This is a genomic window from Pelagovum sp. HNIBRBA483 (assembly GCF_040931995.1).
In the GTDB taxonomy this organism is placed as follows: Bacteria; Pseudomonadota; Alphaproteobacteria; order Rhodobacterales; family Rhodobacteraceae; genus JAEPMR01.
Window position 1 is genome coordinate 900791 of sequence record NZ_CP162412.1, and the last position, 55925, is coordinate 956715.

Here is a 55925-nt window from a genome sequence, read left to right on the forward strand (position 1 = left end):
GCCCGAGAACGCGGCTGAGGCGGCTGCTTTCCTCCATGCGATGTCAGGCAGACGGCATCGTGTGATCACCGCCGTTGCCGTGAAACGCGGCGAGGCGCTATTTGTTAAGGATGTGGTCACAACCGTGCAGATGAAACGTCTGAGCAATGCCGAGGTGAACAGCTACCTCGCGAGCGGCGACTGGCAAGGGAAAGCCGGCGGTTACGCTGTTCAGGGGCCGGCGGGTGCGTTTATCCCGTGGATCAGTGGTTCGTTCACGGGCGTTGTGGGGCTACCGCTCGCGGAGGCGGCGGGGCTGCTCACCGCAGCGGGTTACCCGGTATATGAAGGGGCATCCGAATGAAGGGCCGTACGATCTTGCTCGATCACCTTGGTGGACAGGAAGCTGCCGCGCTGATGGTTGATGGTCGACTTGAAGATTTCTTGATCGACGATCCCGAAAAGGCACGCGTCGGGGCAATTTATCGTGCGATTTGTGACCGCCCGCTCAAAGGGCAGGGCGGCATGATGGTCCGGTTACCTGATGGCGAGAGCGGTTTCCTGCGTCAGGGGAAGGGGCTGAAGCCCGGTCAGGCGCTATTGGTTCAGGTGACGGGACAAGCTGAGGATGGCAAGGCAGTGCCGGTGACGCAGCGCGTTCTGTTCAAGAGCCGCTATGCGATCGTCACGCCAGGAGCGCCTGGTTTGAACATCTCCCGACAGATAATCGATGAAGAGACACGCGGATTCTTGAGAGTTCTTGCAGAAGACATGATGCCGGGGGAGGGCGCAGGGCTGATCTTGCGTTCTTCTTGTGCGGCTGCGGACGAAGACGCAATCGCAGAGGATATTGCTGCAATGCGCGATCTTGCAGCAGCCGTATTGAATGATGCCGATGGAAGCGAGCCGGAAGCGCTTACCGAGGGCGACGGGCCGCATGTGTTTGCATGGCGGGAATGGACTGCGCCGGCAACTGTTGAAACGCACAGCGGATGCTTTGAGGAGCAAGGTGTCCTTGATGAATTGGAACGGTTGCAGGTAGCGGTCGTTCCTCTGGGTGATGCGGATATGTGGGTCGAAGCGACGCGTGCGCTGGTAACGGTGGACGTGAACACACGCGGTGACACATCACCGGCGGCCGCACTGAAAGCCAACCTAGCCGCTGCGCGGGCACTCCCGCGTGAGTTGCGTTTGCGGGGGCTTGGCGGTCAGGTCGTGGTCGATTTCGCGCCGATGTCGAAGGCACATCGGCGGCAGTTGGAGCAATCGCTCAGGGCGACCTTCAAGGCGGACCCCATCGAGACGTCGCTCGTAGGCTGGACAGCGATGGGATTGTTCGAGATGCAGCGAAAGCGCGAGCGTTTTCCCTCCTCGGCGTTGCTGCGGAAATTCTTGTGATGGGCTGTCCGATCTGCCGCAAAGATACTGATGAGCGCTATAAGCCCTTTTGCTCAAAGCGCTGCGCGGATGTTGATCTGGCGAAGTGGCTGGGTGGCTCATACGCTCTCCCCTCGGAGGAGCCGATAGACGAGGACAGTCTGGATCCGCGTTCTTATGAGCAGGACGAACCGCGCCACTGATATCGATCTTTGATTTGAAGTCAAAACCGTCAAGCCAGCCGCTTGGCGGTTTTTTTATTGTTCATGAATTTGTTTGTGTATCTTTAGTTGAATAAATATCATTTATTTAAACTCTTGGATGAAATAATATCTGATAATATGGCTTCATAAAGTTGTTGGGTGGAATCATAAATCAATTTTTCAGGGTCATTCGAGCCTTGGATATTCTTTCGATTAGTATGATTATTAGTTCGTATAACTTTTTACCCATAATGATAATCATGTAATCCTAAAGAATAATAATTATTCATCTTTAAGTTAACCATTCTAGAAAAAAGGAGATATTTTGTAACTCTTTAGGTTCGTCTGTCTATCCCTATCCCATTGAAACTACTCGTAAAGTCAGTTCACTCAGCTTTCCCGTATTGATTGAGTGACGGCGAGACAAATGCTCTCGCCGGGACGACTCAGACGCACACTCCCGGCCTCTCAAAATAAGGGTTGGGAAAATGGGTGAATACGCAATTAAATTCGATGCAGCTGAATATGCATCTGATGTAATTACACAAGACCTTTTGGGCGTGAACGTCGTTTTCACCAAAGACTTCGTTGATGAAGGGTCTGCTTTCACCCGCTTTGTCGATGAAATGGGATTTAATGAATTCCGTTTTCCGGGCGGCACTGTCACCGAAGAACTTTTTGCGCCTGATAATGAAATGTCTGAGCGTTTCTGGAATTCTTCCGATGTCGAGGGCTATGATGAAAACGGTGGCGACCGTATCGTTACAGCGCGCGCTTTCGTTGAGTATGCTGCCGCGCGTGACGGAAGCGTCGACTGGGTTCTGCCGACTGAGAACTACTTCTCTGACGAGGTTGATGCTGAAGGTCACCGTGAGCCCTTCGACTACGCCATCTATACCCTCCTGGATGACGTCACCCGCATTCTGAACGGTGAGTTCGGTGAAATTGACCTCGACACGATCACCATCGGTAACGAGTACTGGTACCGTCAGGAGCGCATGACGCCGGAAGAGTATGGCAAGATCACCAATGAACTCGCCAAAGGGTTGCAACTGGTATTTGATGCCCACCGCGCGTCCCTCGACGATCCGGATGGCTGGGTTGAGCCGAAGATCGCGATGCAGGCAGCGCTGCGCAATCGTCCTGAGGACAACCAGCGCATCCTCGACCAGATGGACATGGAAGCCCGCGCTGCAATCGACACCGTTGAAACCCACTACTACCCCGATGATTACGATCTGATCACGTCTTACGATGGTGTGTTTGATCGCCTCGACGAGATCCAAGCTGCCGAAGGTTTCGGCGAGCTGGAGTATAATGTGTCCGAGTGGAACCTGCGGATGGACGAAGATGCCGATCAGGGCATGGAGCAGGGTTCCAGCATGATCGAGCTCTTTGCCGAGATGGCTGCACATGGCGTTGACCAAGCAGCTGTTTGGGGCACTGCCTACAAAACGCTGCAAACCCGTCTTGCCGCGCTGGAGAAAGACCCTGAAGCAGCCGATGGCTGGAGCTTCAGCCTTACTGCTCCGGGTGAAGTGATGCGCCTCCTCATGGAAAGCGTTGAAGGCACCCGCTTGCTGGACGTAACAACCCCCGAGAGCTTCCGCTCTGAGATCGGCGACGAAGGGGCTGTTGGACAGGTTAGCATGCGTGCATTCGCGAGCGACGACCAGACGGTCGTCTTTCTCTCGTCGCGCAGCGCAGACGAGATTTCCCTGACCCTCGATATGGATGCGCTGGTTGGCGACTATGGCCATCTGGCTGGCGTTCAGCTCACCGCGATGGACGACCCGAACACCGCAGACGTCGATGAGAGCCTCGCAACGGATCAAGACGCCCGCGCTCACATGCAGACGATGACCAGCGATGATCTGCTGGACGCGGACGGCAACGTTCAACTGACACTGGACGGCTACGACATCGTGCGCCTGACCTTCACCAACGAAGGCCACGGTGTTTCCCTGCGTGGTCAGGAAGAGGCGGTCGCGCCGGATGCAGACGTGAACGACACGCTGATCGGTACCGACTATGACGACACCCTGTTTGGCGGTGCTGGCGACGACTTTTTGAGCGCAGGCGCTGGTGATGACCTGCTGATCTCCGGCTCTGGCAGCGACACGCTGATGGGGGGAGCTGGCGAAGATATCCTCGTCGCCACGGGCGAAAGCGCTTTCCTCAACGGCGGCGAAGGCGCGTCTCACTTCATCGTTGACGCTGGAACAGATGCGACGATCGAAGGCTTTGATCTGGAAAAAGGCGACACGCTCAGCTTCTTCCGCGCCTACGGTTCGGCTGAAGAGGCGATGGATGCCGCTGTTGTTGAGAACGGAAATCTGATCTTCGTCCATGCAGCTGGCAACACAACATTGCTTGGCGCAGCTGATCAGTTTGACGGTATCGCCGGTGCGCTGAGCGACTTCGCAACTTCCGGCAAGGCGGTAGAGTATTTGGACGAGGTGCTCGGCGATGATGAACCGCTGGCCGAGACCTCCGCGCTCGATGTTCAAGCCGCGTATGAAGAAAATGACAACACGCTTGAGCAGATGCTCATCGAGGGGTCGCCGGAGGAGATTGGCGCTTATCTTGACGGACTTTCCGCTGACGAAATGGCGACCCTGTTTGATGGTGTCAACGTTGACGCGCTGATGGCAACGATCCCCGGTGACAACCTCGCGGCGATGCTGAACGGTCTCGACAGCGAGACGCTGGAAGCTTTCCTTGGCAGCGTCGAGGCTGACTCGCTTCTGTCGCAATTCTCGCGGATTGGCGAGGCGGCCGCAGACATGTTGACGGATATGGATGACGACGTCGCTCAGGTTTATCTTGATCGTCTCGAAGACTCGGAGTTCGACGATATCCCGCTCGATTTCGATGGCGAAGAAATGATGGCCCTGCGCGATGCAATGGCTGCTGCTGGCTTTGACGATGATGCGTCTCGCTTGGAGGCCGAAGCCATCCAGCGTGGCCTCGTCCTTGAAGATCAAGCCGCTTTGGAAGAGCAGGAAGAGGACGACAGCGCGAACGGCTACAGCGGTATCGAGTGCTTCGTCGCGACAGCGGCCTATGCCGATGGCCATCATCCAGATGTCGTTCACCTGCGTGAACTGCGCGACCATGTTCTGGTGCATTATGCATTGGGCCGTGCATTCATCTGGAGCTACTGGCGGGTCGGCCCGTGGTTGGCAAACGCCCTGCGCCCGTATCCGCGTGCGCGTGGCGTTGCGCGCGGGATTCTGGGCCGGTTCGTCTCGGTGTTGCGTCGTTCCGATTTCGTCGTTCGCAACGATCATGGCTACCGGAATGCGGCCTATCTTTCCGGTCGGATGAAGGCGGCTCAGTGAAATTTCTTAAGAGGTGCATTTTGCCGGTAAAACCCTCTGGACACCGCGTCACCTCACGTCTAGAAGGTCGCCACCCCAGAGAGCTGGTTTGACCAGTTCCCCGTGCCCGGGTAGCTCAGGGGTAGAGCAGTGGATTGAAAATCCTCGTGTCGGTGGTTCGATTCCGCCCCCGGGCACCATTAAGCAGACATACTGGTCCGATTGGTTTGAAGCGCTTTTCGCAAACGCCGGATTGAGTGACGGTTAACCGTCTCCGCGGCTGCTCCACAGGTTCATCAATATATCCGACATGGGCGCCTTCATGTCGGCATAAATGGCGGCTTCGAGGGGTTCCATTCCGTAGCTACTCGCAAGCGAAATCGCGGCGCCGCTTTCAAGTTCGCGGTAGATCATACCGATGGGGAGCCATCCGATGCCAAGCCCCTTGAGTACCATCTCGCGCGAGCCGCTTGAGAAGGCCATGATCGCAAACGGGTTCACGCAATTGCTCACCGTACCGAATGCGCGCTGGTTTTTGTTCAGTACCTCGCCAAAGTAACTTTCTTCGGGGTAGGCAATCGCGGGGGTGTCTTCGGGCACTTCGCCAGAGGCGCTGACACGATGCCGCAAGTTGCCGCCGACCACAGGGATCAAAAAGTCTTTTCCCCAAATGCCACGCTGGATGTCGCTCCCGAATTTGAGTGATCCGATATTTTCCGCTTCGTAGCAGAGCAGGAAGCTCGCATCCCCACGCAGAAACAACGACACGCAGTCGTTGAGGTTGCCGGCCCTTACGCGCCATCTGAGCCCGGGGAGGTGGACTTTTGCTCTGAGTGCCATGTCCGGGTAGGTGGCGTAGAACGAGGCATGCTGCGCGGCCATTGTGAGGGTGGTGGAGGCTGGATCGAACTGTACGAGGCGGGTACGCAGTTCATGCAGGCGCGCGACCAGCGCGCGGATCTCAATTTCGTTGGACGACAGGGCGGCACTGATCTCGATACTGTTGGCGCGTCGCTCAAGTACTGTGATTCCCAACCACTCCTCGAAGCCGCGAATCCGCCTCGAAAAGGCGGGCTGGGTAATGTTCCGCCGCTGCGCCGCACGCGAGAGATTGCCTTCCTCCAGCAGTGCCAAAACATCGTCGAGCCATTGTAAATGCATGTTTTCCTCCGACTGCTCATACCAAGTGTATGGGTGGTGATAGAAATATGCACTGTAAATTTTTTCTGCTCTAGGTAACGCTTTGGATTGACCTGTAATCGAGGAGAGAGTTGTGAGTGTGACCGATCATGTGACCGAGAGAGAAGTCGCGGGGTCTGCTGACCTTATGGTGAGCCGCTGCAAGGAGCTGGCGATACGCTTGTCCGCGTTTCCGCGGGTGGCGCTTGGGCACCTTCCGACGCCCCTCGAACCGCTTGACCGGCTCAGCGAAGAGCTGGGTGGGCCACGTTTCTGGGTGAAGCGGGATGATTGCACTGGGCTGTCCTCGGGCGGGAACAAAACGCGCAAATTGGAGTTTTTGATGGCTGACGCGCTGAATCAGGGCGCGGATACCATCATTACCCAAGGGGCAACACAATCCAACCATGCGCGGCAAACGGCTGCGGCCGCAGCCAAGCTGGGGTTGGCATGTCATATTTTGCTGGAGGACCGTACAGGTTCGAATGACGGCAATTACATTATGAACGGCAACGTGCTGTTGGACCGGTTGCACGGGGCGAGCGTATCCAAAAGGCCGGGCGGCGCTGATATGAATGCCGAGATGGAGGCTCTTTCGGCGACACTGAAGGAGCAAGGGAAAAATCCGTATATCATTCCTGGCGGTGGCTCAAACCCCATCGGCGCCTTGGGTTATGTGAACTGCGCTCGCGAGTTGGTCGATCAAGCGGCTGAAATGGGCCTTACCATTGATGCACTTGTACACGCGACGGGCAGCTCCGGCACACAGGCCGGGCTGGTGGCTGGGCTCGCGGCTTTGGAAAGCGATATTCATCTTTTGGGGATCGGCGTGCGCGCGCCGCAAGAAAAACAAGAAGGCATGGTCCATGACCTTGCGTGCAAGACCATCGCGCATATGGGGTTGTCGATCGATATTCCCCGCAATGCCGTCCGCGCCAACTGCAACTATGTTGGACCGGGTTATGGCTTGCCCACCGAGGGAATGGTGGCAGCGGTTCGGCTTCTTGCTGAGAAAGAGGGTCTGCTGTTTGATCCGGTCTACTCCGGAAAGGGATTGGACGGGCTGATTGATCTGACAAAGAAGGGATACTTCGATGGCATGGCCAACGTTGTTTTCCTGCACACCGGAGGGAGTGCGGCTCTCTTTGGGTATTCCGATAGCTTCGGCCTTCCGGGCTATGCGGCTTGAATAAAATAAAAATCCAACAGGGAGACTTAGGATGACACTGAAGACGAAAGTATTGGCAACTGCCGTAGCGAGTGCGCTCTGTGCGCCAGCCTATGCAGAAGAGGTGAATATAGGCGTCCCGACATGGACCGGCGCGCAGGCGATCGCCCATGTGCTTGGCGAGATCGTGACCTCGCGCATTGGTGGATCAGTTGAATATGTGCCGGGCAACAACGCCACGATCTTCCAAGCGATGGATCAGGGCGAAGGCGATATTGACGTGCACCCGGATGTTTGGCTGCCGAACCAAGAAAGCTTTACCAAACAATATGTAGACGGCGCGGGCACGGTGACTCTGTCGTCGAACCCGTATTTGGGCAATCAGGGCTTTTGCGTGTCGAAGAATTTTGCCGCCGCATACAACATCACCGATATTGCTGATTTAGGCCGCCCTGACGTTGCGGCGGCAATGGACAGTGACGGCAACGGACTTGGTGAACTGTGGATCGGTGCTCCGGGCTGGGCGTCGGCGAACGTGAACGAAGTGAAAGTCCGTGATTACGGGCTGCTTGATTTCATCGAACCTCTCCGAACCGAGGAAGCGGTCAAGACCGCGCGTATCCGTGACAGCATCGCCAAAGACGAAGGCTACGCATTCTACTGCTACGAACCGCATGCCGTTTGGTACATGTTCGACGTAGTGATGCTCACCGAGCCGACCTACGATCCCGAGAAGTACATCATGGTGCAGCCGTCGGATGATCCGAACTGGTATGAGAACTCCATGGTTGCCACCAAAGATGACCTTAAGCAGGTTCAGATTGCATGGTCCAACTCCCTGACCGACCGCTCGCCGGCAATCGCCGAGTTCTTCGCTAACTTCTCGTTGACCGCGAATGATGTGAGCAGCCTCGCATTTGAGATCAGCGCGAATGGCCGCGACCCGAGCGATGTCGCGAAGGACTGGGTTGCAGCAAATTCCGATCGCGTTGATGCGATGTTGGGGCTGTAACCAATACTACGAAGCGTGTTCGCCGGCCTGTTTGACGCGGGCCGGCGTTCCTTCACCTGAGGGGCGAGGCAGCGATGAATAGTGACGAAGGCGTCATCAAGATCTCGAATGTGTGGAAGATCTTTGGGTCGCAGCCGGATGTGGCGCTGAAGGCGATTTTGGAACGCGGCCTGTCGAAGGCTGAAGCGCTGGCAGAATTTAACGCGGTGGTAGGTGTCGCTGATGTGAGCCTCTCTGTTAACAGAGGCGAGATCTTTTGCATTATGGGGCTTTCGGGAAGCGGTAAATCGACGCTGGTTCGTCATTTCAACCGTCTCCTTGAGCCGACCTCTGGAAAAATCGAAATTGAGGGCACCGACGTGATGGCTCTGGGGCCGCAAGAGCTTCAGAGATTTCGGAACCGCAAGATCGGGATGGTGTTTCAGAACTTCGCGCTGATGCCGCATCGCTCGGTTCTTGATAATGTCGCGATGCCGTTGGAAATACGGCATGTCGCGAAGAACGAACGTATGCGGCAGGCTGCGGCGATACTCGACATTGTGGAGCTTGGGGCTTGGGGGGCCAAATATGCGCATGAGCTTTCGGGCGGGATGCAGCAACGTGTTGGACTTGCCCGTGCTTTGGCCGCTAACCCTGATGTTTTGCTCATGGACGAGCCGTTTTCAGCGCTTGATCCGTTGATCCGCCGTCAATTGCAGGATGAGTTTATCCGCCTGTCGAAGATTTTGAAAAAGACGACGATATTTATCACCCATGATCTGGACGAGGCCGTGCGTATTGGCGACCGCATCGCGATTATGCGTGACGGAAAATTGGTTCAGATGGGAACGCCTGAGGATATCGTCATGCATCCAGCCGACGATTACGTTGCCGACTTTGTGGCGGGCATATCGCGCTTAAAGGTCGTGCATGCCGGCGCCGTGATGCAGCCGATCGCGGACTACCTCGCGCAATCAGCGCCGATCCCCGCAAATGCGCCGCGGGTGGCCGGCAAAGAGACGCTGAGCAAGCTCATCAATTTGGCAATTGACGATGATGCCCCGATCCTCGTTCAGGACGAGGGCAAGGATGTCGGTGTTATCACCCGCGCTGATCTGTTGCGCACGGTTATTGAGGGGACGGAAGTATCATGACCGAGCAAACCGTTAATCCGCTGGACGATCCCAATAGTGAAGCTGCAATTAACTACGCAAAGGAAAGGCAGGAGAATATCCGCGCCTTTGTGGCGACAAGTGTGGTCTATTATATCGCGCAATTTGAAAAGATCGGCGCGTCGTCCCGCTTCACGCCGACATTCAATTTGATGGCGGGCCTTTTTGGTCCGATTTGGTTTGGTGCGCGGGGGTTATGGTCCTGGGCGCTGCCATTCTTGATCCTTGAAACGCTGGCATTTGTTCAGATTGCGCGCGGACTGTTCGGTGATCTTGCGGCCGATGCGATGGAGCGTATTGCCTCCATCGAAGGCACGCTTGAACTGCGCCGCCAGCAGCTCGCTGCGGCGATTGAGTCCGGGTCGGATCGGGTCGATGCCTTCCAACGTGCTGTTGACGGGTTGGAGGCCAATATCGGCGGGATCAGAGACGAGGCAGCCGCGCTTGCAGCTCAGGGTCCTTCGATTGCGTTTACCGGCTTGCTCATTCTTCTTTTGGCAAAAGCCGCGCAAGCGGTCGTCGCCAACTGGGCGCTGGAGGCGCGGTTTTCAGATTGGCTCTCTGATCGTTCTATCCGCTCTGGAATGGCCGTTTCACAGATTGCGTTCAGCGCGGCGTTCATGGCGCTGGTGGTCTTGGCGGCTATGGTTCACTACAGCCTGCCGGGACGTTTTGAATTACTGACAAACTTTCCGACGACCACCGGCATCCGGCTCACAAGCATCGAATGGGTTGAACGCTTCTTTGACTGGGCCGTGCTCAATGGGGATGCGCTGTTTGATGCGATTACATTCGTCATTCGGGCTGTGTTGGATGCTCTGGAGATTGTCTTTGTCAGCACGCCATGGATCGTCATCGCATCGCTTATAATCTTGCTCACATGGCTGACGGCTGGAGTGCGGATGGCGGTCTACTCGGGGGCGTTCCTCTCTTACATGGGGTTTTTGGGTTTTTGGGAAAAGGCGATGACGACGCTGGCGCTGTTGGGAACGGCAGCTTGTTTGTCGATCCTTATTGGCATCCCGCTTGGTATGTTTGCCGCCCGCCGTCCGCGGTTCTACTCATTCATTCAACCGATCATGGACTTCATGCAAACGATGCCAGCCTTCGTGTTCATGATCCCCGTCATCGCGTTTTTTGGCACGGGGAAACCAGCGGCCGTCGTCACAACGATGATCTTTGGCGGAACGCCGGTGGTGCGCCTGACCGTTCTAGGGCTGCGCGGTGTGCCCGAAAGCGTGCGGGAGGCGGCGATCTCGTTTGGGGCAAACAAATGGTACCTGCTGACCAAGGTAGACCTTCCGTTAGCAAGCCCGTCGATCCGCGCGGGTATCAACCAAACAATCATGCTCTCCCTCGCGATGGTTGTGGTCGCGTCGCTGATCGGTGCCAAGGGGTTGGGCGAGGACGTGCTTGAGGCGCTTCAATACGCCAATGTTGGCCAAGGCATCCTTGCAGGATTTGCAATTCTCTTCTGCGCGATGATCCTTGACCGGATCGTTCAGGGACAGCGCAAGTGACACCGCTTGTCCTTGTTCATGGGTTCATGGGCGGCGGAGCGCAGTGGGAAGGGCAAGTCAGCGCTTTTGCGGGGAAGCGCGACGTCATAGCGCTCGATCTGCCCGGCTTTGGTGCGAACAGCCACATGGAGCCAATCGACAGGATTGAAGGGTTTGCGCATTGGGTGGTTGATGCGCTGAACGGGCAGGGGCTCTCGCGCTTTCATCTGCTTGGTCACTCGATGGGCGGCATGATCGTGCAGGAAATCGCGCGGCTGGTGCCGGATCGGATCGAGAAACTGATCTTATACGCGACAGGCTCTGTTGGCGTTTTGCCGGGAAGGTTTGAAACCATTGCTGAAAGCAAGGCGCGTGCGCACAAGGATGGCGCGGCTGCGACCGCGCGCCGGATATCGGCGACCTGGTTCCTCGACTGGGAAGAAGCACCTGCATATGAAGGATGTGCTGCGATTGCTACTCGGGCCAGTGCAGGGGCTATTCAAGCAGGGCTGGATGCGATGGAAAAGTGGTCAGGGGCCGACAAACTGGACCGGATCAGCGCTCCTACGCTCGTGATTTGGGGTGATGGCGACCGGACTTACCCTTGGTCGCAGATCGAGCGATTATGGGCGCAGGTACCGTCCTGTAATCTGGCTGTCGTGCCGGAATGCGCACATGCGGTTCATCTGGAAAAGCCAGAATTATTCAACCAAATCGTCGATGATTTTCTGAGCTGAGTGGGTTTTAAGCAGAGCTTGGTTCTGCGGACGTTCTTATTGGCGAGGGTATCGGGGGCAACGGCCCCCGCACCATCTGTTTTCTATGCCAGAAGCGCGCGCGCATCCTCAGCCGTCAGCGGCGCTGGGCGCTCGCATGTTGTGCTCAGTTCAATCCACTTGCGGCTTTCTCCGGCCTCAAGAATGGATGTCATGACCTCCACCACATGGGTTGCAAGTTCCAAGCTGCACCGATGTGGGCGATCTTCGCTGAGAGCCGTTGCCATATCTGCAAGACCTGCACAGCGATAGTTGGCGCGGTCATTGTCGTTTGGCTCACTGAAGGCGTGGCCTCCGTGATCGCATTCCTGTGCGCTGCCGTCAGGCCCCACCAAGGCGACATCGCCGCCAAAGAAGTTCGGATCAGGAACATAGAGCGACCCCTCGCTGCCATAAAGCTCCATATTCGGGTGACGATGCGCCCACACATCCCAACTGGCGCTCAAAGTAATGACCGCTCCGTTTTGGAACTCGAGTATCGCATGGATGTTGGTTGGTGTTTCCACGGGGACCGTTTCGCCATTCCGCGGGCCATTGCCGATCGTGCGGGTCGCGAAGCTTGCCGTCGCGGCGGCTGTAACGGCTTTTACCGGCCCGATGAGTTGAACCAGATTTGTGATGTAATAGGGGCCCAAATCCAGAATTGGGCCGCCACCCTTTTGGAAGAAGAAATCCGGATTGGGGTGCCAAGCCTCCATCCCGTGCGACATTACATGGCACGTTCCACCAACGACGTCGCCAATTTTGCCTGCATCAAGCATCGCCCGCGCTGTCTGGTGCGCGCCGCCTAGGAAGGTATCTGGCGCAGAACCAACGCGAAGACCCTTCTGCGCCGCAAGGCTGCGCAACGCCTCGCCCTGCTCAAGCGACAGCACATAGGGTTTCTCGGAATAGGCGTGCTTTCCGGCTTCGAGAATTTGCCGCGTGACATCGAAATGTGCCGCCGGAACAGTGAGGTTCACGATGATGTCGATATCATCTGCTGCGAGCAACTCGTCCACCGAGCAAGCGCGCACACCAAACTTGGCGGCGCGCGTTTGCGCATTTGCCAAATTCAGGTCTGCGACAGCTCTGACCTCAAGCCCTTTGAACAGGGGCGCCAGACGCAGGTAGGCAGCAGAGATATTCCCGCATCCGATGATGCCGATGCCAGTCATTGAAGTCATCTTCTTTCCTTACAACTCGCGGATTGTCTCGATCGAACGTTTTGCGAAACGCATCAGATCGTTGGGGTTGTCATGCTCGGCAACCAAGAGATTGACGCCCTGTGCTTTCAGCGCCGCCATGATCGCAGGCCAGTCCATCGTGCCATGCCCGACATCGGCCCAGCCGTCCTCATCAGTGCAGGTGCCTTCTGCGGCAATGTCTTTGACATGCGCGGCCGTTATGCGCCCCTTGTAGCGCTCGATCCAAGCGAGCGGTTCCGCGCCGCCGCGCACGATCCATGCGATATCGGCTTCCCAATCTATGGAGGGGGCATGCTCGAGCAGCAGCTCCATCGCAATTTCACCGCCGGGTAAGGGCATGAATTCCCAATGATGATTGTGCCATCCAAACTTGAAGCCAGCGTCGTTGACTCGTTTGCCAGCCTCTTCCAGCCGCTTTGCAAGCGAGATCCACGCAGCGGCGTCACCGCCATTGCGGAGGTCGTCTTCCGGTGCGGGGCAGAAGACGGTTGTCATACCAAGGGTTTTCGCCGCCGCAATCGAGGTATCAAATCCGTCCTCAAAGCTGCTGATCGGGAAGAAGTGCCCCGATGGCATCGACAGGCCGTTCTCGTCGAGAAGGGCTTTCGTTGCGCTTGGGTCTTCGTAGACGCCGCCGAAGCCTTCAACCTGTGTATATCCGAGGCTGGCAATCGTCTTGTAGACGTCGCTCCAAGGCGTGAAATTGCGCGCAGAGTAGAGCTGGAAAGAGATATCCATTTGAGTTCCTGTCTTGGGGTCCGCTGAGCTTTAGAGGCGCAGTTCGGAAGTTTTGCCAAAAAGGGAAGCCTTGGAGGGGTCAAGCCCCAAGGTGAGGTGATCGCCGACCTTGACCCGTGCTTGCCCGTCCATGCGGGCGCGGAAATGATGGTCTGCAACGACCACATCGATGAGCGTGTCAGACCCGGTAGGTTCCACCAGATCTACAGTTGCTTCGACCTGGTAGGGGGCCTTGGCGGCCAGTTCACCTGTAATGACGTGTTCGGGGCGTATGCCGATTGTGGCTGGCCCTTCCGGTTGTACGCCGCCATTGAAGCTGTAGCCGTCGAGGGGGATGCGGAGATCGCCTGTTTCGAAATGGCCGGCACGAATGGTTCCTTCGAGGAAATTCATCGAGGGCGAGCCGATGAAGTCGGCGACGTAGCGATTGAGCGGTCGGTTATAGATTTCATCTGGCGACGCCAGTTGCATGATCTGACCGCCTTTCATGATTGCGATCCTGTCGGCCAAAGTCATCGCCTCGATCTGGTCATGGGTGACATAGATCATCGTGTTTCCAAGGCTGTGGTGCAGGCGCTTGATCTCGACCCTGAGATCGGCGCGCAGCTTGGCATCGAGGTTCGAGAGTGGTTCGTCGAACAAAAAGACGTCAACATCCCGCACAAGCGCCCGGCCGATGGCAACGCGCTGGCGCTGGCCGCCGGAAAGCGCTGCCGGCTTACGCTTTAGGAGCGGTTCGATCTGGAGGATTTCGGCAGCCCGTTTGACCCGCGCGGCGATTTCCTGCTTTGGCATCTTGGCGTTTTTCAGGCCAAAGGTCAGGTTCCCCTCAACCGTCATCTGCGGGTACAGCGCATAGGATTGGAAAACCATGCCAATACCGCGTTCGGAGGGTTCGGCCCAAGTCACGTTCTTGCCGTTGATGTGAATTTGGCCGTCGGTGACATCGAGCAGGCCAGCGATACAGTTCAGCAAGGTTGATTTTCCGCACCCTGACGAGCCGAGCAGCACGAGAAACTCGCCCTGGGCGATTTCAAGGTTCAAGTCTTCCAGAACCTTCACAGCTCCGAAATGCAGATCGAGATTTTTGATTTCGACGGAATTGGTCATGTCTTAGCCTTTCACGGCACCGGCGGCGATGCCGCGCACAAAGAGTTTGCCGGATACGAAATAGATGGTGAGCGGAACGAGAGCGGTGATGATCGTCGCCGCCATGTTGACGTTATATTCCTTCACCCCTTGCGTGGTGTTGACGATGTTATTGAGGGCAACGGTCATCGGATAGGCTTCGGGACCAGTGTAAACGACGCCGAAGAGGAAATCGTTCCAGATACCCGTGACCTGAAGGATCACCGCGACGGTGAAAATCGGCAATGACATTGGCAAGAGCACGCGGAAGTAGATTCCCCAAAAGCCCGCGCCATCGACACGCGCCGCTTTAAACAGTTCCTCGGGCAACGAGGTGAAATAGTTCCGGAACAGAAGTGTCAGGATCGGCATGCCAAAGATCGTATGCACGATGACAAGGCCGCTGAGATCACCGTAAAGCCCAAGCTCCCTCAGCATGATGACGATTGGGTAGAGCATCACCTGATAGGGAATGAAGGCTCCAAAGATGAGGATGGTGAAAAAGACATTCGCCCCCTTGAAGCGCCAGTTAGCGAGGGCATAGCCGTTCACGCTGGCGATGATGATCGAAAGGATGACAGAAGGCACGGTGATCTGAACCGAGTTCCAGAAGTAGGAACTAAGGCCATTACAGTTCAATCCAGTGCAGGCTTCGCCCCAAGCCTTAACCCATGGCTCGAACGTTACCTCGACGGGGGGCGAGAAGATGTTGCCCAACCGGATTTCCGGCAGTCCCTTCAGCGACGTGACGATCATCACATAGAGCGGGATCGCATAATAGATCGTCACCAGCAGCAGCGTGCCGTAGAGAAATATATTGCGACGGGAGAAGGCGCGGCGCGGTTTTGCACCACGGGGGCCTTCGAGAACGGCTTTGTGCAGATTAGCCATGTTTCTTCTTGCCTCCGAATTCGAGCATCGCCCAAGGGATAACGACAAGCGCCACCGTCACCAGCATCATGGTCGATGCGGCAAAGCCTTGGCCGAGGTTATTGTTCCGGAACATCATGTCGTAGACGTATTTCGCGGGAACTTCTGTCGCGATACCGGGGCCGCCACCCGTTTGGGCGACGATCAGGTCGAACACCTTGACGATTCCGGTCACGACCAGAACGAGCGTGGTGATGAACACCGGGCGCATCATCGGGATCACGATAAAAATATAGGTCTTCCAAGCGGGGATACCGTCAACGCGCGAGGCTTTCCAAACCTCTTGGTCGATCCCGCGCAGGCCTGCGAGCATCAGAACCATCACCAAGCCGCTGCCTTGCCACAGCCCTGCGATCAGAACCCCGAAAATCGCGATATCGGCGTTGTAGAGAGGGTTGAAAGTGAAGCTTTCCCATCCGGCGTTCTGGACGATTTTCTCAATGCCAAACTCGGGGTTGAGAATCCACTGCCAGACCAGTCCGGTGACTACGAAACTCATGGCATAAGGGTAGAGGATCACCGTGCGAACAGTGTTTTCGAAACGAATTTTCTGATCAAGGAGGGCTGCAAGAATAAAGCCGATGATGAATACCAAAATCAGCATCGAAAACCCGTAAATCGCCAGATTTTCAATCGAAATGAGCCATTTCTTGGTGCCCCATAGGCGCTCGTATTGATCGAGCCCGACCCATTTCATGCGGGGTAGAAGGCCCGACTTGGTGAAGCTGTAGACAATTGTCCAGGCGGTGCCTCCGACGAATACGAAAAGCGCCGTGACGATCATCGGAATTGCCGAGATCTTGGCGTTCATATTTCGGAATAGCTGGTTTGGCCGTTGTGCCGCCATCGTGCTCCCCTCTCCCGCAGTTTGGTTGCACGGGCCTGCGCGTGTGCAGGCCCGTGCGCGTTGCGTGATTATTCAGCGTCGGCGATGATTTCCGCAAACTCTGCCTGAGCATCCGCTGCCGAGATCGAACCGTCAGCGAAGAACTCAGTGAACAGCGTATTGATCTGGTTCACCGTATCCGGCGTGATCAGCATCGTCGGATCAGGCAGGAGCGCGCCATCGGCGAGCAGGGCCAGACCCTTCTGCATGCAGTCGTTCGCGGCGGAGAGGTCGATATCACCGCGGACGGGAAGCGATCCTTTGGCAAGGTTGAACGACACCTGTACATCCGGCTTCAGAAGCAGAGCCGCAAGCTCGGCCTGTGCCGCTGCTTGCTCTTCATCATCAAGCACGGGGAAGTAGAAGGCATCACCGCCGGTGGAGAGGCGTGGGTTTGTACCCAGACCTGGCAGACAGCTGTAGTCTTCGCCTGCGACGGAGCCAGCAACGGCAAATTCGCCCTGTGCCCAGTCACCCATGATCTGACCGCCAGCCTGACCGGTGATTACGAGGTTGGTCGCATCGTTCCAGTTTTGCACGGTCGAATTGGCGGACATGGAGCGTGCTGCATCAGCCGCCGCGAAAACGGAAGCCACCTCGGCGCCGCCAGCGACGTCTGCATCCTTGTCACCATAGACGGACAAGAAGATGTCGCTCGGCAGAAGGCTCGCCATCATCACGTTGAACGCGCCGGACTGTTGCCAACCTTCCTGACCCATCGCCATTGGGATCTTCCCTGCGGCTTCGAGCGCATCTGCAGAGTCTGCGAATTCTGCCCAGTTTGCTGGTACGTCGAGGCCCGCATCCGCAAACGCTTTGTGCGAAACCCAGAGCCACTGCCATGAGTGGATGTTGACCGGCGCGCAGTAAACGCGGCCATCGACCGTGCAAGATTCAAGCAGGGACGACGGGTTGACGAGGTCCAGCCAGCCTTCAGCTTCGGCAATATCGGTGATGTCGCGCAGTAAACCGGCTTCGATCAGCTCTTCAGCTTGGCGGCCATGGTTGAACTGGAAAGCCCCCATTGGATCGCCGCCGGTAATCCGGCTGATCATCACGGCGCGGGCATTTTCACCACCGGCGATAGCGGCATCCACCCATGTGTGGCCCGTTGCATCGAATGCCTTGGCGAATTCCGCCACAGCGGCAGCTTCGCCACCTGATGTCCACCAGTGCATAACTTCGAGTTCAGTTGCGTTCGCAATGGTGGCGCTAGCGCTAACAAGCGCGGTCGCGGTCAAAAGTTTCTTGGTTAGTTTCACGATTATACCTCCCTAGCTATATCGTTATAGAAATCACTACATCGTTTTAGATTTGCCTTGCAAGTAGTTTTTGAACCTGTTTCGATGAGATTGCGCAATATTCGTAAAAGCGAATGAGTCGTGCTCCCGTGCGGGCTTGAAACGAAGGTGAAAATAGCCGAAGCCAAGCTATGTGGGGCATATAAACAAGGACGAAGACGTGCCTGAAGAGTTGAAAACGCCTGCCGGAATGTCGGCGCGAGATCTGCTGGAGCCGGGTGAAAAACCGACGCTCAAGACCCTTTCGCGGCTAAGCGGCATGGCGGTGCCAACCGTCTCGCGGGCGCTGAAAGACGCGCCGGATATCAGTGACGCGACCAAAGAGAAAGTCCGGCGAATCGCGGCAGAGGTTGGTTATGTGCCGAACCGCGCCGGCGTCCGCCTGAGAACGGGCAAAACAAATGTCATTGCGCTGGTGCTTGGCTTGGACCGTCACATGATGACACACACCTCGGACCTGATCCGTTCAGTTTCTGAGGGCTTGGTGGGCACACCGTACCACCTGATTGTCATGCCGCGTCTATCAGACAAGCAACCGCTCGAGCGCATTCGCTACATCGTCGAAACCGGCTCAGCTGACGGTGTCATAATGAACCAGACAAGCGAAAACGATCCGCGCGCGGCGTTCATGATGGAGCGTCAATTTCCGTTCGCGACGCATGGCCGGACCTCATTGGAAACGCCCCATGCATTTTATGACTTTGATAACTGGGCATTTGCACGTCAGGCATTGCAGAAACTCGCGTCGCGCGGGCGCAGGAAGGTTCTGACGATCCTGCCGCCATCGGATCACTTCTACAGTCAGGACACGCTGAGCGGCCTGAAAGAAGGGGCGGTGCAAACGGGCATAGAGCTCCGCTTCAACGAAAAGGTCGATAGTGACTCGGATATCGAGTTGATCGAGCAGCACATCCTTGAGCGGCTCAAAGATGAGCCGGAGATTGACGCAATCATCGGCTCCTCAACCGCAGCCGTGATGGCCGCTGTCAACGCAGCGGAAGCGATGGGCCGGACCATCGGCAGCGATACGGATGTGGTTGGCCGTGACTCGATCCGCTTCCTCAAGCAGTTCCGAAAAGAGGTCATTGCGGTGCATGAGGATGTCACGAAGGCGGGCCATTTCCTTGCTGGCGCGATATTGAGCGCCATTGCGGACCCTGAAGCGCCGCCGCTTCAAGGAATGGATATTCCGCAAGGCGAATTTCTTTAATTTTCGACAAAGTGGAGGGTCGAATGCCATCACAAATCAAGGGTCCAGCGCTGTTCTTGGCGCAATTTGCGGGGGATGAGGCCCCGTTCAACACGCTGGGCGGGATCGCGAAATGGGCGGCCGATCTGGGCTACAAGGGGGTGCAAATTCCCTCGTTCGACGCGCGGCTTTTCGATCTCGATAAAGCAGCCGAAAGCCAGGATTATTGTGACGAGGTGAAAGGAATTTGCGCCGAGGCGGGTGTCGAGATCACCGAGCTTTCGACCCATCTGCAGGGGCAACTCGTCGCGGTAAACCCAGCATATGATACGGCTTTTGACGCATTTGCACCGGCGAGCGTTCATAGAAACCCGAAAGCACGGCAGGCATGGGCCGTGGAGCAGGTCAAGAAAGCGGCCAATGCATCGCGGCGCCTTGGCCTTGATCATACGGTGAGCTTTTCCGGCTCACTTGCCTTTCCTTATCTTTATCCGTGGCCGCAACGCCCTGATGGCCTGATTGGGGAAGCCTTCGCCGAGCTTGCCCGCCGCTGGCTGCCGATCTTTGATCGCTACGCGGACTTGGGCGTCGATATCGGTTTTGAGTTGCATCCCGGCGAGGATCTCTTTGACGGGGCAACGTGGGAGATGTTTCTTGATCGTGTGAAGGGCCATAAAGCGGCGATGATCAACTATGATCCGTCGCATTTCCTGCTTCAGCAGATGGACTATCTGGCTTTTATCGACCTCTACCATGACAGGATCAACGCCTTTCATGTGAAGGACGCAGAGTTCAATCCTGATGGTCGTCAGGGGGTCTATTCCGGCTATCAGCCTTGGGCGCAGCGGGCAGGGCGGTTCCGTTCCTTGGGAGATGGGCAGGTCGATTTTGCCGCGATCTTTTCTAAGCTGACACAATATGGTTATGACAGTTGGGCGGTTCTCGAATGGGAGTGCTGCGTGAAATCGGCAGAGCAGGGGGCCGCAGAAGGCGCGCCCTTCATTGAAAGCCATCTGATCGAGCCGCCTGCGCGCGCATTTGACGATTTTGCAGGCGGCGAAAGGGATGAGGCGCAAATCAAAAGGATGCTTGGACTATGACGAGGCTCAAACTAGGCATGGTTGGCGGCGGGCAGGGGGCCTTTATCGGAGGTGTTCACCGGATTGCCGCGCGCCTTGATGGCAAGTGGGACTTGGTGGCAGGCGCTTTGTCGTCGGATCCCGACCGCGCCGCGGCCAGCGCCGTGGAGTTGGGCATCGCGCCCGAGCGGTCCTATGCGTTATACGAGGAGATGGCGCAGGCTGAGGCCGCCCGGCCCGACGGTATTGATGCGGTTGCCATCGTGACGCCGAACCATGTGCATGCGGGACCGGCGGTCGCGTTCCTGAACGCAGGTATCAATGTTATTTGCGACAAACCGCTTGCCGCCACCGCAGAGCAGGCCGCAGCGATCCGTGCGGCGGCGGAGGCCTCCAAGGCGCGTTTCTTCCTGACCCACAATTACACCGGCTATCCGCTTATGCGGCAGGCGCGGGCGATGATCGCGCGGGGCGCGTTGGGGCGGCTGCGGGTCATTCAGGCAGAGTATGCGCAAGATTGGCTGGCTGAAGAGACATCGAACAAACAGGCGGACTGGCGGACCGACCCCGCGCAATCCGGTGCCGGTGCAATTGGTGATATCGGCACACATGCATTTAATCTTCTGTCATTTGTCTCGGGTCTGGAGGCGGAAGCGCTGATGGCGGAGCTGCATTCTTTCGTTGATGGCCGCCGCGTGGATGACAATGCCCATATCATGCTGCGCATGGCAGGTGGCGCACGCGGCATGCTCTGGGCCAGTCAGGTCGCCGTCGGCAATGAAAACGCCCTGCGCCTGCGGATCTTTGGTGATAAGGGCGGCATCGAATGGGCGCAGGAAAATCCCAACGTGATGACCGTGACCCGTTTTGGTGAGCCTAAGCAGATCATCACCCGCGGCGGGGCCGGTCTGGGGGAGGGAGCGGCTGACGGAACCCGCATCCCGCCCGGGCATCCGGAGGGCTATCTGGAAGGGTTTGCCAATCTCTACAGTGATGCGGCCGATGTGATCGCGGGGGGCAGTGACGGCGCGTATCTGCCCGGACTCCGCGAAGGGCTGGACGGCATGTGGTTTATCGCGGCCTGTCAGCAAAGCTCGGCGCAAGGCGGTGTGTGGGTGGCGCGGTAGGGGGCGCTAACCCGTCGCGCGGACGTGATTGTTTGCGACCTGAACGCGGGTTTGTTGGCCCATCAGGTCAAGAAGCACCCAGACACGCAGATCCGGCGTGATCGTCTCGACGGTTGCGACGAAATTGGCAAATGGGCCGGAAAGGATTTCGACAGCGCTACCGGCTGTCAGCACCGGCGCCGGCTGCAAAACACCGTCTGCATCGCAGCGGGCTGCGAGGTCATCAATCAGTGCCGATGGCACTGCGCGTGGCCGCTGATCAAAGCTCACCAATCGGCTCACCCCCGAAGTTGCGTTTATTTTCCGCCACGGCGCGGATGCCGGGTCGAAGCCGACGAAGAGATATCCGGGAAAGAGGGGGCGAAGCGCCTCGACGAAACGCCCGGATTGGCGGCGGGTGACCCGATGCTGCGGCAGGAACGTCGCAAACCCTTGCCGATCGAGATTTCGGACCGCAATACGCTGTGCGTTGGGTTTGAGCTGTGCGAGGAACCACTGCAAGTCAGGTTTGTTTTGCATGCTGTCTCCGCTCGTTTGGCGCGCGCGTCTCTTCCGCGATAGGACACGCTCATGATTGAGCAAAGTCTATCATGGCTTTGGGGGCGGAGGGAAGCGTTGTGGTTTGAAAGCCTTGCTCGTTGTGTCGCGGTCGGGAAAGTCTCTCCGTGATTGCTGCGTCGGCACCTGTGGCGCAGGCTAGGACGGCAGCGGGGAAAAATCACAAGAATACATCGCAGTATCCTCTTGTAGGCCTTGCGGCAGGGCGTGTTTTCGCGTAGCGCTCAAAATCGAGCGGACATGGAAATGACGCCACAAAATCGAACAGACGAATGTGCCCGGGCTCGTGCGAGCGCCGGTGCGGTAGCCGTTCTCAAGCCCGCCTGCGGGGCGCCATAGTGGCCAGCCGTCGCGACCTGCATCAAGAAGAAGTGCGTTTCCGCATTTTGCGTCTGCTGAATGACGATCCTGAGCTGTCCACCCGACAGATCGCCGATGCGGTTGGGATCTCTAACGGCTCTGCGTATTATTGCATCAACGCGCTGATGAAGAAGGGTCTGATCAAACTCGGTAATTTTCGCGCCTCCGAGCAAAAGGGGCGTTACGCCTATGTGCTCACGCCGCGTGGGATCCGTGAAAAAACGGTGCTTACGGCGAAGTTCCTTGAGCGGAAACTGGCCGAATACGAAGCCCTGAAAGCCGAGATCGCCGCGCTTGAGGATGAGGTTGGGGCGGCTGTCCCGGCTCGTCGCGTGGGGCGTGGATGAGGGGTGTGGCGAGAGCTGGGGTTATCGTGAGTAACAGTAAAGTAGTGATGATTTAGTGTTCGTAGCTCCTAGCGTCAGGTCCCATTGATTTCCGTCTTGCCGCGTGGTTAACGGCTCAAAAACGAGCGGCAAATATGTCTGATATTTTTCTGGTTGAGCGACGTGCAGATGGCGCGCCTTGAGCCCTTCTTTCCCCAATTCCACCGCAATCCACGCGTTGATGATCGTCGCGTGTTGAGTGGGATTATCTTCGTCAATCGCATTGGCTTGCGTTGGTGCGATGCGCCCGTTGCCTAGGGCCCGCACAAAACACTCTACAACCGTTGGAGCGATAAGGGCATCGTCGCATAGATGATGATGAGACTGGCGGCCAATCATGGCGAAGATCAGGCCGTGACGATTGATGTGAGCTATCTTAAGGCCCACAGTGCAGCAATAAGCATGGGCGTCAAATAAAAGGGGGTGTGGTCGTCTGATCGGGCGCACGAAGGGTGACATGAACACCAAGTTGCACGCAATCCGTGATAGCCAGGGACGCCCTCTCAACCTGGTCGTTACCCCGGTCATGTTAGCGACTATATGGGGGCAAGGGCGTCGCTCAGCAGCCTGCCCGATGTTGACTGGCTGCTCGGGTATCGCGGCTATGACGCGGATTGGGTCAGAGAAGCGTTTAAAGACAGAGGGATAAGATCCTGCATCCCAGGTCGGAAACGGCGCAAGAAAGCCGTGAAATACGACAGGAGCCGCTACAAACGCCGCAACCGGATTGAGATCATGTTTGGCAGGCTGACGGATTGGCGGCGTGTCGCAACCCGCTATGATCGCTGTCCCAGAGTCTCCCGGTCCGCCGTAGCCCTCGCAGCGCTCGTCATTTACTGGTTATGAGCCCTGACCCTAGCAAGGATGAACTCAGTCTTCAGATGTTGCTCGTATGCTCAAATTTTTCTAATTGAAGTCTAACGGACCGATAATAAGTGACAGACTCCAACTGTGTACAGAATTTTTTAATAGTCAAATGACGGATTGCCAATGAAGCCGATTATCGAAGTTAAGGGTATTGCGTTCCCGAATAAGGGTGCGGAAATGCTTTTGGTGGCGTGTATAGACCAGCTGGAAAGACGTGGCTGTTATGCGGCGCTCGAGCCCTACAGTCCATTCGAGTACAAGTTGCGTTATCCGTTGTTTACAAAGGCCCGTATCCAGCGTTTCGGGGTGAACATACTTAGTCTGCTTAATCTGCTACCACGCTATGCCCGTGAACGCTTGGGCTATATCCGACCGTCCGAATTGGCGTTGGCGCTGGATGCCTCAGGATTTGCCTACGGAGCTCCTTGGCCTGTATCCATAGCGTACGAACGATTGCTCGGCGAAAAACTTTCTTGCCCAGTTGTAATGCTGCCACAATCATGGGGTAAATTCGACACCTTAGCGCAAATGAAGGTGGCAAAGGTTTTGAATGCGCGCGCTGCTCTTGTCTTTGCACGAGAACCTGAGGGCGCTGACAACTTCGAAAAGGCTACGGGTAAGCGCCCGCTAGTTGTGCCGGACATTACATTCGGCGTTACGGTTTCCCCCGCTGAGATCTCACGTGACGTATTGTTCATACCCAACTTCCAAGTCGAGAGACGCGAGGGTGCAGACTATATAGAGACCCTGATCGATGCTGCACGGAGTTTATTGATTGCCGGTCGTCAGGTTGCTTTGCTGAACCACGAAGGCCCGAAGGATCTTGAAATCTGCTATCGGGTCCGCGATCGGCTGGTTGCCGAGGGTTTCGATGTGAAAGTGTTGGACCCCGAAACCGGACTTGAAGCCAAGGCAATTATCGGCGCCGCGCGCTTTGTTGTGACCTCACGCTATCACGGGCTTATCGCAGCCCTGTCGCAGGGTGTTGCCTGCTATCCTGTGGGCTGGTCCTACAAGTATGTCTCGGCCATGCACCTCTTCGGTATAGAAATCGAAGAAAGCGTGGGCCATCCCGAACACGTGTCGGATCGCGCCATGTCAGCAGAGTACTGTGACCAGTTTCAGTCTGCCGCTTACATCGCGCGCCTCGACGAGATCCGTGACCAGGTAGTTGCTATGTGGGATCAAGTATTTGCCTTGATCCGTTCGTAGTGGCGTGACGCATGGTCTCTTTGTCAAAAGTAGTCAGCGCCGTGCTAAACCCCGTATTCATGGGCAAGGCGCTGGCCGCAGGGACGCAAATCATCGTTGTGCTTTTTTCGGCCCGAGTTCTTGCTCCAGATGAAGCAAACCTGCTGTTTTCACTTCTGGCGCTCTCGGCGATCTTGACGGCTGTGGCCTCGTTTGGTGCAAATGGCGCACTAGTACCGTTCCTCTTTCGTCGTCCCGATCGCGCCTTCGCGATTATCGGACTTCTGCTTGGTGGGAAGATGTTGGTCTCGTTTCTGGGAGCAATGATGATTGGCTGGCTGGGCTACGCTCAGGATTTGCCACCCCTGCTGATTGCTTGGACCGCCTTTTCAGGTTCTCTGCTTTTTTTGGATTTTATCGCTGAAAGTCGTGGCAGTGCCGATGTGGACCGCCTATCACGTATTAAATTTATGATTTTCGGCGCCGGTATCCTGCTGAAAATCGTCTTTTTTTATTTTTCATTCACTGGCTTACTTTTGACTCTTTATGCAGAGTGGATTGTGATATGGCTCTTCTACTTCCTGCCCGTTTTGCGAAAGACGCCGGGGCAACGCATACCTGAATTGGGCGATATTGTTCTGGTAGGTAGTTTCCTAGCCTCGTCCTCGTGGGTCTGGTTGTCCACCGTGGTCAGCTTTGGCTGGACACGGGTCTATTTCGTGCTTCTTACCGCCGGAATAGGTGCTGGTCCTGCCAACGCTTATTTTGTTGTGGTTCGTCTTGTCGAAGGCTTCACGCTGGTGCCGAACACGTTGGCGATGCGTTTTTTTCCGGACATGGTGGCACTCGGGAACGCTGGCGACGAGGCTGGGTTGATGGCACTACGCTTCCAGTTTTTGCGCTTGGTGATGCAGGCTGCGCTAGCCGCCGCATTGGCTGTACCGTTGATCTATGTGCTGGTTTATGGCTGGAGTGGCGAGAATCCTGACCACCCAGTGCTGTCGGCGGTTCAGTCGTTACTGGTGGCCGTTGCTGCCTTTTTGCTAATTTTGCGGGTGGCATTGAGCCGCGAGATTATCCTGACGGGGTTCCTTCCGCTTTCAATCATCAGCTACTTGGCCGGCGCTATCACTAGCTTTTCTGTTTATCATATGTTTGGTGCCGACAGTTATGATGATGCTCTGCTTGGATATGCCGCATTTGCCATCGCTAGCTTTGGCAGCCCGTTTCTGGCCGCCCCAGAACGGCTACGCTCCTTTCGCCACGCACTTTCCACGATTTTGTGGCGTGGACCGAGCGCGCATCGCAAGAAAGGACCTTCTGAATGAAACGACAACTTCTCAACGTTGCGCGAATGATACGCTTGCTTATTGTCTGGCTAGCCTCGCGCAACCGTCTTCTTGGGCGCGTCTTTTTCTTGTTCGAGCCTAGCTTCGACCGAGAGTTCGAATTCACCCTACGCGGTCGGCATGAGGCGCTTAGTTCACGATACAGGCTGGACCATTCTAATGCAAACGTCCGACGTTGCGTGCATAGGCTGGAAAAGGGCCTGTTTCATCGCGATCGTCGTGCCGCTTTTGGCAAGGACGTCTTGACTGAATTAGCTCACGAGATCAGCAAACTGGATCTCTTGGAAGAAGGTGCTGATGCGAATGAGGTTGACTGGGCCATTGCCACGCTGACTTCTTATCGCCCGCATGCCTATGATCCCGCTCTCGTGGACGACTGTCTCTATCGGCTAGAACGCTTTCGTGGATTTGGCCCTGAACCGGAGTCATTACGGCGCCCCGACACCAAGGTCTCTCCGGATTTCGAGGTGCTGCGTAGGCTGTATTACAAACGAGAAAGCGTACGATTTTTCACCGACCGACCTGTCGACCCTGAACTGGTTGTGCAAGCAGTGGCAATCGCCAAAGAGGCACCTTCGGCCTGCAACCGTCAGCCGTTTCATCTCCATCTATTGACCGACACTCGTGACATTGAATTTGTTGGTGGACTTGCGCCTGGTACAGCTGGATTTCTCAATAATATCCCTGTTCTCGGAGTCCTCATAGGGCATGCTAGCGCGTTCCGGTTCACTCGCGACAGGCACTTAATCTATACTGATGGGGGGCTGTTCCTTGGGCATCTGTTGCCAGCGCTAACTGCGCTGAGTCTGGACACCTGCGTGTTGAACTGGACACCGGATTGGACGAATGACCGCAAGGCGGTGGATTATCTCGGCCTGGATATGAGCAAGACAATTGTTTGCCTTCTGGCAATCGGTTATCGAGACGACACAGCCTCTCCGATCTCGACCAAGAAGACCAACGACAACCTCCTGCGGACAGGTGCTTGATGTCTAACTTGGCCGCTGCCGATATCTGTGATGTCAGCGTTGTTATCCCTGCCTACAAGGCTGCGGGTACGATCTCGCGCGCGCTGACCTCGGTCCTTGCGCAGACCGTGCTTCCCATGGAAATCATCGTGGTTAACGACGCCTCGCCAGACACCGAGGAGATGGTGGTCGCAATGGAGGCCATCTCGATTCCTGAAGGGGTCACTCTGAGGGTTCTGCACAACGAAACCAACCTGAACGGCGCTGCCACCCGCAACCGAGGCATCAAGGCTGCCACTGCCACCTTCATAGCCTTTCTAGATGCCGACGATGAGTGGGAGGCTGAGAAGCTCTCACTCTGCCTCGCGGCTCAGGCTGACAGTCTTGAAAAAACAGGAAAGCCCGCATTGGTCTACAGCCAAGTCAATGTGATTGCGGACAATCAGATTCTGAGAGTCCGCCCCGACCGGGCTATTGGTCCGACCGAGCATATGAGCGAATACCTCTTCCTGTCCGGAGGATTCATCCAGACCAGCACTATCGTCTGCCCGCGCGATTTGGCGGTGAATGTACTATTCGACCCATCATTCCGCCGTCACCAAGACTATGACTTTTGTCTTCGAATGGCTGGCGAGGACATTTCGATTATATTTATCAATCGGCCGCTTGTGCGATACCACGCCACCGAAGGACTTTTTGCTGTGCGCCTGGAAGATCCTGACTACACTGCCCACTGGGGAAAAAGAATGCGCCCTAGGATGACGCGCCACGGTTATCATGGGTTTTGTTTTTTTTTAGTTAGTGGAAGGCTAGTGGGAAGGCAACGCTATATCGCTGCTGTTGGTAACGCGCTTATACATGCCTTCCTGCTTGGTCCTGTAGGCCTTGGAAAGGCACGCAGAAAAGTCGTAGACATGGTACGTGTGGCAATCCGATAATGATGCAAAGTGCGCAAAAATTCGCGTCACAAGGATATTATATGCGGTTGCCGGACCTACTTTTTGTCCTGTTCGTAACATGCCTTACATTGACTGGACTAATATCCTACACTCAGCTTACTAGCGTCTATTACCGTAACAACTTACTGCCAGCCAATGCCCTTTTTGATCTTTTTATTGTGCTGTATGTTTTTGCGGTGCCAGCGACGAGGATATTGCCGGTAGCCGCGCCCTTTTTTTTATTATCTACTTTCTACATATTGACATCAGCAATTTTTCTCCCTGCGCCTAATGGGGGTGCCCCGAGTCCTCTCGATTTTATCATTTCGTTTAAGGCATTTTTCTATCTAGCAATCCTATGTTTTGCTCGTCCGAGGAAATTGAGTATCAGTCTTGGCGCTTTGGAAAAGGTATTTAAATACCTGTTGATGGCATTTTTCCTAAAATACCTATTCTCTAAAACTATTTTGGAAATACCTCGACCTGGTCTATTCACAGAGAACAACTTTGAGATAGTATTCCTGCTAGTAATTTTCATCTTCTTGTCTCGCTGCGGGCGCCTACGTTCAAAGTTTTGGGCGATATTGCTGTTGGGGGTAGTGTTATTGTCTGGTTCACGTTCTGGACTTTTAGGGCTATTTGCTGCTCTTTTAACCTCAAATGGCCAGAGATCGATGCGGCTGATTATAGAATTGTTTTTTCTATTCGTCCTTGTAGCGGCTGTGCTAACGCTAATTGATAATCGGATTGTCGGTCTTATGGATCTCGCTAGTGTGGACCGTTTTCTTTTCTTTACACTTTTCCTCGAAGAATTGAAGCGGTTCGAAGTATGGCAATACCTTGTTGGATGGACTCCGATGACCCCACTCAGTGATAGTACTTGCATGCGGATGGGCTTCTACGGATCTTTATTCAGTTCAGCCAACTCTGACGTGTGTTATTCTGTTGTCTTGCATGTTTTTTACTTTCGAGTAATTCTAGACCATGGTGTGCTAGGATTAATTTTCTTGATTGCAGGGTTCTACTTTTTGCTACGCTCCAACGGTTTAAATGGTTCACTTTCCTTTGCAATTATCATACAGGGTCTAATCAATGGATTGTCCATTTCAGGATTTGCAAATACTTATTTTTTCCTTGCAGTGGTTTTGGTGACTTCGCACTACTCGAAGATCCGCACAGCATGATTATTAAGCGCCACACAGCTACTATTTTAGGTCGAATGTCTAGAATGTTTTTCGATTTTGAGGAGCAGGTGTTTCGCACTAGTCAGATACCCCCTCTTGAACGCATGGTTGTGTCTGAATCCAGCAGATATGATTGTCAGGTCATTGGATTTGCCAACCCGTATTCATTTCAGATACTTTACCGGCGCTCGGAACTTGTAGATAGCGTAGACCACTGGTATTCAGATGGGGGGTTTCTTTGCAGCATCATTGGCTTGGGGCGTGGCGAACAAGTACCCCGTTACAGCTTCGATTTTTCCTCCATAGCGGATGGCGTATTCGAATACGCAAAGAGCAACTGTTTGTCTGTTGGATTATTAGGCGGAACTGAGGATGAAATTACCGCTGCTTGTGAATATCTCCAAAGTCGCTATTTAGAACTTCCTATCGTCTGGAGCCGCAATGGTTTTTTCCGAGATGCAGATAAGCAAGATGGCGGTCGCTCCGAAGCCCTAGACGATTTGGTGGCCTCTGGAGCGGAAATTATTATTATTGGCATGGGCACGCCACTGCAGGAAGAAGTCGCGGTTGAACTGAAACAAAAGATGCTTTCACAGAGAACTGAAACACGCACCTTGCCGGTTATCTTTACGTGTGGCGGTTTCTTATCACAAACAGCACTGGGCGGCGATTACTATCCAGAGATAATCAAGAAAACCGGTCTACGCTGGGTTTACCGCGCGTTTCATGCGCAGCATGTACGTAAGCGTCTGCTTCGAGACTATCCTCGATTTGTGGCGTTAGTCTTTGTCTGTCGTCTTTGTCGGCTCATCTTAGATTAATTCAAGGCAGCACGCCCAGTAAATTTACTCCAGGCGTTATCTGCTGAAAAGAGTTGTCGCCATTTCAGCCGAGCACTTTTGACAGAATGGGCTCGTTGAACTCGCGGCTGAATCTTCTAGAGCCAAATGGCTCGCATGGGGTCTATTTTTGTCTTCGGGAAAGGAGCAGAATGAATGGTTTGTTGGCATCCCAGGAAGATTGTCGTTGTTGGAATTGGCTACGTGGGGCTCTCAAATGCAGTTTTACTCGCACAGCACAACGACGTCACTGCTGTTGATATATCATCTAAACGGGTTGACATGGTTAATGCGCGTGAAAGTCCTATTGTCGACCCTGAATTAGAGGAGTTTCTGTCTACGCGTCCACTGAAACTTGATGCAACAACGGACCTAATGGCTGCACTGGAGGGGGCTGAGATCGTTATCATTGCCACACCCACCGACTACGATCCTGTAACCGATTATTTTGATATTTCGTCTGTTGAAAAAATTGCGTCCATTGCGTCACAACAAGCTTCGAGTGCTACTATTGTCATTAAGTCGACAGTTCCCGTTGGATGCGTGGAAACGCTTCGAAAGCAGACTGGTAACCCTAATATTGTCTTTAGTCCGGAGTTTCTGCGTGAAGGCCGTGCTTTGTATGATAATTTGAATCCCAGTAGGATCATAGTAGGAGATAAGTCGACGCGAGCTCATGAATTTGCGCACCTACTTGCTCGAGGTGCCGAAAAAGCAAACGTTCCGATACTGTTCACCGGACCATCAGAGGCTGAGGCCATCAAGCTTTTTGCCAATACCTATCTTGCGATGCGCGTTGCCTACTTTAATGAGCTTGACAGTTATGCGATGGTAAATGGGATGGATACCCGTCAAATCGTCGAGGGTGTCGGCCTCGATCCTAGAATTGGCGACCATTACAACAATCCATCATTTGGCTACGGTGGATATTGTCTGCCAAAAGATACGAAACAACTCCTGGCAAATTACGCAGACGTCCCGCAGGACTTGATTTCTGCTATCGTCCAGGCAAACCGTAGCCGAAAGGATTTTCTGGCCGAACAGATTATTGCTCGGAAGCCCAAGGTTGTGGGCATCTACCGGCTTGTGATGAAGGCAGGTAGCGACAACTTCCGTCAGTCTTCTGTTCAAGGCATCATGAAGCGCATTAAGGCCAAGGGGATTGAGGTGGTCGTCTTTGAACCTGCCTTAGAAGATAAGCAGTTTTTTGGATCGCGGGTGGAGCGGGATCTGGAGAAGTTCAAGCAAGACGCCGATGTCATTGTGACCAATCGTCGAAGCAGCGAGCTTGCAGACGTAGAAGAAAAAATCTTCACGCGGGATCTATTCGGATCGGATTGAGTGGGGACGGTTCCTGATCGGTTCTGCAAAGATCCGATCAACTACAAAAACAGGCGCTCCGTTTAGGAGCGCCTTTCTTATTTTTGATCAAGCCAGTGCGAGGTTGATCGCGCTTTCGCGGCCGTCACGGCCGGCTTCGACGTCGAAAGTTACTTTCTGGTCGTCTGCAAGACCGGTGAGGCCCGAGCGCTCGACTTGGGAGATGTGTACGAACACGTCCTTGCCGCCGCTCTCGGGTGCGATAAAGCCGAAGCCTTTAGTGGAGTTGAACCATTTCACTGTGCCATTGGCCATGTGATTTTTCCTTATAAATATACTGCCCACGACATGCGGCAGCCCGGCTTCTCACGACGGTGTCGAACGCTGTGAGCCGATAAAGGAAAACAGATGGTCGAATAGGAGGTCAGTAGCCCTTTGCGTCTAACAGAGCGGCCCCTTCACCACAAGTACGCACTTAAGTGCGTGTTGGATTGCGCCGTTTGGCCGTATTGTGATGTATATTGGTGACTAATCGCGAAGCGCTGCAAAAATGAAATCGCGTCAACTGTCCGATGTTGGCCGGATCTCATTCCCAAACATTATGCTCCGCGCTCTGTACATAACGGGCAACAACGTCTGAGGTTTTCCAGCCACCAGCGCGCATGATCGCGCTGATATCGAGGCCGCGCATCATAAGTTCCTGCGCGGCGCCGATCCGCAGGGAGTGCCCCGAAATCTCATGAACCTCGGTGGCTTCTTTGCCTGCATCCCTTGCCGCACCTTTAATGATCAAGCGGATCTGCGACGTGCAGAGCGGACGGTCGATACACTTTCCATGGACGATAGGGCAAAAGAGCCATGGGACTTCATCGTCGCGCTGTTCAAGCCAGCTGCGGAGCAGCTCATACGTTCTCCGGCTGCCGTAAGCTGTGCGCCCCAGCCCGATCTGGTCATTCTTACTTCTGCGGATCAGGCCCCGGACCGTGTGATCTGGCTGGAATGTAATATCTGCGCGTCGCAGGGCTGAAAGCTCCGATCGCCGCGTCAAGAAATCAAACCCCAGCGAGAGAAGTGCACGATTGCGGATGCCGTGCAGCGTATCGGGCTGGTTCTCGAGCATCGCAACAAGTGTGTCATGGGTGATGCCATGCACCTGCCTCGGGCGGTTTGGTTTCGACCGTTTGAAGCGCCGGATGGCGATTTGTGCATCCGCCGAGGCGCACGGGTCGGGATGCCCTAAGAGCGCGTGAACTTTCCGAATGCTGTAGAGCCGGCGCTCCATTGTTGCGACGGCCTTGTCCGCCTCGGCCGCGAGATATCTTGTTATTGCGCGCGCACTTGCCGGCAGGGCGGTTTCGCCATTTGCATCACACCATTCGATGAACTTGCCGATGTCGGCGCGATATGCGCGTAATGTGGCGGGGGCATATGCGCCTTCCAAGTGGTCCAAGAGAGATTTTATGTTCATTTTACAATACCAATTTCAGCATATGGCCGAATATAGGACAATCTTGGAGGCCTGTCAATGATTACGACAGAACAAATCCGCATGGCGCGCGGTGCGTTGGATTGGACGATTGCGGATCTTGAACAGGCCTCAGGGGTAAGTGAGCGTACCATTCGCCGGATCGAAGCGCAGGCGGGCCTGCCCAATGCTACGCGCGCCAATATGATGATTATCCAGCGCGCGTTTGAGGATGCCGGCATTGAGTTTATCGGCGCGCCTGATGATCGTCCCGGCGTGAGGCTTCGGCGGCCCTAAGGCGTCGCTTAGACAAAAGGTCCGAGCCTGCCACTCGCCTAAGCGCTCTCTTCCGCCATCCGCTGCATCGAACGGCGGCGGTTTCGGATTTGGCTGCTGGTAAAGGCTACAACAAACACAGCCGTCAGGATGAGCACAATCGTCGGGGCAGGGGCGCTGTCGAGGAAGAAGCTCGCATAGGTGCCGAGCAGCATCGACGCCATGCAGATTAGCACTGAAACCCAGAGCATCGTGCGGAATTTGCGCACCAAAAGGAAGGCAATCGCCCCCGGTGCGATCAGCAGTGCAATGGCGAGGATCAAACCTGCGGCATTGAGCGTGGCGACGATGGTCAGTGAGATGAGGGCCAAGAGCCCGTAATGCAGCGCCGTCACCCACAGCCCGGAGGCTCGGGCCTGTGCAGGGTCGAAACTGTGCAGGAGCCAATCCTTCCACTTCAGCACTAGCAGCAGAGCCACCCCTCCGGAAATAAGCCCCGCCTGCCAAAGATCGCCTGTGCCAACGCCGAGCATATTGCCAAAGAGGATGTGGTCGAGGTGCGCATTTGTTTCGATTGAGACATAGAGCACGATCCCGAGGCCAAACATCCCCGAAAAAACCACCCCCATCACGGTGTCCTGTTTCACGCGGCTGTTGCCGGCGAGGTATCCTGTCGCCACGGCGGTAAACATACCCGCTGCAAAGGCCCCAAGAATTAGCGGCAGGCCGAGGATATAGGCCAGCACGATGCCGGGCAGCACCGCGTGGCTGATCGCGTCGCCCATCAGCGCCCAGCCCTTGAGCACCAAAAAGCATGACAGAAGCGCGGTCGGTACCGACACAATCATCGCGATGTAAAAGGCGTTTTGCATGAAGGGAAAGCGAAACGGCAGCAGTGCGGTGGCAAGGTCGAACTCCATCACGATACCTCCCCGTTTCGGGCTTCAAGCGCCTTGGCCCCTTTGCGGCGCGTGGCCAAGATCCCGTGTTTCGGGGCAAAAACGAACGCCGCGAGGAAGATCAGCGTTTGTAGGACGACGATGATCCCGCCTGTCGCTCCGTCCAAGAAATAGCTCGCGTAGGCCCCCAGAAAGCTCGTCCCCGTCCCGATGCTGATCGAGGTGAGGATCAGGCGTGGAAACCTGTCGCAGAGCAGGTAGGCTGTCGCCCCCGGCGTGACCACCATGGCAATCACCAGAAACGCACCAACCGTCTGCATCGCCGCCACCACGGCGGCAGACAGAAGCACAAAGAACACCGCCTTCAGCAGGCGCGGGCGCAACCCGATGCTGCGGGCGTGGTTTTCGTCAAAGAAGGTGACCATCAGGTCTTTCCACTTCGCCGTTAAAACCGCGAGCGAGACAAAGCCGATGATCGCCAATTGCAGCGTGTCACTCGGTGTGATGGCGAGGATATTGCCCATGGTGATCGTCATCACATCGACGGAAACGGGGCTGACCGACACCATAAAAAGCCCCAACCCGAAGAAGGAACTGAAGATCAGCCCGATGATCACATCGACCTTCAGCCCCGACCGCTCTGAGAGAAAGAGCATCGCCGCCGCCGCCAACCCGCCGGAGGCGAAGGCCCCCAGCGCGAAAGGAATGCCCAGCATGTAGGCGCCCGCGACGCCCGGGACGACGGCATGGGAGAGCGCGTCACCAATAAGCGACCAGCCTTTGAGCATCAGGTAGGACGAGAGAAACGCGCAGACGCCACCAACGAGCGCAGAGACCCACATCGCATTGGTCATATAGCCGTAGTTGAAGGGCTCCAAGAGGACACTCATTCGCCGCCCTCCGCCCGCTGGGTCTTGTCGCCGTACTGCACAAACGGGCGTTCGTCATCGGTCAGGATCGTCACGCTGCGGGCGTCAGAATCGTCGTGCAATGCGTCACCGCCCAGTGTGAAGTGGCGCAAAACCCCGCCAAAGGCTCTTTCGAGATTGGCGCGGGTAAAGGTCGTCTCGGTCGGGCCATGCGCCAGCACCGTGCCCTTGATCAGGATGGTACGGTCACAGAACTCGGGCACCGAACCGAGGTTGTGGGTCGATACGAGCATCACGCGCCCCTCGTCCCGCAGCTCGCGGAGGAGGGCGACGATCTGTTCCTCGGTTTTCACATCAACGCCTGTGAATGGCTCGTCAAGGAGGATCACCTGACCCTCTTGGGCAAGGCTCCGCGCAAGGAACACGCGCTTGCGCTGCCCACCAGACAGTTCACCAATCTGGCGATGGCGGTATTCGGTCATATTTACCCGTTCCAACGCCTCATCGACCGCTTTGTGATCGGCGGCGCGTGGGCGGCGCAGAAAGCCCATATGCCCGTAGCGCCCCATCATCACCACGTCTTCGACAAGCACCGGAAAGGCCCAATCGACCTCCTCTGATTGCGGCACATAGGCGACCAGGTTTTTGCGCAGCGCGGCGCGAACAGGCATGCCGAGGATCTCGATCTCGCCCTTGGATGCGCCAACAAACCCCATGATCGCCTTGAAAAGGGTGGACTTCCCCGCGCCATTGATGCCGACGAGCGCCGTCACCGTGCCAAGCGGTACATCAAAACTGGCGTTCCAGAGCGCGGTATGCCCGTTGCGATAGGTGACCGTTGCGTCACGCACGGAAATCCCGCTCGTGGTGGTCGGCTGCGCTGGTGTCGCGTCTTTCATCGGTTTGATCTTTCTCTGCGGCTTCATCGGTGATCTAGCGCAGCATGGTTGCCCGTCACTCTACCGCCTGTGTGAGCCCTTCGGCCACTGTTGTCGATGTTACGCGCAAAAGGTCAAGATAGGTTGGCACCGGCCCTTCGGCGGTGCTGAGGCTGTCAACATAGAGTACACCACCATAGGCCGCGCCGGTTTCCCGCGCGACTTGCTCGGCAGGGGCGGTGTTGACGGTGCTTTCGCAGAATACGACCGGAATATCATGTTCGGTCACCCCATCAATCACCGCGCGGACTTGCTGCGGTGTGCCCACCTGATCGGCGTTCATTGGCCAGAGGTACAGTTCCTTCAGTCCAAAATCCCGCGCCAGATAGGAGAACGCCCCTTCACAAGTCACGAGCCAGCGGCGTTCCTCCGGGATCGTCGCAATCGCCGCGCGGAGCGGCTCGATTGTTGCGCGGAGTTCATCTTTGTAGGTAGCTGCATTCTGAGCGTAAATGTCGGCGTTTTCAGGGTCGTGGTTGGAGAATGCGTCTGTGATATTGTCGATATAAATCAGCGCATTATCCAGCCCCATCCACGCATGCGGGTTGGGTTTGCCTTCGTAGGCGCCTGCGGCAATCGAGATCGGGTCGATCCCGTCAGTCAGTGTCACCGAGGGGATATCGCCCAGATTGCTGATAAATTGCTCGAACCACAGCTCAAGGTTCATGCCATTCCACAGGATCAGGTCGGCATCAAACCCGCGCACGATGTCCTGCGGGGTCGGCGCATAGCCGTGAATTTCTGCACCCGGCTTGGTGATGGAAACAACCTCCGCCGCATCACCTGCCACGTTCGCTGCCATATCCGCCAGCACCGTGAAGGTTGTCACCACTTTCATTTTCTCATCTGCGCGCGCGGCGCTGCCGGCGAGGGCTGTTGTGCCTGCGAGGAGGGCGCCAAGAACGGTGGTCTTGTTGATTTGCACGTCGATGCTCCGAGAAAAAGATAGGGTACTTGCCCTTTGAGTCTTCGATACTGCAATTCATTCTCAGTGTAAACGCTTTTGCAAATCATTCTCAATTTTTTGATTTGGGTTTAAAAAAGGCGATGAGCAATTTGGTCTACACGTCCCACAGAGAGGCCAGCAACTCGTCATCCATCTCGACAATATGCCCGCGCTCTGGGAAGGCGCCCGACATAACGTCCGCGATATACTCGCGATAGGCGCTGACGCGCTCGGCCTGCAAGCGGTCCCGCTCGGCGGCGAAGTTGCGATAGGTCTTTGCATGGCGGGGGATGTGCCCACGATTTTCGCCCAAGATATCGGCAGAGAACAGGTATTGCGCGTCGCACCCGCCGCCAGAGCCAAGCGAGATCGTGAGCAGGGAGGTCCGTTTGGTGATCTCACGCGCGAGATTGGCGGCGATGACTTCCATCTCCACCGCAAAAGCCCCAGCTTGCTCAAAATCCTGCACCTGCTGCCAAATCATTTTTGCCTGCGCGCGGGTCTTGCCGACAGCGCGAAACCCACCCGTCCATGTGGCTTTCGGCGGAACCAGACCCACATGGCAGATCACCGGCACCCCTTCTCGGGCCAACCCTTCGACAATCGCGGGGCTCATACCGCAATAGACCGACTGCGCGCCGGCAGTCATCGCCGCCATTGCATCGCGCAGCGCCTCCGTCACATTGGCGTGCTTGCCCCACGCAAGCCCGTATTGGAAATGCGTATTCGGCACGGCCTTCGCAAAATCTGCGCGCTCGGGGATGAAGGCCGTGCCGATCATATCCATACCGGCCTCTGCCGCGGCGATGGCTTCTTCCTTGCGGGCCACTTGCACATAGCTGATTTGCCGGACACCCTTCAGAGCGCGCAGGTCCATGACGGAAAGTGGGCCGCTCATTTGCCCATGATCCGCTTGCGCCGTTCCTGCATCCGTTCGTTCGCCGCCACGGTGCCATCGTGGAAAGAGCCGAACCACTTATCCCACGGGATCTCAAGGCTGCCGTAGTTACACTCGAAATAGCGATGGTGCATCTGGTGGTGGAAGGTTCCCAGCGCGAGGCGGTTTTTGTCGTTGATCAAAAGCCCCTGAAACCCCGTATGCGTGGTGATCGCGGACAGGAAATAGTACTGAAGGTGAAACAGGATATGCAGCGGATGTGCGCCGATAAGCAGGTGTACAAACACCCCGCCAAGGAAGATCATCTGTTCAACCGGATGCATCGACATGCCCGACCACGGGCCGACATTGATGTTCCTGTGATGCAGCGCATGCACATGTTTGTAAAGAAACGGAAAATGCAGCGCGCGATGGATCAGGTAGAAGTAAAAGCTCTCCCAAATCGGGATCAGGAAGAAGATCGTGATGAACCAGACAGGCTGCGCCTCGAAGGTGATAAGCCGCATATGCCCGTTGGCGAGCGCCCATAACAGCACCACTTCAAACGCCGTCCAGATCAGAACGCCGGTGCCCAAGGTCCAGAACATGTTGTCGCGGATCTGCCCGCCAAGCGTGAACTGTTTGCCCTTCACCATGAGCGGGCGGGGGTCGTATTTCAGCTTCTGCCCCTGCGCGGCATAGGTGTAGAACCACAGATGCAGCGATCCGGCGACAAGGAGCGCCAGCAGAATATTGCGCAGGTACATTTGCGAAATCCAGCCAAGGCCGAAAGTTTGCGCAGCCTCCAGCGGCGGCTGAAACCAGACATAACAGGCAATCGCTATCCCGAGGATCAGCAGTTTCTCGGTGATTAGGAACCATGAGTTCCAAGCCCATTTTGCCATCGCAACCGGATCAAGCGGCCAACTGAAAAACGGGGAGCTTTTGAGGGGAACCTCCGGCAAGTGGTTCCAGCCTTTGAGTTGTTCATCAGACATGGCGTGATCCTCCTGTGCACACCTGAGAGATTGACAGAAGCCATTACAGCGAACAAACAGAATAAAGTGATCAACAACATCTGAATTTTAGATTTATGACGGTGTCCCTCAAAGCAATGCAGTATTTCAACCTCGCCGTTGCGCGGGGCAGCATCGCGCAGGCGGCGGATGAGTTGAACATCGCGGCGTCGGCTGTCTCGGCGGCCATTGATCAGGTTGAAGCTTCGTTCGGCCTCACGCTCGTCACCCGCCAACGGGCGCGGGGGATAGCGCCTACCGCCAGTGGCCGATTGATGGTGCGCAAGTTCGAGCGCCTGCTGGAAGACTATCGCGCCATTCTTGAGGAAGGTGCTGAGCTAAAGCAGTCGTTGAGCGGTGCGTTGCGGGTTGGCTACTATGCGCCAGTCGCGCCGGCCTTCCTGCCCAGCATCTTCTCCGCCTTTTTGCCGCCTGAAAGTGATGCCGTGCTGCACCTTGAAGAGTGCGATAACGATGCAGCGCAAGAGGGCCTGCTCAATGGGGCATATGATGTCATCCTCTTCGTCAGCGAAGGGGCCAAAGCGGCCATTGAGTTCGACGTTCTGATCGAGGCACCTGCCTATTGCTTGCTCGCCGCCGATCACCCGTTGGCCGCGCAAGATACCGTGAGCCTCGCCGATCTCGCGCAGGAACCCCTCGTCGTGCTCGACCGCCCCGTTGCCGCGCCCTATTACTTGCGGTTGTTCGAGGGTGCGCACACAAAAACAAATGTCGTCGCCTACGCCAATTCTACCGAGATGGTGCGCAGCCTTGTGGGCGCAGGGCGGGGTTGCGCCGTCCTCAATATGTTGCCGCTCGCGGACACCTCCTACAGCGGCGAGCGCCTCGTCGGTCGCCCAATATCCGACGACTTGCCGCCACTAACGCTCTCGGTCGCCTATAATCGCACCCAGCCTCGGCGCATTGTGCAACACTTTGTTGACGCCTGCCGCGCGTATTTCGCCGCTGAAGGTCCGCACCAATGCATTGTGAGATAACGCGGCCGCTCGTCGGCCGATCGTCGGATTAAACCGACTCCGGCAGCCAAATCTGCGGTGCGAAAATCTTGCCACCAGTCATGGCATCCCCATTCCCGAGCTGCTGCCTGATCATTTGATCGACCAGCGCTGCGCATAGTTGTTCAAGTGGCGTGGCTATTACCATCGTGACAATACCCTCGCTTAGTGCCGCGCGGCTTTCTGGCGTTAGTTCATTTACGATCAGCGTGCACCGTTCCTCTGGGCGCAGCTCACGCACCGCCGCAATCGCACCCTCCATGCCGCCACCCGCCACATAAAGCCCCGCCAGATCTGGCGCTCGGTTCAGGAGAGCGAGCGTCGCCTCATAGGTCAGTTGACGGGTTTCGAGGTTTACCGCCGTATCCAGCGGCACGATTTCGGGTGCGTGGTCCCGCAAATAGGCGCGGAAGCCTTCCTCCCGCAGCGCATGACCGTGCCAGCGCGTCCCGCCGACAAAGAGCGCGACCTTCCCAGGCCGTTGTCGCCGCGTGGCCATCATAAAGCCTGCCAGCCGCCCGACCTTCACATTGTCCATCCCGAAATACCCCGCGCCCGAACGGCCGCCAAAGTCATTGAGCAGTGAATAGACAGGCGTGCCAGCGCGGGTCAGATCGTCCGCAAGGCGGGACAGGCTTGCATGGTTAACAGCCGTCGCGGCGACGACATCAGCGCCTTCTGCCGCCGCGCTGATCTCTTCCGCAAAATCTGCTGGCGATTGTGAGGCCGCGAAACGGATCTGCGTTTGGATCACCACATCCGCGCGCGCCTCACAGGCCGCTTCGATCTCGCGCGCGAACTTTTGGTAGAAGGCCTGACCTTTCTTGTGCAGCACAAAGCCAAGGTTGAGCACAGGCCGCTCGTCGCGCTTGCGCCTCTTCAAGGAGCTGGGCAGGGGATAGCCGAGCGCCTCTGCCGCCCTGACGACCCGCTCCCGCGCGCGGGGCGAGACATTGGGGCGTTCGTTTAGTACGCGGTCAACTGTGGCGGGGCCGAGGCCAGCCTCCCTTGCAATATCAGTGATGGTCGGGTTCCGGCGCATAGGGGCAGGGTTGAAGAAAACCCATCATCCTGTCCAGCGAAATTGATGCTTTTTGATGTGATTGAGGTTCAGTTTTCTTGGGGCAGGGTGTCGCCGCCGCTACGCTCACACAAAACGAAGCGATTTTCGGGAGGAACCAATGACCAAGCGCGATTATTCCCTTTTGGGGCCGGATGCCCACCGCGCGGTCGAGACAGGATTGGCCGCAGCCGAGTGGTACCACACCGATATCCCGCGCAAGGAGATGAAGGCGCTGATGCAGCGCAAGGATGGCCCCGCGATCCGCGACACCGCGCTCCTCTTTGCCTCGATGCTCCTGTTTGCGGGCCTCGGCATTGCGCTCTGGCCGAGCTGGTGGTCCGCCCCTTTCTGGCTCGCCTATGGCGTCCTCTATGGATCGGCGATGGATTCCCGCTGGCACGAATGCGGCCACGGCACGGCCTTCAAAACGCGGCATTACAACGATTGGCTCTACCAGATCGCCAGCTTTTGCATGGTGCGCAATCCCGTCAGCTGGCGATGGTCACACGCCCGCCATCACACCGACACGATCATCGTCGGGCGCGACCCTGAGATCGTGCTGATGCGCCCGCCTGCGCTGGCCCGCGTCATTCTCAATTTCTTTGGTATTCTCGATGCGCCGCATGGCTGGGCGCGGATGCTTTACAATGCCGCGGGCTATATCCACCCTGAGGAGGCGGATTACATCCCCGAACAGGAGCGCCCCAAGGTCATTCGCATCGCCCGAATCTGGGTTGCGATCTATGCCGCCACGATCGCGCTGGCCGTCGCCACAAGCTCAATCCTGCCGTTGATGGTCATCGGCTTGCCGCGCTTCTACGGTGCTTGGCATCATGTGATGACGGGGCTGCTTCAGCATGGCGGGTTGGCGGATAACGTCATCGACCACCGGCTGAATTCCCGCACCGTCTATATGAACCCAATCTCGCGCTTCATCTATTGGAACATGAACTACCACGTCGAACATCACATGTTCCCGATGGTGCCCTATCACCAGTTGCCCGCCCTTCACGCGGCGATCAAGCACGACTTGCCCGCGCCAAACCGCTCAATTGCCGAGGGGTTCCGCGAGATGTGGCCGGCGCTGAAGCGGCAGCTGAAATACGAGGATTTCTTCCTCAAGCGCGAGTTGCCCGCGACGGCCAAACCCTACCGCGAGGACTTTCACGCTTCCGCTCTCGGCGCTGCCGAGTGACATCCCACACGACCGACTGGAGACACCCCACATGCCCTGGATTGACGCCTGCGCAACCTCCGACATCGACGAAGAAGACCTGATCCGTTTCGACCATCGTGACCGGACTTTTGCCATTTATCATTCACCCGACGGAGAGTTTTTCTGCACCGATGGCCGCTGCACCCACGAAGAGGTCCACCTCGAGGGCGGCTTGGTTATGGAATACGAAATCGAGTGCCCTAAACATAACGCGACATTCGACTATCGCACGGGCGAGGCGTTGCGTGCACCGGCTTGCGTAAACCTCAATACCTATCCGGTGAAGGTCGAAAGCGGGCGCGTCTTGATCGAGCTGTCCGATGCGTAGCGCGCGCCCCACCGTCGCCGATATCCGCGCGCTTAAAGGCAAGCGCACCCTGACGATGCTCTTCGTTGAAACGCCCGAAGAGGCCGCCGCTGCAGCGGAGGCGGGGATCGACATGCTGTCGATCATTGATCCCTTATGGACGCCCGAGATGCGCGAGGCGTCTGGCACCTGCTTTGTGCAGGTGGGGCTCCTCTACGGGCAGCTAGTCACGCTTGAGGATTATCAACGCGCCGCGCATCGCGCCATGCAGATCGGCGGCGATTGTGTCTATTGCGCCTCGTCTCTCGGCACGATCAAAGCGCTGGCCGATGACGGCATTCCCGTTGTCAGCCATGTCGGTTTGATCCCGTCCAAAGCAACTTGGACGGGCGGGTTCAAAGCTGTCGGCAAAACCACGGCCAGCGCGCTCGAAGTTTGGCGCCATGTGCAAGCTTTGGAGGCAGTCGGGGCATTCGGCGCCGAGCTGGAGGTCGTCCCTGACCGTGTGGCAGCCGAGATCAGCAAGCGCACATCGCTTGTGATGCTCGGCATGGGCGCAGGCTCAGGGGCGGACGCACAGTATCTCTTTGCAGAAGACGTCCTTGGCTTCACGCGCGGCCATAAACCGCGCCACGCCAAAACCTACCGAGACTTCGCCGCTGAATTTGCACGATTACAACAAGAGCGGATCGCCGCCTTCTCCGAGTTCCGCACGGACGTTGACAGTGGTGCTTATCCCGCGCCCGAGAATGTGGTGCCGATTGAAGATGCGGAGTTTGAGGGGTTCTTGGCGCAGATTTGAGGGCTTTTGGAGATGCTGCTGATAAACTCTCCGAGGTTTTGCCTCGCAAAACATTTTTTTGATAGGCATACTTTTATAGGCCTATTCCTCATGCTCTCATGACGGGTCCACGTTGGCGCGATCACATTGAAAACACCTTGAAGCGAATGCCAGAAATCGCGGAGCGGCTTAGAAGTCTCTGAAAGTCTGTTTCTGTATGGCCCAATCCTCTTAATACTTTCTTTACGATGAGCGCAGATAGAGTGACAGGCGAATACACCTTTGGCGTGCACGTCTCGCTTGTGTTCTGCGTGCCCTATGCCTAGTCCTTGAGAATGCGAGACAGTCCTAGATAGGGAAGTAACCGTGCCGAAACCTATTCACCCGATCCTTCTGGCCGGTGGGTCTGGGTCTCGGCTGTGGCCATTGTCGCGCAAATCTTACCCGAAGCAGTTTGCGCCGCTCTCGGGCAAGGAGACATTGTTTCAAGCCTCCGCCAAGCGCGTCGTGGGCGATGAGTTTGCGCCACCTCTGGTGCTGACCCATTCAGATTTCCGGTTCATTGTATCGGAGCAGCTTCAGGAAGCCGGCATTGACCCCGGCTCAATCCTGCTCGAACCATTAGGGCGCAACACCGCCCCCGCCATTCTCGCGGCCGCACTTTGGTTTCAAAAGGACGATCCGCACGCGCTGATGCTGGTCGCGCCATCCGATCACGTTATTCCCGACGTAAAGGCCTTCCAAGATGCAGTCGCCCTTGGGCGCATTGCGGCAGAGGAGGGCAGGATTGTGACGTTCGGCATTACGCCCACCCATCCGGAAACTGGTTACGGTTATCTTGAACTCTCCGACGAGGTGTCTTCAGAGGATCGCAAAACCATTGACCTCCTCCGCTTCGTCGAAAAACCCGACCTTGCGCGCGCCGAAGAGATGAGCACTTCCGGACGTCACTTATGGAACGCTGGGATTTTCATGTTCTCCGCGAAAACCCTAATTGAAGCGTTCAAAGAGTACGCTCCCGACCTCGTCGCACCGGTCACGGCAGCTATCGACCATGGCAAGCCGGATCTCGGGTTCTTCCGCCTTGATCCTCAGGCATGGAGCGATGTGCCCGATATCTCTATCGACTTTGCCATCATGGAGCGGGCGCAGAACCTCGCGGTTGTTCCCTTTGGCGGGGGGTGGTCTGACCTTGGTGGCTGGGATGCCGTGTGGCGCGAGAGCACACCGGATCAGGACGGGGTTGTAACGTCTGGCGCAGTTACAGCGTTGGAGTGCAAAAACACATTGCTCAGATCCGAGGATGAAGGGCTGGAATTGGTAGGCCTCGGCATCGAAAATATCATAGTGGTGGCCATGCCTGATGCGGTTTTAGTCGCCGACAGATCCCGCGCGCAGGACGTCAGACAGGCTGTTGAAGCTCTTGAGCAAAAACAAACGCGCCAGGCCGACACATTCCCTCGAAACCACCGCCCCTGGGGATGGTATGAATGCCTTGCGCGCTCTGACCGATTTCAGGTTAAACGGATCGTCGTCAAGCCGGGTGCCGCGCTCAGTTTGCAATCGCACCTCCACCGGTCCGAACATTGGGTCGTGGTGGAAGGAACCGCAAAGATGACTATCGGAGACGAGACGCGCCTCATCTCTGAAAACCAGTCTGTCTATGTTCCGTTAGGCGAAAAACACCGTCTCGAAAATCCGGGCAAGCTGCCGATGGTGCTCATTGAAGTGCAAACAGGCGGTTACCTTGGAGAAGATGACATCGTTCGCTACGAGGATGTCTACGCGCGGGACTAGGATGGCGACGGCTTTGTCCGAATGGGTGGCGACCATTGCGCTCAGCGCATAGCAGGCGTAGGGACGGAAGCGTCACGCCAATCGGGGCCAAGCCCATGCATATCTATCTCCCCATCGCCGAAGTCTCGGTCCACGGGCCACTTCTTTTGTCGATCGGTCTGATGGTTGGCTTCCTCTCTGGGGTGTTTGGCGTTGGTGGCGGGTTCTTGATCACCCCGCTTTTGTTTCTCATTGGCATTCCGCCAGCCGTGGCGGTCGCAACCTCTGCCAACCAGATCGTCGCGTCGTCCTTTTCCGCGATCCTCACCCACATGCGGCGTCGCACGGTGGATTTTCGCATGGGCACGGCGCTGATGATCGGCGGGCTTGCCGGCTCAACCGTCGGCATCACGATCTTTGAGGCCTTACGCGCGCTTGGGCAGGTCGATCTCTTGGTGAGCCTCTTTTACGTTGTTTTTCTTGGCCTGATCGGCGCCTTGATGTTTGTCGAAAGCCTGCAAGCCCTGCGCGCCTCCAAGGTGCAAGGGCCAAAACCCAAGCGTAAGCGCTCGGGGCGTGACTGGGTTCACGCGATGCCCTGGCGCATTCGGTTTCGCACGTCAGGGCTCTACATTTCGGTGTTTCCGCCCCTCATTGTGGGTTTCTTTGTCGGCGTGCTCTCCGCCATTATGGGCGTCGGCGGCGGCTTCGTGATTGTGCCTGCGATGATCTATATTCTTGGCATGCCAACGAAAGTCGTGGTCGGCACATCGCTTTTTCAGATCATTGTGGTGTCAGGCTACACAACCATGATGCATGCTATCAACAGCCATACCGTCGATACCGTTCTTGCCGTTCTCCTGATCATCGGCGGCGTTGTTGGCGCGCAAATCGGCAGCCGCATCGGGCTCCTCCTCAAAGCAGAACAATTGCGCATTCTTCTCGCGATGTTGGTGCTGGCCGTCGGGATCAAGCTGGGCCTCGATCTCGCGATAGAGCCTTCCGAGCTGTTCTCGGTGGAGATTGCGGCAGGTTAGGTCATGTGGCCAGCCTATCGCTCACTTCCCTCTTTCCATCGCCTCCTCATGCCATACCTTGTGCACAAAAGGAGGCGGCATGCTGCTCGAGATCCAAGACCTCACGAAATCCTACACCGGTCCTGACGGCACAGTGCCCGTCTTGCAGGGCATCAGCCTGTCGCTCGCGGCCGGAGAAGCACTGGCCCTGACCGGCGAGTCCGGTTCTGGCAAAAGTACGCTCCTGCATCTGATCGGCGGGTTGGACAGGGCCGATGGCGGGCGGATTTCAGTCAACGGGCAGGAGGTGACGGCCCTCGATGACGCAGGGCGGGCCGCTCTACGCCGCGAGAAGATTGGCATCATCTTCCAGCAATTCAATCTGATCCCCTCGCTGACGGTGCGGGATAATATCCGGTTTCAGGCGCGCCTCGCGGGGCGGGATGATCCAGCTTGGGCGGCCACCTTGATCGACGCTCTCGGGCTCGGCGATCAACTTGCCAAATATCCCGAGGAGCTGTCCGGCGGGCAGCAGCAACGGGTCGCCATCGCCCGTACGCTTGCCGCACGTCCGGCACTCATTCTGGCTGATGAGCCCACCGGAAACCTCGATGAAGAAACCGCCGATAGGGTTCTTGATCAGTTGTCCCGTCTCGTCTCGGAAGCCGGAACCGCGCTCGTTCTCGTCACGCACTCTTCGGTGCTCGCGGCGCGTATGTCGCGCCAGCATCACCTAAGCCACGGATGCCTTTCATGATAGCTGCGGCTCTTTCTGCGCTCTGGTCCTACTGGCGGCGCAATCTGTTGCAGCTTCTGACAATGATTGCGGGCCTCGCTTTAGCAACTGCCTTATGGTCGGGCGTGCAGGCGCTCAATACCGAAGCCCGCGCCAGTTACGCAGCAGCAGCGGCAGTGGTGGGCGAGGGGCGCTACGATCAGTTACTCCCCCGCGCTGGGGATACCATCCCACAAGACAGGTTCGTCGCATTGCGCCGCGCCGGTTGGTTGGTCGCGCCTGTGTTGGAAGGGCGCCTCACACTGCCCGAGAGCGAGGTCATGCTCCTCGGTATTGATCCCTTGACCATGCCAGCCGGAACCGGAGCGGCCGCACAGGCGGCAACGGTGCCCTTCGCGCGTTTTCTAAGTGGAGATGTTGTCCTCGCCCATCCCGTCGATGCGGCATCGCTCGCCAGCGTGGTGTCGGCAGACGTCATCCCCAACGCGGATATCACGCAAGGCACCGCGCTTGCGGATATTGGCTTGGCTCAAACACTTCTTGATAAGCCCAACCAACTCAGCCGGCTTGTTGTCGCAGCCAATCTGCCATTGCGGCTGCCCGCACTTTCGGATGTCGCGCCTGATCTGATCTTGCAACCGGCTCAGGCTGGCTCCGATACGGCGCAATTGACCGACAGCTTTCACCTCAACCTCACGGCCTTTGGCATCCTCAGCTTCGCGGTCGGTATCTTCATCGTCTACGGCGCGGTTGGGCTGGCATTTGAGCAGCGCCGCGCGATGGTGCGCGCCTTGCGGACAATGGGCCTTTCCATGCGTTTTCTGATGACGATGCTCATTGCCGAAATCGCGCTGATTTCCCTCTTTGCCGGATTAATTGGCGTGGTTTTGGGGTATTTCCTTGCCGCCAGCCTCCTACCCGATGTCGCAGCGACGTTGCGCGGACTGTACGGCGCACAGGTCGCGGGGACGCTGCAATTGCACCCTTCATGGTGGCTCTCCAGTCTTGGGATTGCCCTTCTTGGCGGCGCTGCGGCGGCTGCGAGCGCCATCTGGCGGATGAGCCGCCTGCCGCTCCGCGCTGGGCGCGATCCGCAGATCTGGGCGATGCAAACCGCGCGTGGATGGCGTGCGCAATCCGTCGTCGCGCTTTTGCTCCTCTTCGCTGCCGCTGGCTTGGTGCTGAAAGGCGGCTCGTTATTTGTGGGCTTTGCCTCTGTCGCGGCGCTCCTTTTGGGGGCCGCGCTCGGCCTGCCGCCACTGCTGGCCGTGATGCTGCTGCTGGCTGAAAGGCAAGCGAAAGGTGCCATCGCTCAGTGGTTCTGGGCCGATACCCGCCAGCAATTACCGCGCCTCGGCCTCTCTATGATGGCGCTCCTATTGGCAATCACCGCCAACATCGGTGTCTCCACGATGGTGTCCAGTTTCCGCCTGACATTCTTAGACTTTCTCGACCAACGCCTGTTTGCGGAGGTCTATGTCAGCACCGAGACAGAGGCCCAAGCTGCGGCAATCGAAGCGCTGGCAAATGACGGGGTCACGGTGCTGCCTTTGCTTTCGGTTGAAACGCGGATCGGCTCTCAACGCGCCGATCTCTACGGCGCGCGGGTCGGGCCGGTTTATGCTGAAAATTGGCAGTTTCTGGCGCAAGAGGGCGCCGTTTGGCCAAGGGTCGCCGCGGGCGAGGCGGCCATCATCAACGAGCAACTGGCGCGGCGGGCTAATCTCTGGCCGGGTGATACCATTCCCATTTCGCCCGATCAGGCGCTGCCTATTGCAGGTGTTGTAGGGGATTACGGAAATCCGATCGGCCAAGTCATCATCGGCGAGGATCTTTTCAAAACTCTCCACCCTGCGGCCATGCTCAGCCAATTTGGCGTGCTCGGCGGCGGCGCTGATATGTTGACCCAGCGCCTCCAATCGGAACTCGGCTTTGCACCCGCCCAAATGATTGATCAATCGGCGCTCAAGGTAGCCTCGCGCGCGGTGTTTGAACGGACATTCACCGTTACAGCCGCGCTCAACGTTCTGACGCTCGCGGTGGCGGGCGCGGCCATTTTGTTAAACCTCCTGACAATGGCCAGCATGCGTGTGCCGCAGCTTGCGTCCGTCTGGGCGCTGGGCATCACGCGCCAGCAGCTTGGCCGCCTTGAGCTTGCCCGCGCCGCTGCGCTCGCGGCGCTGACCTTGCTTCTCGCTCTGCCGTTGGGCCTGATACTTGCTTACCTCTTGCTCTCAGTCATCAATGTCGAGGCTTTCGGCTGGCAGTTGCCAATGTATCTCTTCCCCGTCGATTACGCTGTGCTGGGGCTGGTTTCGTTGATTGCCGCCTTTCTCGCGGCTCTCTGGCCCGCAATCCGGCTGGCCCGCACCACGCCCGCCCGTTTCCTTCAGGTTTTCTCAAATGAAACATAAGGTATTCCTGTCGCTGCTTCTGATGTTCCTGCCCCTACACATGTTCGCGCAGGGCTTCGCGGGGATGGCTACGGATGTCGAAGGTTTCACCGATCCCACGCCCGCGCCAAGCTTCAGCTTTCCCGCGGATCACGGGCCACATCCCGACTACCGTATCGAGTGGTGGTACCTCACCGCCAATCTCCAAGACGCCTCTGGCACCGACTATGGCCTGCAATGGACGCTGTTTCGCACCGCCCTCTCGCCTGATCCGGCGGAGGGGTGGCAAAGCCCGCAAATTTGGTTCGCCCATGCCGCGATCACGACAGCCGAGTCGCATTTCACGGCCGAACGCTTCGCGCGCGGCGGCATTGGGCAGGCGGGTGTGAACGCAGATCCTTTTACCGCTTGGATCGATGAGTGGCAGTTGACCGGCGATGATTTCACCGCACTGACCCTGTCTGCCGCAGGAGCGGATTTCGCCTATGACATGGACCTTACTGCAACCGGCCCGCTGATATTCCACGGGCAGGGCGGTTACTCGGTCAAATCGTCCGAAGGGCAGGCAAGCTATTACTACTCGCAACCGTTCTATTCGGTCACAGGCACGTTGACCCTTCCCAATGGGGATGTGACGGTCTCCGGTACCGCATGGCTGGATCGTGAATGGTCCTCGCAACCTTTGAGCGATGCCCAGCAGGGATGGGACTGGTTTTCGCTCAGTTTCGACACGGGCGAACGGCTCATGGCCGCCCAGCTGCGCAGCGAAGATGGCAGCCGCTACCGCTCCGGCACCTGGATACACCCCGATGGAAGGACCGAGCCGCTCTCCGACGGTGCGTTGAGCCTCACGCCTCTGGCGTCCGAAATGGTCGCGGATCGTGACTTGCCAGTAACATGGCGGATCGAAGTAGCTTCAAAAGGCGTTGATATCACATCTCGCCCCCTCAACCCGCAGGCATGGATGGACGCCAGTATCCCTTATTGGGAGGGGCCGGTGTTCGTCACTGGAAGCCACGCAGGGCAGGGCTATCTTGAGATGACGGGCTACGAGAAATAGGAGCGGCGCCGCAGCGCCATTCCCTTATGCGTCGAGCGCTTTTGCCTGCTCGCGCAGAACGAACTTCTGGATTTTTCCGGTCGATGTGCGCGGAATTTCGGTAAACACGAACCGCCCCGGCACCTTATAGGCCGCCAGTTGCTCACGGCAGAATCCCCGCAGTGTATCAGCGTCTGCGTCATGACCTGCCGTAAGCTCGATAAAGGCACAGGGCGTCTCGCCCCACTTCTCGTGCGGCATGGCCACCACAGCTGCGACCGCAACTGCCGGATGCCGGTAGAGCGCCTCTTCCACCTCGATAGAGGAGATATTCTCGCCACCCGAAATAATGACGTCCTTGGAGCGATCCTTCAGCTGTACATAGCCGTCAGGGTGCATCACGCCCAGATCGCCCGAGTGGAACCAACCGCCTTCAAAAGCCTCCTTCGTGGCCTCCTCATTGCGGAAATACCCCTTCATCACGACGTTCCCGCGAAACATCACCTCGCCCATCGTCTCGCCATCGCGTGGCACGGGCTGCATGGTTTCGGGGTCCAGCACATCCAGCTGCTCGAGCGGCAAGTAGCGCACGCCTTGGCGCGCCTTCAGCTTCGCCTGTTCGGCGGGCGGCAGGGCAGACCAGCTCTCATGCCAGTCGTTCACTACTGCGGGGCCGTAGGTTTCCGTCAGGCCATAAAGGTGCGTCACGTCAAAGCCGGCTGCTTTCATCGCCGCCAATACGGATTCCGGCGGTGGGGCGGCTGCGGTGAAGAACTGCACCGTATGATCAAGCGTCCACTTCTCGTCTGCACTTGCCCCGATCATCAGCGACATCACAATCGGCGCACCGCAAAGATGCGTGACCTTTTCATCGGCAAGTGCAGCCCAGATCGGCTCCGCCCGCACTTGCCGCAGGCACACATGGGTGCCAGCAATTGCCGAAAGCGTCCAAGGGAAGCACCAGCCATTGCAATGGAACATCGGCAGGGTCCACAGATAGACCGCATGTTTCTGCATCGAGGTCGTCAGCGCATTGCCCTGCGCCAACAGGTAAGCGCCACGATGATGTGAGACCACGCCCTTCGGGTTGCCTGTGGTGCCGGAGGTGTAATTGATCGAGATCGCGTCCCATTCATCCTCGGGCATCAGCCACGCGAAATCTGCCTCACCGCTTGCGACAAAGGCTTCATAGTCCAACGCCGCATCATCACCGCCCGCGCCGGTATATTCCGGATCGTCGTACTGGATCACCAGCGGAGACACTTCGCACAGCGCGAGCGCTTCCTGCAAAAGCGGCATGAACTCGCGATCCGCAATGACGATCTTCGACATTGCGTGGTCCAGCTGAAAGGCAATGATTGCCGCATCAAGGCGGGTGTTGATCGAATGTAGAACGCCGCCCGTCATCGGCACACCATAATGGCATTCCAGCATTGCGGGCGTGTTTGAAAGGAGCGCTGAGACAGTGTCGCCGCGCCCGATCCCTTTGGCGGTCAGCGCGGATGCCAGCTGCCGCGAGCGGCTATAGAACTCCGCGTAACTGCGGCGCAACGCGCCATGCACAATCGCCGTATGATCGGGAAAGACCGTCGCCGCGCGTTCTAGAAAGGTCAAAGGCGTCAACGGCTGGTAGTTCGCAGGCGTCCGGTCGAGGCCCACGTTATATGGGTTCGTGCTCATTTTCAGCTGTCCTGCCACTTCGGTGCGCGCTTTTCGATGAACGCGCCAATGCCTTCCTCGGCGTCGCGAGCCATCATGTTTTCGACCATCACCTGTGAGGCATAATCGTAAGCCTCTGCCAGCGGCATTTCGCGCTGCGCATAGAATGCCTGCTTGCCGGTGCGTAGTGTCATGCTGGATTTTGCGGCAATCTTGCGCGCGGCTTCCATTGCGGTTTCGGTCAGGGCTTCATCCGCTACCGCGCGATTGACCAGCCCGATTTCGGCAGCGCGTGCCGCAGGGGTCATGTCGCCGGTCAGCAGCATTTCCATCGCATGTTTGTTGCTGACGTTACGCGACAGCGCCACCATCGGCGTCGAGCAGAAAAGCCCGATATGCACGCCCGGCGTGCTGAATTTCGCGCTTTCCGCTGCATAGGCCAGGTCGCAGCTCGCCACCAACTGGCAGCCCGCTGCGGTCGCGATGCCCGTAACTTCGGCAATCACCGGCTTCGGGCATCCGACGATGCTCTGCATGACGCCTGAGCACATCCCCATGATCTTGGCAAAATACGCTTTGCCACCATCATCGGCCTGCCGTCCGGCGGTGAGTTCCTTCAGGTCATGCCCCGCACAAAAAGCGGGGCCGGTGGCGGCGAGCACCACCACACGAACGGCCGGATCGGTGCCTGCCTCGTCGATCGCGCGCCCCAGCTCTGTCAGCATCGCTTCCGACAGTGCGTTGCGCTTTGCACTGTCATTCAGGGTCAGGCGTAGAATGCCGTTCTCGTCGAGGTCTCGAAGCAAAATTCCGCTGTCATGCACCGGTCCGATCCTTTCGTCTTTTTATAAAATGTTGACTTCCACGAAATCAGCCAGCGTGTTGGCGAGGAAGCAGTAGCGATGCGCGCGGTGCTGCATCTCTTTCAGCGTTGGCTCATCGACCGAAAAGCCGGTATCGAAGCGGATCACCGGATTAAGGTCGATCCGCGTGACAGCCATCTGCCCTTTAGGGTTCTTTCCCAAATGCGCTTCGGCATAATCGTGGTAGCTCGCCACCGGCCAGCCGGCCTTTGCACATAATGCAAGGAACGTCATCATGTGGCAGCTTGAGAGCGCTGATGCCAGCGCCTGCTCGGGGTTGGTGTTTTCGATCTTGCCGCCCCAATCAGGGGCGGCATCGACGAGAACCTCGTTATGATCGTTGTAGCGCACAGTGTGTTCTGCAGAATAGGCGCCCGGCTCAAAAGCCGCGCTGTCACGGTGCCAGTGCAGTTCGATGGAAAGTGACATTCCGGCTCCTCCTGGACAGGCCCGATCAGGCCGCTGCGATCGCTTTCTTCGGATCAAAGAACGGACGCTCGACAATCGTTGCATGCGTCGGGCCGGAGCGCGTGACCACCTCGACCTCAGCACCAAGATTGGCCCATTCTGCCGCAACCATTGCAAGCGCAATATTCTTCTCCAAGCGCGGAGAGTAAACAGCAGAAGTCACTTTTCCAACCTCTTCGCCGTTGATCATGATCGGCCAGAAGGTCGTGTTCGGTCCTTGCAGCGGGTCGCAGTCGATGACGAGGCCGATCTGTTGGCGCTTCGGGCCTTCTTCCTTGATCTTGCGTAGGGCTTCCTTGCCGATGAAATCGGCTTCCATGTCGAGGTTTACCAGGCGATCGAAGCCCAGCTCGAACGGGTTGGTGTTGATGTCGGCATCGGCGTGATAGGACAGCATCCCGCCTTCGATCCGGCGGATCGAGGAGGTGTGTCCGGGCTTCAGACCGTGCGGCAGACCTGCCACCATGATCCGTTCCCACAGGTCATCGCCGCGCGAACCGTCGCGCAGGTAGATTTCATAGCCCAGCTCGCTCGACCATCCGGTGCGGGAGACGATAACCGGAATGCCATCCAGGTCCAGCTCACGCAGCCAGTAGTATTTGAGGTCCATGATCTCTTCGCCGAAGAGGTCTTTCATGATCTCGCCGGATTTCGGACCTTGCAGCTGAAGCGGGGAAACATCAGGCTCGGTGATCTTTACATCGAGGCCCGAGTTCACGGCCACGCCCTGCGCCCAGAGGAGGATGTCGCTGTCAGCCAACGAGATCCAGAAGTGGTTCTCGGCAAGGCGCAGCAGGATCGGGTCGTTCAGGATGCCACCATCCGCGTTGGTGATGAGGATGTATTTGCACTGGCCGACTGCCATTTTCGACAGGTCGCGCGGTGTCAGCATCTGGGTGAATTTTGCTGCATCCGGTCCGGTGATCTCAACCTGCCGCTCAACAGCGACATCACACAGGATCGCGTCATTGACGAGGTTCCAGAAGTTTTGCTCCGGATCGCCGAAATCACGCGGAATATACATGTGGTTGTAGACGGAAAATCCCTTGGCGCCCCAGCGAACGGTCGCGTCGAAATAGGGGGATTTGCGAATTTGAGTGCCGAAGCCGAAATCATCTGACTGCATGTTCAATCTCCTTGTCAGTGCTGCGCCCCGGGACCACAATGTCCGGACAGCTTGACCGTGATTTAGTCCGCCAGAAAAATTTTTTCGGTCTAAAAATTATGCAGTAACCAGCCCGTTCAGACTAATTGTTCACGGCTTTCTGGCCCGATCGGTCGGGATCGTTGGAACAAGGCTTCCCGCCGCCAGTTTGGCGAGGTTCGGCGGCGTCGATTTCACTTCGCGAGTCCCGATATAGGTCATGTAACGATCGACCCCCAGCTCTGCCTCCAGCATCGTGTCCATCAGTTCCTGAAAGGCAGCAAGGCTTGGGCAAACGATCTTCAAGACGTAATCCATGCCGCCGCCGGTGGCGATGCACTCGATGATCTCGTCATGCTCGCGTACGAAAGCCTCGAACCTGTCAAAATCCGCTTTCCGGTGGCTGTTGAGCGATACGGTCACGATCACTTGGGTGAAATTGCCGATCCGCTCCAATGCAATCTTGGCATTATAGCCTCGGATCAGCCCTGCTGTCTTGAGCCGGTCCAGCCGCGCCCAGCAGGGCGTCGCGGACAGATTAACGATCTCGGCAAGCTTGGTCTTGCTCAGTTGTCCGTGGTTCTGGATGGCGCTCAGAATCCGGATATCCGTCGCATCAAGGCCAAGTTTCTTCATCCGCCGGTGATCCTGCTTGATTATTCCGAGCCATGTCGAAGAGACGCATGAGCCCTGTGATAATATATAAAGCCCGTGCCGCGCGACGTCATCCTGATTTCGACAGGTGCGATGCTCAAAGCGCCAGCCTTGCAACCGAAAAGACCGCGAAGAGGAGCGGTTGGTGCAAAAGGTAGATCAGGAGTGAATACCGTCCGGGAACCGCTGCCCAATAGGGGATGGTTACATGCGATAATCGCGCAAAGGCACCGCTGCGCACCGCGACCTTGCCAAATGCAAGGCCCAGAATGAATGGTCCCAGCCACGGGGCGAGCGGGATATAGTCCACCGCAGAAAACCGCGCTGTTTGCAGCCCAGTCCACCATAGCAACGGGTGATTGAAAACATCGGACTGCGCCCAAAAAGGCAGAGAGATGACAAAAGCAGCCATTCCCACCAGCAGCGGCGCAGGGAGGGTCACAAGCACGAGGCCGATGAGCAAGCAAGCCGCTATTGCATGGAGAATGCCAAAGAATACAAACGCATCAGGCAGCGCGATATATGTTCCAACCGATACGAGCGCCGCGCCAACTGCCACCTGCGCCCAACGGCGAAAGAAGCCGGAAAGCGCGCCGTGCCTGTGCTGCCGGAGAGCAAGGCTGATGCCTGAAATCACCAGAAAACTGCTCGCCGTGCAAATCGCCAGTAACCGCCAAGGCGGGCTCATCGCTGTCCCGCGTGAAACCCAACCAAACAGCTCGAGATCAAAAACGATGTGATAAATGACCATCGCAACAATCGCCGCTGTTCGGGCACCATCAAGTATGCCAATACGCGCGGTCATCGCCGCCTGTTCTCTGGTTTCTGCCATCCTGACCCGCTTCGTGTAGTGTTTCGGCCTTTGCGGGAACTTTCACTCCGTTTCCCACGAATTGCCATCCAAAACCGCCTCCAGCACAGATCCGCTTGAGATGCGCCCCCGCGATGGACCTCGGCCAAATTCCCCTCTACAGGGGTATAAACCGCAGAGCAGCGCCCAAAAACAGGAAGTCTGGTGTCCCTCATTCGTCGAAAACCCTTTGCTTTGGGCGGCACGGTCGTCTTGGCGATGCTGATCGTTTGGGGCACGTTGACGCCACAAGTCCTCCCAAGAACCAACAGCTTGCCAATCGATAAACTCCTGCACGCGGGTTCTTTCGCGCTTTATGTGCTGCCCTCAGCGCTTTTCTACCCGCGCGCACTGTGGGCAGTCTTGGCTTGCGGGGTTCTCCTCGGTGGCGGGATCGAACTCGTTCAACCGCTCGTCGGGCGATCCCGCGACATGGCCGATTTCCTTGCAGATATCATTGGTCTTG

The 55925-nt window shown here is 56.9% G+C and carries 54 protein-coding genes, 1 tRNA gene and 1 pseudogene (2 of these 56 running past the window's edge); 33 read left to right on the top strand and 23 right to left on the bottom strand.

The window, feature by feature from the left end:
• The 5 genes from AB1E42_RS04470 to AB1E42_RS04490 form a co-directional block, all read left to right on the top strand.
• A protein-coding gene (locus AB1E42_RS04470; protein ID WP_368345798.1) for a nucleoside triphosphate pyrophosphatase crosses the window boundary here: on the top strand, positions 1 to 343 show its 3' portion. It extends 266 nt beyond the left edge of the window; the window shows 343 of its 609 coding nt (coding positions 267–609); its start codon lies beyond the left edge, outside the window; it ends in the stop codon at positions 341 to 343.
• The gene (locus tag AB1E42_RS04475) at positions 340 to 1377 is read left to right on the top strand and encodes a ribonuclease E/G (RefSeq protein WP_368345799.1); all 1038 of its coding nucleotides are present in this window, start codon (positions 340 to 342) and stop codon (positions 1375 to 1377) included. Before AB1E42_RS04470 ends, AB1E42_RS04475 begins: the two co-directional genes overlap by 4 nt.
• Positions 1377 to 1559: a DNA gyrase inhibitor YacG gene (locus AB1E42_RS04480; RefSeq protein ID WP_368345800.1), complete on the top strand. Its 183-nt coding sequence runs from the start codon at positions 1377 to 1379 to the stop codon at positions 1557 to 1559. Before AB1E42_RS04475 ends, AB1E42_RS04480 begins: the two co-directional genes overlap by 1 nt.
• A gap of 488 nt (positions 1560 to 2047) precedes the next feature.
• Positions 2048 to 4903 (top strand): CFI-box-CTERM domain-containing protein, encoded by a 2856-nt coding sequence (locus AB1E42_RS04485; RefSeq protein ID WP_368345801.1) that lies wholly within the window; start codon positions 2048 to 2050, stop codon positions 4901 to 4903.
• A 104-nt stretch (positions 4904 to 5007) separates the two neighbouring features.
• A tRNA-Phe gene (locus AB1E42_RS04490) sits at positions 5008 to 5082 on the top strand.
• A 64-nt stretch (positions 5083 to 5146) separates the two neighbouring features.
• Here AB1E42_RS04490 and AB1E42_RS04495 read toward each other — a convergent pair.
• On the bottom strand, positions 5147 to 6043 hold the full coding sequence (locus AB1E42_RS04495; RefSeq protein WP_368345802.1) for a LysR family transcriptional regulator: 897 nt from the start codon (positions 6041 to 6043) through the stop codon (positions 5147 to 5149).
• Between the two features lie 193 nt (positions 6044 to 6236).
• Here AB1E42_RS04495 and AB1E42_RS04500 point away from each other — a divergent pair, with 193 nt between their 5' ends.
• From AB1E42_RS04500 to AB1E42_RS04520, 5 genes are all read left to right on the top strand, one after another.
• Positions 6237 to 7250, top strand: a complete 1014-nt coding sequence (locus AB1E42_RS04500) for a D-cysteine desulfhydrase (protein ID WP_368346366.1) — start codon at positions 6237 to 6239, stop codon at positions 7248 to 7250.
• Between the two features lie 31 nt (positions 7251 to 7281).
• A complete protein-coding gene (locus AB1E42_RS04505; RefSeq protein ID WP_368345803.1) occupies positions 7282 to 8241 on the top strand; it encodes a glycine betaine ABC transporter substrate-binding protein in 960 nt (319 codons plus the stop codon).
• A 74-nt stretch (positions 8242 to 8315) separates the two neighbouring features.
• A complete protein-coding gene (locus AB1E42_RS04510) occupies positions 8316 to 9374 on the top strand; it encodes a glycine betaine/L-proline ABC transporter ATP-binding protein (RefSeq protein ID WP_368345804.1) in 1059 nt (352 codons plus the stop codon).
• Entirely contained in the window at positions 9371 to 10912 is a 1542-nt protein-coding gene (locus AB1E42_RS04515) for an ABC transporter permease subunit (RefSeq protein ID WP_368345805.1), read from the top strand. Before AB1E42_RS04510 ends, AB1E42_RS04515 begins: the two co-directional genes overlap by 4 nt.
• Positions 10909 to 11628 (top strand): alpha/beta fold hydrolase, encoded by a 720-nt coding sequence (locus tag AB1E42_RS04520; RefSeq protein WP_368345806.1) that lies wholly within the window; start codon positions 10909 to 10911, stop codon positions 11626 to 11628. Before AB1E42_RS04515 ends, AB1E42_RS04520 begins: the two co-directional genes overlap by 4 nt.
• Positions 11629 to 11711: 83 nt before the next feature.
• Here AB1E42_RS04520 and AB1E42_RS04525 read toward each other — a convergent pair whose 3' ends face one another.
• The 6 genes from AB1E42_RS04525 to AB1E42_RS04550 all read right to left on the bottom strand — a co-directional run bounded on the left by AB1E42_RS04525 (position 11712) and on the right by AB1E42_RS04550 (position 17798).
• The gene (locus AB1E42_RS04525) at positions 11712 to 12833 is read right to left on the bottom strand and encodes a Gfo/Idh/MocA family protein (protein WP_368345807.1); all 1122 of its coding nucleotides are present in this window, start codon (positions 12831 to 12833) and stop codon (positions 11712 to 11714) included.
• Between the two features lie 9 nt (positions 12834 to 12842).
• Complete coding sequence (locus tag AB1E42_RS04530) at positions 12843 to 13592, bottom strand: sugar phosphate isomerase/epimerase family protein (RefSeq protein WP_368345808.1); 750 nt, start codon at positions 13590 to 13592, stop codon at positions 12843 to 12845.
• Positions 13593 to 13622: 30 nt separating this feature from the next.
• Positions 13623 to 14702 (bottom strand): ABC transporter ATP-binding protein, encoded by a 1080-nt coding sequence (locus AB1E42_RS04535; protein WP_368345809.1) that lies wholly within the window; start codon positions 14700 to 14702, stop codon positions 13623 to 13625.
• A 3-nt stretch (positions 14703 to 14705) separates the two neighbouring features.
• A complete protein-coding gene (locus AB1E42_RS04540) occupies positions 14706 to 15611 on the bottom strand; it encodes a carbohydrate ABC transporter permease (RefSeq protein ID WP_368345810.1) in 906 nt (301 codons plus the stop codon).
• Entirely contained in the window at positions 15604 to 16497 is an 894-nt protein-coding gene (locus tag AB1E42_RS04545) for a carbohydrate ABC transporter permease (protein ID WP_368345811.1), read from the bottom strand. Before AB1E42_RS04545 ends, AB1E42_RS04540 begins: the two co-directional genes overlap by 8 nt.
• Before the next feature lie 68 nt (positions 16498 to 16565).
• Entirely contained in the window at positions 16566 to 17798 is a 1233-nt protein-coding gene (locus AB1E42_RS04550; RefSeq protein WP_368345812.1) for an ABC transporter substrate-binding protein, read from the bottom strand.
• Positions 17799 to 17997: 199 nt separating this feature from the next.
• Here AB1E42_RS04550 and AB1E42_RS04555 point away from each other — a divergent pair, with 199 nt between their 5' ends.
• From AB1E42_RS04555 to AB1E42_RS04565, 3 genes are read left to right on the top strand one after another with little or no spacing between them, the layout of a single operon-like run.
• Positions 17998 to 19047, top strand: a complete 1050-nt coding sequence (locus AB1E42_RS04555) for a LacI family transcriptional regulator (protein ID WP_368345813.1) — start codon at positions 17998 to 18000, stop codon at positions 19045 to 19047.
• Positions 19048 to 19070: 23 nt separating this feature from the next.
• Entirely contained in the window at positions 19071 to 20126 is a 1056-nt protein-coding gene (locus AB1E42_RS04560; protein ID WP_368345814.1) for a sugar phosphate isomerase/epimerase family protein, read from the top strand.
• On the top strand, positions 20123 to 21232 hold the full coding sequence (locus AB1E42_RS04565; RefSeq protein ID WP_368345815.1) for a Gfo/Idh/MocA family protein: 1110 nt from the start codon (positions 20123 to 20125) through the stop codon (positions 21230 to 21232). Before AB1E42_RS04560 ends, AB1E42_RS04565 begins: the two co-directional genes overlap by 4 nt.
• 6 nt (positions 21233 to 21238) lie before the next feature.
• Here AB1E42_RS04565 and AB1E42_RS04570 read toward each other — a convergent pair whose 3' ends face one another.
• Positions 21239 to 21751 (bottom strand): transcription termination/antitermination protein NusG, encoded by a 513-nt coding sequence (locus AB1E42_RS04570; RefSeq protein WP_368345816.1) that lies wholly within the window; start codon positions 21749 to 21751, stop codon positions 21239 to 21241.
• Between the two features lie 377 nt (positions 21752 to 22128).
• On the opposite strand from AB1E42_RS04570, the gene AB1E42_RS04575 reads away from it, so the two are divergent.
• The 9 genes and pseudogenes from AB1E42_RS04575 (at position 22129) to AB1E42_RS04615 (ending at position 31213) form a co-directional block, all read left to right on the top strand.
• Positions 22129 to 22497: a MarR family EPS-associated transcriptional regulator gene (locus AB1E42_RS04575; RefSeq protein ID WP_368345817.1), complete on the top strand. Its 369-nt coding sequence runs from the start codon at positions 22129 to 22131 to the stop codon at positions 22495 to 22497.
• A 168-nt stretch (positions 22498 to 22665) separates the two neighbouring features.
• A pseudogene (locus AB1E42_RS04580) lies at positions 22666 to 23382 on the top strand (IS5 family transposase).
• A gap of 144 nt (positions 23383 to 23526) precedes the next feature.
• Complete coding sequence (locus tag AB1E42_RS04585; protein WP_368345818.1) at positions 23527 to 24615, top strand: polysaccharide pyruvyl transferase family protein; 1089 nt, start codon at positions 23527 to 23529, stop codon at positions 24613 to 24615.
• Between the two features lie 11 nt (positions 24616 to 24626).
• Positions 24627 to 25922, top strand: coding sequence for a hypothetical protein (locus AB1E42_RS04590; protein ID WP_368345819.1), 1296 nt, complete (start codon positions 24627 to 24629; stop codon positions 25920 to 25922).
• Positions 25919 to 26932, top strand: a complete 1014-nt coding sequence (locus AB1E42_RS04595; RefSeq protein ID WP_368345820.1) for a nitroreductase family protein — start codon at positions 25919 to 25921, stop codon at positions 26930 to 26932. Before AB1E42_RS04590 ends, AB1E42_RS04595 begins: the two co-directional genes overlap by 4 nt.
• Positions 26932 to 27849 (top strand): glycosyltransferase family 2 protein, encoded by a 918-nt coding sequence (locus tag AB1E42_RS04600; RefSeq protein WP_368345821.1) that lies wholly within the window; start codon positions 26932 to 26934, stop codon positions 27847 to 27849. The genes AB1E42_RS04595 and AB1E42_RS04600 overlap by 1 nt, the downstream gene beginning before the upstream one ends.
• 41 nt (positions 27850 to 27890) lie before the next feature.
• Positions 27891 to 29033: a hypothetical protein gene (locus tag AB1E42_RS04605; RefSeq protein WP_368345822.1), complete on the top strand. Its 1143-nt coding sequence runs from the start codon at positions 27891 to 27893 to the stop codon at positions 29031 to 29033.
• A complete protein-coding gene (locus tag AB1E42_RS04610) occupies positions 29030 to 29854 on the top strand; it encodes a WecB/TagA/CpsF family glycosyltransferase (RefSeq protein WP_368345823.1) in 825 nt (274 codons plus the stop codon). Before AB1E42_RS04605 ends, AB1E42_RS04610 begins: the two co-directional genes overlap by 4 nt.
• Positions 29855 to 30028: 174 nt before the next feature.
• Positions 30029 to 31213 (top strand): nucleotide sugar dehydrogenase, encoded by a 1185-nt coding sequence (locus AB1E42_RS04615; protein ID WP_368345824.1) that lies wholly within the window; start codon positions 30029 to 30031, stop codon positions 31211 to 31213.
• An 87-nt stretch (positions 31214 to 31300) separates the two neighbouring features.
• On the opposite strand, the gene AB1E42_RS04620 is transcribed toward AB1E42_RS04615, so the two are convergent.
• Positions 31301 to 31507, bottom strand: a complete 207-nt coding sequence (locus tag AB1E42_RS04620) for a cold-shock protein (RefSeq protein WP_368345825.1) — start codon at positions 31505 to 31507, stop codon at positions 31301 to 31303.
• A gap of 271 nt (positions 31508 to 31778) precedes the next feature.
• Positions 31779 to 32660 (bottom strand): tyrosine-type recombinase/integrase, encoded by an 882-nt coding sequence (locus AB1E42_RS04625; RefSeq protein ID WP_368345826.1) that lies wholly within the window; start codon positions 32658 to 32660, stop codon positions 31779 to 31781.
• Between the two features lie 57 nt (positions 32661 to 32717).
• Between AB1E42_RS04625 and AB1E42_RS04630 the strand changes: the two genes are divergently transcribed.
• Entirely contained in the window at positions 32718 to 32954 is a 237-nt protein-coding gene (locus AB1E42_RS04630; RefSeq protein WP_368345827.1) for a helix-turn-helix domain-containing protein, read from the top strand.
• A gap of 38 nt (positions 32955 to 32992) precedes the next feature.
• On the opposite strand, the gene AB1E42_RS04635 is transcribed toward AB1E42_RS04630, so the two are convergent.
• The 6 genes from AB1E42_RS04635 to AB1E42_RS04660 form a co-directional block, all read right to left on the bottom strand.
• On the bottom strand, positions 32993 to 33853 hold the full coding sequence (locus tag AB1E42_RS04635; protein WP_368345828.1) for a metal ABC transporter permease: 861 nt from the start codon (positions 33851 to 33853) through the stop codon (positions 32993 to 32995).
• Positions 33853 to 34722 carry a metal ABC transporter permease gene (locus AB1E42_RS04640; RefSeq protein ID WP_368345829.1) on the bottom strand — a complete coding sequence of 290 codons (870 nt, stop codon included), beginning with the start codon at positions 34720 to 34722 and terminating at the stop codon, positions 33853 to 33855. The genes AB1E42_RS04635 and AB1E42_RS04640 overlap by 1 nt, the downstream gene beginning before the upstream one ends.
• Positions 34719 to 35600, bottom strand: a complete 882-nt coding sequence (locus AB1E42_RS04645) for a manganese/iron ABC transporter ATP-binding protein (protein ID WP_368345830.1) — start codon at positions 35598 to 35600, stop codon at positions 34719 to 34721. The genes AB1E42_RS04640 and AB1E42_RS04645 overlap by 4 nt, the downstream gene beginning before the upstream one ends.
• Before the next feature lie 55 nt (positions 35601 to 35655).
• Complete coding sequence (locus AB1E42_RS04650; protein WP_368346367.1) at positions 35656 to 36477, bottom strand: metal ABC transporter substrate-binding protein; 822 nt, start codon at positions 36475 to 36477, stop codon at positions 35656 to 35658.
• A gap of 223 nt (positions 36478 to 36700) precedes the next feature.
• Positions 36701 to 37483, bottom strand: coding sequence for a 3-methyl-2-oxobutanoate hydroxymethyltransferase (locus tag AB1E42_RS04655; protein WP_368345831.1), 783 nt, complete (start codon positions 37481 to 37483; stop codon positions 36701 to 36703).
• A complete protein-coding gene (locus AB1E42_RS04660) occupies positions 37480 to 38460 on the bottom strand; it encodes a sterol desaturase family protein (RefSeq protein ID WP_368345832.1) in 981 nt (326 codons plus the stop codon). The genes AB1E42_RS04655 and AB1E42_RS04660 overlap by 4 nt, the downstream gene beginning before the upstream one ends.
• Positions 38461 to 38555: 95 nt before the next feature.
• Here AB1E42_RS04660 and AB1E42_RS04665 point away from each other — a divergent pair, with 95 nt between their 5' ends.
• Positions 38556 to 39476, top strand: a complete 921-nt coding sequence (locus AB1E42_RS04665) for a LysR family transcriptional regulator (RefSeq protein WP_368345833.1) — start codon at positions 38556 to 38558, stop codon at positions 39474 to 39476.
• 28 nt (positions 39477 to 39504) lie between these two features.
• On the opposite strand, the gene AB1E42_RS04670 is transcribed toward AB1E42_RS04665, so the two are convergent.
• Positions 39505 to 40536, bottom strand: coding sequence for a LacI family DNA-binding transcriptional regulator (locus tag AB1E42_RS04670; protein ID WP_368345834.1), 1032 nt, complete (start codon positions 40534 to 40536; stop codon positions 39505 to 39507).
• Positions 40537 to 40675: 139 nt separating this feature from the next.
• Here AB1E42_RS04670 and AB1E42_RS04675 point away from each other — a divergent pair, with 139 nt between their 5' ends.
• The 8 genes from AB1E42_RS04675 (at position 40676) to AB1E42_RS04710 (ending at position 49842) form a co-directional block, all read left to right on the top strand.
• Positions 40676 to 41752 carry a fatty acid desaturase family protein gene (locus AB1E42_RS04675; protein ID WP_368345835.1) on the top strand — a complete coding sequence of 359 codons (1077 nt, stop codon included), beginning with the start codon at positions 40676 to 40678 and terminating at the stop codon, positions 41750 to 41752.
• 31 nt (positions 41753 to 41783) lie between these two features.
• Positions 41784 to 42101: a MocE family 2Fe-2S type ferredoxin gene (locus AB1E42_RS04680; RefSeq protein ID WP_368345836.1), complete on the top strand. Its 318-nt coding sequence runs from the start codon at positions 41784 to 41786 to the stop codon at positions 42099 to 42101.
• A complete protein-coding gene (locus tag AB1E42_RS04685) occupies positions 42094 to 42882 on the top strand; it encodes a 3-methyl-2-oxobutanoate hydroxymethyltransferase (protein WP_368345837.1) in 789 nt (262 codons plus the stop codon). The genes AB1E42_RS04680 and AB1E42_RS04685 overlap by 8 nt, the downstream gene beginning before the upstream one ends.
• Before the next feature lie 345 nt (positions 42883 to 43227).
• A complete protein-coding gene (locus AB1E42_RS04690) occupies positions 43228 to 44658 on the top strand; it encodes a mannose-1-phosphate guanylyltransferase/mannose-6-phosphate isomerase (RefSeq protein WP_368345838.1) in 1431 nt (476 codons plus the stop codon).
• A gap of 95 nt (positions 44659 to 44753) precedes the next feature.
• Positions 44754 to 45674, top strand: coding sequence for a sulfite exporter TauE/SafE family protein (locus tag AB1E42_RS04695; protein ID WP_368345839.1), 921 nt, complete (start codon positions 44754 to 44756; stop codon positions 45672 to 45674).
• Positions 45675 to 45753: 79 nt separating this feature from the next.
• A complete protein-coding gene (locus tag AB1E42_RS04700; RefSeq protein WP_368345840.1) occupies positions 45754 to 46410 on the top strand; it encodes an ABC transporter ATP-binding protein in 657 nt (218 codons plus the stop codon).
• On the top strand, positions 46407 to 48803 hold the full coding sequence (locus AB1E42_RS04705) for an FtsX-like permease family protein (protein ID WP_368345841.1): 2397 nt from the start codon (positions 46407 to 46409) through the stop codon (positions 48801 to 48803). The genes AB1E42_RS04700 and AB1E42_RS04705 overlap by 4 nt, the downstream gene beginning before the upstream one ends.
• Positions 48793 to 49842, top strand: coding sequence for a lipocalin-like domain-containing protein (locus tag AB1E42_RS04710; RefSeq protein WP_368345842.1), 1050 nt, complete (start codon positions 48793 to 48795; stop codon positions 49840 to 49842). The genes AB1E42_RS04705 and AB1E42_RS04710 overlap by 11 nt, the downstream gene beginning before the upstream one ends.
• A 24-nt stretch (positions 49843 to 49866) precedes the next feature.
• On the opposite strand, the gene AB1E42_RS04715 is transcribed toward AB1E42_RS04710, so the two are convergent.
• The 6 genes from AB1E42_RS04715 to AB1E42_RS04740 form a co-directional block, all read right to left on the bottom strand.
• Entirely contained in the window at positions 49867 to 51501 is a 1635-nt protein-coding gene (locus tag AB1E42_RS04715; protein WP_368345843.1) for an acyl-CoA synthetase, read from the bottom strand.
• A gap of 2 nt (positions 51502 to 51503) precedes the next feature.
• Complete coding sequence (locus tag AB1E42_RS04720; protein ID WP_368345844.1) at positions 51504 to 52304, bottom strand: enoyl-CoA hydratase; 801 nt, start codon at positions 52302 to 52304, stop codon at positions 51504 to 51506.
• Positions 52305 to 52325: 21 nt separating this feature from the next.
• Positions 52326 to 52772, bottom strand: coding sequence for an OsmC family protein (locus AB1E42_RS04725; protein ID WP_368345845.1), 447 nt, complete (start codon positions 52770 to 52772; stop codon positions 52326 to 52328).
• Positions 52773 to 52797: 25 nt separating this feature from the next.
• Complete coding sequence (locus AB1E42_RS04730) at positions 52798 to 53937, bottom strand: glycine cleavage T C-terminal barrel domain-containing protein (protein ID WP_368345846.1); 1140 nt, start codon at positions 53935 to 53937, stop codon at positions 52798 to 52800.
• 129 nt (positions 53938 to 54066) lie between these two features.
• Positions 54067 to 54591: an Lrp/AsnC family transcriptional regulator gene (locus AB1E42_RS04735; RefSeq protein WP_368345847.1), complete on the bottom strand. Its 525-nt coding sequence runs from the start codon at positions 54589 to 54591 to the stop codon at positions 54067 to 54069.
• A 115-nt stretch (positions 54592 to 54706) separates the two neighbouring features.
• Complete coding sequence (locus AB1E42_RS04740; protein WP_368345848.1) at positions 54707 to 55441, bottom strand: heparan-alpha-glucosaminide N-acetyltransferase; 735 nt, start codon at positions 55439 to 55441, stop codon at positions 54707 to 54709.
• A gap of 183 nt (positions 55442 to 55624) precedes the next feature.
• Here AB1E42_RS04740 and AB1E42_RS04745 point away from each other — a divergent pair, with 183 nt between their 5' ends.
• Positions 55625 to 55925, top strand: partial view of a VanZ family protein gene (locus tag AB1E42_RS04745; protein WP_368345849.1) — the 5' portion only. Its footprint extends 68 nt past the window's final position; only the first 301 of its 369 coding nucleotides appear in the window; its start codon is at positions 55625 to 55627; its stop codon lies beyond the right edge, outside the window.

Excerpts from the sequence above, each read along its gene's own strand:
- AB1E42_RS04475 (WP_368345799.1), top strand. The coding sequence starts at position 340 with ATGAAGGGCCGTACGATCTTGCTCGATCACCTTGGTGGACAGGAAGCT.
- AB1E42_RS04480 (WP_368345800.1), top strand. The coding sequence starts at position 1,377 with ATGGGCTGTCCGATCTGCCGCAAAGATACTGATGAGCGCTATAAGCCC.
- AB1E42_RS04485 (WP_368345801.1), top strand. The coding sequence starts at position 2,048 with ATGGGTGAATACGCAATTAAATTCGATGCAGCTGAATATGCATCTGAT.
- AB1E42_RS04495 (WP_368345802.1), bottom strand. The coding sequence starts at position 6,043 with ATGCATTTACAATGGCTCGACGATGTTTTGGCACTGCTGGAGGAAGGC.
- AB1E42_RS04505 (WP_368345803.1), top strand. The coding sequence starts at position 7,282 with ATGACACTGAAGACGAAAGTATTGGCAACTGCCGTAGCGAGTGCGCTC.
- AB1E42_RS04510 (WP_368345804.1), top strand. The coding sequence starts at position 8,316 with ATGAATAGTGACGAAGGCGTCATCAAGATCTCGAATGTGTGGAAGATC.
- AB1E42_RS04515 (WP_368345805.1), top strand. The coding sequence starts at position 9,371 with ATGACCGAGCAAACCGTTAATCCGCTGGACGATCCCAATAGTGAAGCT.
- AB1E42_RS04525 (WP_368345807.1), bottom strand. The coding sequence starts at position 12,833 with ATGACTTCAATGACTGGCATCGGCATCATCGGATGCGGGAATATCTCT.
- AB1E42_RS04530 (WP_368345808.1), bottom strand. The coding sequence starts at position 13,592 with ATGGATATCTCTTTCCAGCTCTACTCTGCGCGCAATTTCACGCCTTGG.
- AB1E42_RS04535 (WP_368345809.1), bottom strand. The coding sequence starts at position 14,702 with ATGACCAATTCCGTCGAAATCAAAAATCTCGATCTGCATTTCGGAGCT.
- AB1E42_RS04540 (WP_368345810.1), bottom strand. The coding sequence starts at position 15,611 with ATGGCTAATCTGCACAAAGCCGTTCTCGAAGGCCCCCGTGGTGCAAAA.
- AB1E42_RS04545 (WP_368345811.1), bottom strand. The coding sequence starts at position 16,497 with ATGGCGGCACAACGGCCAAACCAGCTATTCCGAAATATGAACGCCAAG.
- AB1E42_RS04560 (WP_368345814.1), top strand. The coding sequence starts at position 19,071 with ATGCCATCACAAATCAAGGGTCCAGCGCTGTTCTTGGCGCAATTTGCG.
- AB1E42_RS04565 (WP_368345815.1), top strand. The coding sequence starts at position 20,123 with ATGACGAGGCTCAAACTAGGCATGGTTGGCGGCGGGCAGGGGGCCTTT.
- AB1E42_RS04570 (WP_368345816.1), bottom strand. The coding sequence starts at position 21,751 with ATGCAAAACAAACCTGACTTGCAGTGGTTCCTCGCACAGCTCAAACCC.
- AB1E42_RS04585 (WP_368345818.1), top strand. The coding sequence starts at position 23,527 with ATGAAGCCGATTATCGAAGTTAAGGGTATTGCGTTCCCGAATAAGGGT.
- AB1E42_RS04590 (WP_368345819.1), top strand. The coding sequence starts at position 24,627 with ATGGTCTCTTTGTCAAAAGTAGTCAGCGCCGTGCTAAACCCCGTATTC.
- AB1E42_RS04595 (WP_368345820.1), top strand. The coding sequence starts at position 25,919 with ATGAAACGACAACTTCTCAACGTTGCGCGAATGATACGCTTGCTTATT.
- AB1E42_RS04600 (WP_368345821.1), top strand. The coding sequence starts at position 26,932 with ATGTCTAACTTGGCCGCTGCCGATATCTGTGATGTCAGCGTTGTTATC.
- AB1E42_RS04605 (WP_368345822.1), top strand. The coding sequence starts at position 27,891 with ATGCGGTTGCCGGACCTACTTTTTGTCCTGTTCGTAACATGCCTTACA.
- AB1E42_RS04610 (WP_368345823.1), top strand. The coding sequence starts at position 29,030 with ATGATTATTAAGCGCCACACAGCTACTATTTTAGGTCGAATGTCTAGA.
- AB1E42_RS04615 (WP_368345824.1), top strand. The coding sequence starts at position 30,029 with ATGGTTTGTTGGCATCCCAGGAAGATTGTCGTTGTTGGAATTGGCTAC.
- AB1E42_RS04620 (WP_368345825.1), bottom strand. The coding sequence starts at position 31,507 with ATGGCCAATGGCACAGTGAAATGGTTCAACTCCACTAAAGGCTTCGGC.
- AB1E42_RS04625 (WP_368345826.1), bottom strand. The coding sequence starts at position 32,660 with ATGAACATAAAATCTCTCTTGGACCACTTGGAAGGCGCATATGCCCCC.
- AB1E42_RS04630 (WP_368345827.1), top strand. The coding sequence starts at position 32,718 with ATGATTACGACAGAACAAATCCGCATGGCGCGCGGTGCGTTGGATTGG.
- AB1E42_RS04635 (WP_368345828.1), bottom strand. The coding sequence starts at position 33,853 with ATGGAGTTCGACCTTGCCACCGCACTGCTGCCGTTTCGCTTTCCCTTC.
- AB1E42_RS04640 (WP_368345829.1), bottom strand. The coding sequence starts at position 34,722 with ATGAGTGTCCTCTTGGAGCCCTTCAACTACGGCTATATGACCAATGCG.
- AB1E42_RS04645 (WP_368345830.1), bottom strand. The coding sequence starts at position 35,600 with ATGAAAGACGCGACACCAGCGCAGCCGACCACCACGAGCGGGATTTCC.
- AB1E42_RS04650 (WP_368346367.1), bottom strand. The coding sequence starts at position 36,477 with ATGAAAGTGGTGACAACCTTCACGGTGCTGGCGGATATGGCAGCGAAC.
- AB1E42_RS04655 (WP_368345831.1), bottom strand. The coding sequence starts at position 37,483 with ATGAGCGGCCCACTTTCCGTCATGGACCTGCGCGCTCTGAAGGGTGTC.
- AB1E42_RS04660 (WP_368345832.1), bottom strand. The coding sequence starts at position 38,460 with ATGTCTGATGAACAACTCAAAGGCTGGAACCACTTGCCGGAGGTTCCC.
- AB1E42_RS04665 (WP_368345833.1), top strand. The coding sequence starts at position 38,556 with ATGACGGTGTCCCTCAAAGCAATGCAGTATTTCAACCTCGCCGTTGCG.
- AB1E42_RS04670 (WP_368345834.1), bottom strand. The coding sequence starts at position 40,536 with ATGCGCCGGAACCCGACCATCACTGATATTGCAAGGGAGGCTGGCCTC.
- AB1E42_RS04675 (WP_368345835.1), top strand. The coding sequence starts at position 40,676 with ATGACCAAGCGCGATTATTCCCTTTTGGGGCCGGATGCCCACCGCGCG.
- AB1E42_RS04680 (WP_368345836.1), top strand. The coding sequence starts at position 41,784 with ATGCCCTGGATTGACGCCTGCGCAACCTCCGACATCGACGAAGAAGAC.
- AB1E42_RS04685 (WP_368345837.1), top strand. The coding sequence starts at position 42,094 with ATGCGTAGCGCGCGCCCCACCGTCGCCGATATCCGCGCGCTTAAAGGC.
- AB1E42_RS04695 (WP_368345839.1), top strand. The coding sequence starts at position 44,754 with ATGCATATCTATCTCCCCATCGCCGAAGTCTCGGTCCACGGGCCACTT.
- AB1E42_RS04700 (WP_368345840.1), top strand. The coding sequence starts at position 45,754 with ATGCTGCTCGAGATCCAAGACCTCACGAAATCCTACACCGGTCCTGAC.
- AB1E42_RS04705 (WP_368345841.1), top strand. The coding sequence starts at position 46,407 with ATGATAGCTGCGGCTCTTTCTGCGCTCTGGTCCTACTGGCGGCGCAAT.
- AB1E42_RS04710 (WP_368345842.1), top strand. The coding sequence starts at position 48,793 with ATGAAACATAAGGTATTCCTGTCGCTGCTTCTGATGTTCCTGCCCCTA.
- AB1E42_RS04715 (WP_368345843.1), bottom strand. The coding sequence starts at position 51,501 with ATGAGCACGAACCCATATAACGTGGGCCTCGACCGGACGCCTGCGAAC.
- AB1E42_RS04725 (WP_368345845.1), bottom strand. The coding sequence starts at position 52,772 with ATGTCACTTTCCATCGAACTGCACTGGCACCGTGACAGCGCGGCTTTT.
- AB1E42_RS04730 (WP_368345846.1), bottom strand. The coding sequence starts at position 53,937 with ATGCAGTCAGATGATTTCGGCTTCGGCACTCAAATTCGCAAATCCCCC.
- AB1E42_RS04735 (WP_368345847.1), bottom strand. The coding sequence starts at position 54,591 with ATGAAGAAACTTGGCCTTGATGCGACGGATATCCGGATTCTGAGCGCC.
- AB1E42_RS04740 (WP_368345848.1), bottom strand. The coding sequence starts at position 55,441 with ATGGCAGAAACCAGAGAACAGGCGGCGATGACCGCGCGTATTGGCATA.